Source organism: Microbacterium sp. NPDC060132, from assembly GCF_042729675.1.
Taxonomy (GTDB): domain Bacteria; phylum Actinomycetota; class Actinomycetes; order Actinomycetales; family Microbacteriaceae; genus Microbacterium; species Microbacterium sufflavum.
The window spans coordinates 1,671,205-1,727,263 of record NZ_JBHWXU010000001.1; the positions used below are offsets into that span (position 1 = coordinate 1,671,205).

Consider the following 56,059-nt stretch of genomic DNA (forward strand, 5'->3'; position numbering starts at 1 on the left):
CGAGACGGTCTACATCGACCCCACGTTCTTCCAGCTCATGCAGCAGCAGTTCGGGGCGACCGCCGGCAACCTCGCGCAGCTCTACATCGTCGGCCACGAGTGGGGCCACCACATCCAGTACATCACCGGGGTCATGGACCAGTACCCGAACAACGGCACGGGTCCTGGCAGCAACGGGGTGCGCACCGAGCTGCAGGCCGACTGCTACGCGGGGGCGTGGATCGGACAGATGTCGAAGAGCACGGATCCGAACGGGGTGCCGTACCTGCAGCCGTCGACCGAGGAGCAGCGCGTCGACGCCCTCAACGCGGCGTTCGCGGTCGGTGACGACCACATCCAGGAGCAGTCCGGCTTCGTGAACCCGGAGAGCTGGACGCACGGCTCGAGCGAGCAGCGGCAGCGCTGGTTCGCGGAGGGCTACGCCAACGGACTCGAGGCGTGCGGGCAGGTCTTCACGCTGCCCGCCGACCAGCTCGACCCGTAGATCCCGGGCGGCGGCGACCGCTCCGCTACCGTGGAGATCGCACGACTGCACGACCGGCTGGGGGGCCGATGATGACGAACACCGAGGGACTCTATCCCGCGATCGAGCCGTACGACACGGGCGAGCTGCTCGTCGGCGACGGCCACCGCGTGTACTGGGAGGTCAGCGGCAACCCCGACGGCAAGCCGGTGGTCTTCCTGCACGGCGGCCCCGGCAGTGGCACGTCGCCGTGGCAGCGCCGGTTCTTCGACCCCGACGCCTACCGCATCGTGCTGCTCGACCAGCGCGGGTGCGGACGCAGCACCCCGTCGGCCAGCGAGCCCGACGCCGATCTGCGGCACGTCACGACGGCCCACCTGATCGCCGACCTCGAGCTGCTGCGCAAGAACCTCGGCGTCCCGCGGTGGCAGGTGTTCGGGGGCTCGTGGGGCAGTGCCCTCGCCCTCGCCTACGCCCAGGCGCATCCGGAGGTGGTGACCGAGCTCGTCCTGCGCGGCATCTTCACCCTGCGCCGCGCCGAGCTCGAGTGGTTCTACGAGGGCGGGGCTGCGGCGCTCTTCCCCGACCTGTGGGAGCGGTTCATCGCCCCGATCCCGGTGCTGGAGCGCTCGCGGCTCATCGAGGCGTACCACCGGCGTCTGTTCGACCCCGACCCCGCGGTGCACGTGCCCGCCGCGATCGCGTGGTCGACCTGGGAGGCCGCGACCGTGACGCTGCGCCCCGACCCCGAGCAGATCGCGGCGATGTCGGATCCGCGCCGGGCGACCGCGTTCGCGCGCATCGAGAACCACTTCTTCGTGCACGGCGGCTGGTGGGACGAGGGACAGCTGATCGCGGGCGTCGACGCGATCCGGCACATCCCGGCCGTGATCGTGCAGGGTCGGCACGACGTCGCGACGCCCATGATGACCGCGTGGGATCTGCACCGCGCGTGGCCGGAGGCCGAGTTCGTGGTGGTCGACGATGCGGGTCACGCGGCCACGGAGCCCGGCATCAGCGCCGCGCTCCGCGCCGCGACCGACCGGTTCCGCGCGGAGGCCTGACCCCGCGGCGTCAGGCGCGCAGGGCCTTCGTCAGCGTCGCCAGCAGCCCGCCGACACCGCCGTTCGCGCGATGCCGGGTGAGACCCTCGCTCACCTCGGCGCCCGTGCGGGCCGACACGAACCACGGCGGCTTCGGGAGGATGGTCGCTCGTCCGCCACCGTTCAGGACCGGCAGGGAGCGGGGGAACGGGCGGAACGGGCCGCGCAGCACCGAGCGCTCGACATCGTCGAGCAGCAGCGCGTTGTGCACCACGCCGATGCCGCTGCCCACGTCGCCGATCGTGCTGCCGGGGAACGCGCCCCACGTGAGGGTCGGCGTGATGAAGCCGAATGCCGTCCAGCCGTTGATCGCGATCGAGCCGTAGTGCAGCGCGGTGAGCGCCCGGTCGAACCCGCTGCCGAGCGCCTTCTCGGTCGCCGGGTCGATCAGCAGATTGGCGCCGAGCGTGCCCTGCAGCTTCTCGTTGGCGTGCGCGACCGCCGCGTCCAGGAACGCCTGTCCCGTGCCCGGCAGGCTCACCACGCCCAGCACGGGGGCGAAGTACTCGGTGTTCTCCAGCGCCGTGGCGTCGTCGTCGCCGTCGACCTCGACGAGCAGGCGGTCGCCGAGCACGAGCGCGTCGGGGTAGGCGTCGGTGGCGGTCTGCATCCGCGACGCCGAACCCGGGTACCAGGTCGGGCGTTCCGGTGCGTTGGCGTACGCGCGGCGCAGGGCGGCACGGAACGCGTCGGCGCGATCCCAGTCCGCGGACAGGATCACGACCTGACCGGCGATGCAGTTGTGCCCGCTGTTCTGCAGCCGCATGGTGGCGATGTGCTCGGCCTGATACGCGATGTCGGCGTCGGTCCACGGGCCGGGCACCACGATGATGGGGGAGACGCCGCCGAGCTCGGCCGTGATGGGCTTCTTCAGCAGCGGGCGGTTCTCGCGCCGCCGCCGCTTCGTCGCCGCGGCGCCCTCGCCCGAGGAGGGGCCCCACACGATCGTGTCGAAGGTCGCGGCCGATCCGGTGATGTGCACGTGCGTGATCCCGGGGTGCTGCGTGAGGTAGGCGCCCGCCGCCGGGCCGCCGCGCATGATCCGCAGGAAGCCGGGCTCGATCAGCGGGGCGAGCGCGCGCTTGTACACCGGCACCAGCGGGTCCTGCGTGGGATTGACCTTGAGCAGGGCCGTGCGGTTGTGCGCCAGCAGCTCGTACAGCACGTCGAGCACGGGGATCGAGGTCACGTTGCCGGCGCCGAGCACGAGCCCCACGCCGCCGGACCGCGCCGGCGTGCGCTGCGCCAGTCCCGCCCTGGCCCGCGCGGCGTTCGGCGTTGTGCCCGGCCGCAGCCACACCTCGCCGGTGAAGCCCGACAGCAGGAAGCGGTCGATCCCCGTGAGCGGGAACGCGTGCACGCGAGCGCGGCCGCCCGGCGCGCGGTCGACCTTCACGCCGTCGAGCGGGTTGCGTCCATCGGCCAGGCGGGTCAGCGTGGCGATGGAGGCGTCGAGCGCGCCGAGCACGCTGTACGGACCGCTGAGCCACTCCTCGCCGCGCAGCGGGTGCCGGGCGTCGAGGCCCTTGGAGGCGGCGGCGGTGCGCGCCCAGTCCTCCGCGGTCGCGGCGACGCTCGTGCGCACCTGTCGCAGCAGCGTCGCGCGCTGGGCGATCGTGAGCGCGGCCCACAGCTGCGTCCCGGTGTGCAGCTCCTCGATCGCGGTGTCGAACCGCTCCTGCTCGCCCTCGCCCAGCGGGGGAGAGGCGGGGGCCGTCGCGGCGGTGGCGTCGGAGTCGGGCGTTGTCGTGCGCGCAGGGGTCATCGGCGTCTCCTTCGGACGGTCCCAGCTTAGGCGTCGGTGGTCTGCAGCGCCTCGATGTCCTCCCGGCGCAGCCGGTAGCGCCGGAGGGCCGCCAGGCTCGCGGCCATGAGTGCGGCGGGCAGCACGCTGAAGCTCAGCACGATGCCGGTGATCGCGGCGGGCGGCTGCACGACCGCCTCCCCGGCGACGGTCGAGACGTAGCCCGTCACGGCCAGAGTGAGCGAGACGGCGGTGGCTCCGAGCGCGAAGCCCACCGTCTCGCCCGCGGTCCAGATGCCGGTGAACGTGCCGGCCTGTCCGGGGCGGCTCGACCGCTCGTCGTGCGAGATCACGTCGGGCAGCATCGCCATCGGCAGCGACTGCAGGCCCGCGTACGCGATGCCTGCCACGGCGACCGCGGCGTACATCCACCCGCCGGGCGACCACACCGCGGCGACGAGGGAGAGCGCGGCCAGCAGGAACAGGCAGCTGGCGATCGCGAAAGCCCGCTCCTTGCCGAGGCGCCGCGCGACCACCGTCCACGCGGGCGTCGCCAGCAGTGCCGGGCCGACCAGGGCGACGAACACGAGAGTGACCGCGTCCTCCGAGCGCAGGACCCACGTCGCCACGTACTGGGCCCCGGCCAGCATCGTGCCGGTCGCGAGCGCCTGCAGCAGGAACGTGGCGAGCAGGGCGCGGAACGGCTGACTGCGGCGCAGCGCCCGGAACCCGGACAGGTACTGCTCCCGCCACGCCGACGATGCCGCGGGCTCCCGCGGCCGTGCGGGGTCGTCGCCGGTCGCGGCGGCGGTGCGCGAGGCGATGAGCATGCCGACGCCGATCGCGAGTCCCGCCGCGACGCCCATCAGCAGATACCCGGCGACCGGGTCGGGCGCGGCCGTCCGGAGTGCGGGACCACCGGCACCGAACAGCAGGATCGCGGCCGTCAGCACCACCACGCGCCAGCCCAGCAGTCGCGTGCGCTCGTCGTAGCCGGACGTCAGCTCGGCGGGCAGCGCGACGTAGGGCACCTGGAACAGACTGAACGCGGTCGCCGTCGCGAGGAAGGCCAGGAGCACGCAGAGCGCCCCGGCCACGGGACCCCAGGCGGGCGGCACCGCGAAGGTGAGGGCGAAGAACACCGGGAGCGTGACGGCGCCGACCACCATGAACCCGCGGCGAGAGCCGGTGCGGGCGAGTTGCCGGTCGGACGCGGCACCGATCAGCGGATCGATCAGCACGTCCCACACCTTCGCGAGCGTGACGATCAGGCCGGCCGCGAGGGCGGCGACGCCGAGGTTGTCGGTGAGGAAGTAGGTCAGCACCAGGCCGGGAAGCGTCGCGTAGCCGCCGGTGCCGACGGAGCCCACGGCGTACAGCGCGATCGTGCGGGGGGACAGCCGGGCGGGGGCGCGGTCGGGTCGAGCCTCGGTGCTCATCGCGCCAGTGTAGCGGCGCGATGGGGCCGGTCAGATGAGCGAGAGCTCGCGCAGCTTCGACTCCACGTCGGCGTTCGACGGCTCGACGTGGTGGGTCGAGTCGGGGTACACCACGACGGGGATGTTGGTGCGACCGGAGATGTCCTTCGCGATGTCCGCGGCGGCGGGGTCGGCGACCAGGTCGACGTACGTGTACGCGACGCCCAGCTCGTCGAGCTGCTTCTTGGTGCGGATGCAGTCGCGGCACCAGTCGGCGCCGAACATGGTGATGGTGTCGGAGACGGGTGAGGTCATGCCTCCAGCCTACGTCCGCGCCGCGGGGGTGGCGCCGAAGAAGGCGGCCAGCGCCGCGGCGAGGGGCGCCGGGGCCTCCTCCGCCATGTGATGGCCGCTCTCGATGCCGTGCCCGCGCACGTCGTCGGCCCAGGCCCGCCAGATGCGGACCGGGTCGCCGTAGAGGTCCTCCAGGTCGTCGCGCGTCGACCACAGCACGAGCGCGGGCATCCGCAGGCGGCGCCCCGCGGCGGCGTCCGCCTCCTCGTGCGCGCGGTCGATCGTGAGGCCCGCTCGGTAGTCCTCGAGCATCGCGCGCACGACGGACGGGTCGTGCACGGCGCGGACGAGCTCCGCATGATTCGCGGCGCCCATGGTCTCCGGATCCGCCTTGGCCGCGTACCACGCCTCCGGGTCGGCCCCGATCACGCGCTCGGGGATGTCGGGCTGCGCGAAGAAGAACCAGTGCCACCACCGCGTCGCGAAGCGGGCGTCGGCGCGCCGGAGGTGCTCCGTGAGCGGGAGGCAGTCCAGCAGCGCGACGCGTTCGACCGCCTCCGGGGAGTCGAGGGCGAGACGCAGCGCGACATAGCTCCCCCGGTCGTGCCCCGCGAGGTTGAAGCGCTCGTGGCCGAGGTGGCGTACGACGCCGCGGACGTCCTCCGCCACCGCCCGCTTCGAGTGGGCGGAGTGGTCGGGCGTGGGCGCGGGTCCGCGCGAGCGACCGTAACCGCGCAGGTCGGGGCAGATCACGGTGAACCCCTGCTCGACCAGGAGCGGGGCCACGCGATGCCAGGTGGCGGAGGTCCGCGGGTGACCGTGCAGCAGGACGACGGGCGGCCCGGAGCCGCCGTGCCGCACGAAGACGTCGGAGGCGCCGGTGCGCACGACCTCCTCGGTGAACCCCGGGAACAGCTCGCCGTCCGTCATCGCCCGGGGTCCGCCTCGTTCGGCAGCTTCTCCACCGGGGCGATCACGACGTCCTGCACCTTCCAGTCGAGATCGGTGATGCCGGCGGCCGCGGCGGACAGGTCGTGCGTGGTGACCTTGCCCCGGCGCGGCACGACGAAGGCCTCGATGTGGAACACCTGACCCTGATCGCGCATGCGCACGGCGGCTTCGGCGACCCACGGACGACTGCGCAGATACGACACGATGTCGCCCGCGAGCGGGTGCGGGTTCTTGCTGTCGTACGTGCGGGCGCGCTGGTCCATCAGATCCACGATCGCGGTCCTGGTGTTGCGGAAGCCGTCCCAGATGATGCCGAGCGAGATGAACAGGGCGGCAGCGCCGTCCAGCCACCAGATGCCGATGCCCACCCCCAGCACGCCGACGATCGAGGCGACCGTCGTCTGCCAGTCGGCCTTCGCCATGTCGGCGTCGGCGTAGAGCAGCTTGTTGTGCAGCACGGGTGCCAGCTTCGACTTCGCCGGTCCGTAGAAGAACACGGGTCCGACGATCACGACGACCATGACCGCGACCATGAGCCAGCCCAGCCAGATGGTCTGCCCGAACAGCTGCACCGTGCCGATGGTGGGGTGCTCGCCGGAGATGAGGCCCGTGACCGCCTCGATGGCCAGGTTGAGGCCCACGGCGAGGAGGGCGACACCCGCGACGAGGTGACCGACGCCCATCGCCCTGTGCAGCCCGTACGGGTGCTTCCGCGTGGGGCGGCGGCGCACGAAGAGCAGCGCGGTGAGGAACGCCACCTGCGGGATGAGGGAGAGCATGTCCTCGATCCACGCGGTGCGCATGGCCTGCGACTCGCCCACCACGAGGGCGATCACGGCGATCGTCACCGAGGTGTAGACGATCGTGAAGACCTTTCACCGCACCGCCTTCCGGATCGCGCGCTGCTGCTCGTCCGGGAGGGTCGTCCGTCCGAACTGCCCGGTCGTCGTCATGGCGACCCCACCTTCCGGTCGAGGTACGACTCGAGCGCCGAGAGGAAGGCGTTCTCCCCGAGCGGCACGAGCATCACGAGCTCGCGGTCGCCGGCGCCGTCGATGCCGGGGTAGCCGCGCGTGACTCCGGCTTTGTCGATCCACGGGGTGTCCGGGGTGATGGCGCCGGCGATGAGGTCGAGGTCGCCCTGCTCGAGCATGCGCACGAGGGTCTCCTCCGACGCGACGGTCCAGGTCGTCTCTGCGTCGAGGTGCGCCGCGAAGCCGTCGACGAGGTCGACGACGGGTCCTCGTGGTTCGTCGCCGGACAACTCGACGAGGTCTCCGTCGGGGGAGGTCCCGACGCGCAGCTCGCCGCCCGTCACGGCGTTCAACGTGCCGTCGGGGTCGCTGGGCACCGTGACCCCGCAGCCCGCCAGCAGTGCCGCGATCAGCAGCCCGGCGACGGCCGCGGCGGTGCGCCCGGCGCGGGCGGGTCGATCCGAGGAACTCCTACTCACGGCGCTCAGCCTCGCGGGGTCCACGACGGCCGACAACACTGTTGACGGCGATGGCTGTGCGCGCTAGCCCGGTGGGGTCTTGATAGGTAAGGGTATCCTTACCTATGGTGGTCTCATGAGCAGCGCGTGCGAGCACCGGGACGACCCCGACTGGGACGACCTCGTGGGGGTGGTGCTCGTGGCCGGCGATGCGGCGGACGCAGGCGTCATCGCCGGGATCGCGGCGCGGCTGCCGGGGGACGCGCAGGGCGTCATCCTGCTGGAGGCCGCCGCCCATCTTCCGCGCCGGCACATCGATGCCCCCGCCGGTGTCTCCGTGCGCTGGCTCGTCCGCGACGAGGGGATCAGGGCTCACGCGCGCGGCGAGCGGTTGGCCCGTGCCGTGCATGCGTGGTGCGTCGAGTGGACCTGCACCGAGCCGCCCGAGCACTGGACGGTCTGGCTCGGTCCGCACACCCCGCCGCACGTGGCCAGGATGGCACGCAGCCTGCTCGGCGTCGCGAACTGAGCAGACGAGGGCGCCCTCCCCGATCGGATCGGGAAGGACGCCCTCTGGTCCTGACCTCAGCCGCGCGGCATGGTCAGCCCGAGATCGAAGCTCAGGTCCGGGGAGAGATGGAAGTTGGCGTGCACCGATGCCGCGAGCACGTTCTCTCCCTTCGCGAGGAGCTTCGCCGGAACGGTGAAGGTGACGCGGTGGGCCGCCGCGGTCGTCGCCCGGGGCGCCGCCGTGGCGTACGTCTCCGCGGTGATCGCGCCGTCGGGAAGATTGCTCCGCCCGAGCTCGACCCCGTTCAGGTAGAGCACGACCCCGTCGTCCGCGACCACCGTGACCGAACCGTCGTGCACCGCCGCCGGGTCGTCCACGGTGAAGGTGTGCCGGAACTGGGCGCTCAGCGGTGCGGTGTCACCGCCCGCGCCGAGGTCGGTGGTCGCGGAGGTCACGCCCCGGCCGAACAGCGCCTCACCCGTGCTCCAGTCCGAGTCGTCGAACCCGACGGCGTTCCAGTCGGCCGGGAGCGCCTCGGTCGAGGAGCGCCACGACCAGGTGGAGCCCTCGGCGACGGTCACCGCGTCGGCCGCCGGATCGGCGTCGGGAGCGGCGTCCTGACCGGGATCGGCCTTCTGGTCGCCGCCCGCGTCGGGATCCGGAACAGGGTCGGGGGCCGTCGCGGTCGTCGTGGCGGTGACGGCGGTGACCGGTGAGGCTTCGCCGTCCGCGCCGAGCGCCGTCACACCGTACTCGTACGCCGTCGAGGCCGCGAGGTCCGTCTCCGTGAACGCCGTCTCCGGCGCGGCGACGGTTCCGACCTGGTTCCCAGCCCGCGTGATCACATACGACGCGGCCGTGTTCGCGCTCGCCGGCGCCGTCCACGACAGTGTCGCCGAATCCGCGGTGGCGGTGGCCGTGAGGTCGGTCACGGGGCCCGGCGCGGTGGAGCGCCGTGCCGTGAAGGCGAGGTCGAAGCCGAGGTCCGGTGTCGCCCGGTAGTTGGCGTGGACCGATGCCGCGAGCACGTTGGTGCCGTCGACGAGGGTGCCCGCCGGTACCGAGAACACGGACCTCGCTCCCGACGCGGTCTTCTGCGAGACCACCGCGGTCGCCGTCGTGTTCTGCGTCGGGGTGCCGTCCGGCATCCGCACGCGCCCCAGCTCCTTCCCGTTCAGGTAGAGGATCACGCCGTCGTTCGCGATGACGGAGACGGTGCCGTCGACCACCGAGGCGGCGTCCTGCACCGCGAAGCTCTTCCGGAACTGCGCGCTCACCGGCTTCGTCGCGGCGTCGGACGGATCGAGGTCGGTGGTGGCGCCGCTGATGCCGCGGCCGAACAGTGCCCGGCCGACCGTCCAGTCCGCGTCGTCGAAGTCGGCCTCCGACCAGGTCGACGGGAGCGGGTCCGTGGATGACCGCCACGACCACGTGTCGCCGTTGCCGATCAGGGTCAGCGCCGACGCTGGAGCGGGTTGGACCGTGAACGCGGCCGTGCTGGCCGACCGGTTGCCCACCGCGTCGCGCGCCCGCACGAACCAGTTCGTCGGCTCGGCGGTGACGGGTGCCGTATAGGTCGCGGCCGTGGTGGTCGCCACGACGCGGTTGCCGCGCAGCACCTCGTACACGAGCCCGCCACCGGCGTCCGTGGAGCCGCCCCACGTGAGCACCTGCTGATCCCCGCTCGCCGTGGGCGTCGCGGAGATCGGACCTGGTGTCGTCGGCGCGGTGCTGTCGCGGGGGGCGAAGCGGATGAAGCCGCCCGACCACTGGTTCACGCCACCCGCCCGCATCGAGTCGGTCAGGTCGCCGCCGACCCACAGCGTTCCGGTGCTGTCGAAGAACGAGCCCCACACGCCCTGCCCCGCACGCGAACGGACCACGGGAGACCAGTCGGGGATGTAGTGTCCGGTCGCCGCGTCCCAGGCTCCGGCGAGGTTGATCTTGTCGACCTCTGTCCAGGGTTCCGTGATCTCCCGCTTGAGGTACTTGTCCTGGTAGACCTCGTCGCCGCAGTGGCAGCCCGCGATGACCACCGACCCGTTGTCGTCGACGGTCTGCATGTCGCCGCCCTCGTGCGCGATCGAGCCGCCGACCAGCTGGAAGGTGGAGCGGTCGTAGGAGAACAGCGAGTGCTGCGAACCGCCGAGATACACGCGGTCGCCGACCTCGGTCACCCCGTTCTGCCAGATGTAGCCCTGATAGTTGCCGTTCGCGTCGATGGTCGCCTCGCTGAACGTCGGCACCCACAGCGGCGATACCAGCGGAGCGCCGGCCACGGTCTGCAGCGCGACGGCGCTCGGCGTCGACGTCGTCTGCTTCCGCGTGAAGTAACCGGAGAAGTACGTCCGGTCACCGCGATCCGAGGCGTCCACCGCGATGGCCGTGCCGTTCAGGTTCGCGTTCCAGTTCGTGTCCGGGGTGCTGGTGGACAGGAGGATGCGACCACCGTTCCAGGCGCTCGCGCTCTTTCCCGAGCCCACGGCCGTGAGATGCGTCATGGCCCCGGCGACGTAGAGGTAGCCGTTCTTCACGTCCAGGTCGTGTACCGAGGGCACGGCACCGACGGCGCGGCTCTGGACGGCCACCTGCGGCCCGGAGAGCCGGCCGGTCGCCGGGTCGAGGAACGCGAGGCCGACCTGAGGGGTGCCGTCGACCTGGGTGAACTGGCCGCCGATGGCCACGCGTCCGTCCGGCAGTGCGGCGATCGCCTTGACCTGTCCGTTGAGCTGCGGCCGGAACGTCGACACCCACTGTCCGCTGTTCACGTCGAAGCCCGCGAGGTACGGCTGCTCGACCCGTCCGGCGCCGTCTCGTGACTGCTGCACATACCGGAAGTTCCCTCCGGCGAACACGGTGTTCCCGACCTGACCGAACTCCGCGACTTCGACGTTGAGCTCCCCGTCCTTGCCGTTGGCGAGGCCGGAGACACCCCACACGGTGCGTTGGGCGTTGCTGTCGGGGATCGAGCGCAGCGTCGAGGCGGCCGTGCCCGTGGCGGGCACGGTACCGAAGTCGAGATCGGCGAGCTTCAGCTGCGGCCGTACGAACATCTGCGCGAAGGGGATCGCGAAGCCGGCGCCCGCCGGGGCCCACAGGTACGACGTCGGGGTGTCCTGTCCGGTGATCTCGGCGCCGTACGACCAGCCCATCAGGTACCGGTGCGACTGCCGCTGGGCGAAGTAGGAGCCGTTCCATCCCGTGTCGTGCCCGAAGCCCGACTGTGAGGGGCCGCCCCAGCCGACGGCACCCGTCCAGCCGCCGGTGCCGGTGAAGCCGCCGATGATCCAGTCCTTGATCGGGTTGCCGCCGGCCATGGTCCAGTTCCAGCGGTCGCGGCGCGCGAGGCTGAAGCGAACCTCCTGCCACCGGCTGCCGTCGACGGCCGATGCGCGGTGCACGCGGATGCTGTCCGGAGGGAGCTGGTCGGGACGGGCGCCGTCGAGGAGCCCGTCGACGGTCTTGGCCGGCAGCTGTGCCGGCGCGAAAGCGGCCGTCCCCGAGGGTGTCGTGGTGATCTGCTCGGGCGTTCCCACGCCGTTGTAGTTCTCCTTCCACCCCTCGCGTCCGCGGCCGATCATGACCCAGCCTCCGCCGAGGGTGGTCTGGTCGCAGTAGAACTGCTGCGGGTCCACGAGCGTGGGCGTGACCAACCAGTACACCCCGTCCGCCGACCCGGGGTTGTTCTGCTTGATCTCCCAGCAGGAGGCGGCCGCGGTCTCCGGGGTGAGCCCGTCCGGTGCGCTGGCGCCCGCCACCGGAGCGTTCTCGGTCGGCGCGTTCTCGGTCGCCGCGTTCCCGACGGGCGCGTTCGCGTCGAGCGCGTTCTCGGTCGCTGAGGCGCCGAGTGGCGCCAGGAGCGAGCCCGCCAGGACCGCGACCGTCGCGATCCCCACGAGGGCGCCCGCGCGGGCGGAGCCCCTCTGCGTGCTTCTGGTCATTGTTGTTCCTTCCTGATGGGGGGCGGGGTGCGGCGTGAGGTCAGCCGCGAGCCATGGTCATGGCGAGGTCGAAGCTCAGATCCGGTGTGGTGCGGTAGTTGGCGTGCACCGAGGCGGCGAGCACGTTCGTGCCCTTCACCAGCAGGCGGGCGGGAACGACGAACGAGACGCGGCGTGCCGAGGCGCCCCGAGCAGCCGCCGACGCCGAGGCGAACGTGTTCTGGCCGATCGCGCCGCCCGGCATGCGCGCCCGGCCGAGCTCGACGCCGTTGAGATACACGACCACGCCGTCGTCGGCGATCACCGTGACCGTGCCGTCTCGCACGGTGGCGGGGTGGGTGACGGTGAACTCGTGGCGGAACTGGGCGCTGATCGGCGAGGTCGACTGATGGCCGGGATCGATGTCGGTCGCGACGCGCGCACCCCGGCCGAGCAGCGCCGCGCCCGTCGCCCATCCCGAGGCGTCGAAGCCGAGCGTGTTCCATCCGGCGGGGAGGGCGGCGTTCGTGTACCGCCATGACCACGCGGAACCGTTCGCGATCGCGATGGGCGCGTCCGCCGTGGTGCTGGCCTGAAGGGTCGCCGCGGTCGAGGCCTGTCCGTCGGCCGCGACGGCGACCACGGTGTAGCGGTGTCCCGCCGAGGCGGCGAGGTCTCCGTCGGAGAACGCGACGGTCGGCGCGGCGACGATGCCCACCTGCTTCCCGTCACGGCGGATCACGTACGACGCCGGGGCCGTGCCCCCGGCCGGGGCGCGCCACGTGAGGGCGATCGTGTCGGCGGTGCTCGTCGCGGACAGGCCGGCGACGGGCTGCGGTGGGGCAGCGCGCTCGCCGATGAGGGCCAGGTCGAATCCGAGGGCGGGCCGTGCACGGTCGGCGGTGTGCACCGAGACGGCGAGCACGTTCGTGCCCTCGATCAGGGCGTCCGCGGGGATCGGGATCACGACCCTTCCCCCGGCCGCCTCGGGCGGTGAGACGGCCTGCGTCGCGAGCGTGTCCGCGGTGACCTGTCCGTCCGGCATGCGGATGCGTCCGAGTTCGGTGCCGTTGAGTGTGAGCACGGCGCCGTCGTCGGCGATCACGGAGACGCGTGCGTTCGTGACGGTGGCAGCGTTCTGCACCTCGAACGACTTGCGGAACTGCGCGCTCAGCGGTCGCCCGCCCCCACGGCTGAGCGTGGTGGCTGCACCCCGCACCCCGGCGCCGAACAGTCCGGACCCGGTGTGCCAGGAGGAGTCGTCGAAGCCCGGCGTCGTCCAGTCGGAGGGAGGGGCGGTCGCCGAGGAGCGCCACGCCCAGGTGTCGCGGTCGCCGATGAACGTGAGGTCGGCCGGGGAGGGGGGCTGCACGACGAAGGCCGCGGTGCCCGCCGATCGGTTGCCCGCGGTGTCACGCGCTCTGACCTGGTACGCGGTGGGGTCGGCGGTGATCGGCACGGTGTAGGTCGATGCCGTGGTGGTGGCGACCACACGGTCCCCGCGCAGCACCTCGTAGACGACGTCCGTGGTGTCGGTCGACGCGCCCCAGGTGAGCACGGCCTGCTCGCCGCCCGCGACCGGGGTGGAGGTGATCGGCCCCGGTGTGGTGGGCGGCGTGCTGTCCCCCGGGGCGAACCGGGCGAAGCCACCCGACCACTGCGTCGATCCGCCGGCGCGGACCGAGCGGTCGAGGTCACCGCCGACCCACAGCGCTCCCGCGCTGTCGACGAAGCTGCGCTGCACGCCGAGGTGACCCGCGAAGCCGAGCCGCGGCGCCCAGTCGGGGAGGAAGACGCCGGTGGCCCCATCCCAGGCGCCCAGGCCGTCGAGGCGATCGACCTGGAGCGCCCTCGCCCGCATCTTGCGTGTCTTCCGCTTCAGCGTCTCACCCTGGTACTGGTAGGTGTAGCGCCCGCACGCGCAGCCGCCGATCACCACCGTTCCGGCGGCGAGGATGCTCCGGATGTCGGAGCCGCCCGAGGCCGTCGACCCGGTGAGCACGCGAAAGGTGGCGTGGTCGTATGCGGCGATCGAGTGGCGCGTGGAGCCGAGGTAGACGCGCCCGCCCGTCTCCACCACGGCGCGTGCAGGGACTCCGGTCGCGCTGAACGCCGGTGCCCATAGGGGAGACACCGGAGCGGCACCCGGCGCGGTCGTCAGTGCAGCCGCGCTCCGGGTCGGGGTGGTGCGCGTCGCCGTGAAGTACCCGGCGACGTACGCGCGGTCGCCGAGGTCGGACGCGTCGACCGCCAGCGCGGTGCCGTTCAGATCGGGGTTCCACTCCGGGTCGGGGAGGCCGGTGGCGAGGTCGATCCGTCCGCCGTTGTGCGCGGGCGTCGCGGCGTCGGCGTCCGCGGCGGACAGGTGGGTGAACGACCCTGCGAGGTAGAGCTCGTCGCCGTGCACGTCGAGGCCGAGCACCGCCGGTGTGCGCGCGGTCTCGCGCTGCTCCACCGTCACCTGGGGGCCGGCCAGGCGGCCGGTGCTCGGGTCGAGCAGGGCGAGCCCCGGTTGCGGCGCGCCGTCGACGGTCGTGAACCGGCCGCCGATCGCCAGGCGACCGTCGGGCAGGGTGGTCATGGCGGTCACCTCGCCGTCCAGGTCCGGTCGGAATCGCGGGAGCCATTCGCCCGTCGTCACATCGAAGGCCGCGAGGTACGGCTGCTCCGCACGACCGATCCCCGACTCGGTGCGCTGCACGTACCGGAAGTCGCCGCCGACGAACACGCTCGCGCCCGCCTGCCCGAAGGCGCGCACGGCGGCACTCCGGTCCTCGTCCTCCGCCGACTGGGCCACACCCCACTGCGTCTTCATCGCGGTGCTGCGGGGGAGGGCGCGCACGGCTGCGGCGGGCGTGCCGGTGACGGGTGCCGTCGGGAACGAGAGATCGGACAGCCGGAGCTTCGGGCGGACGAAGACCTGCGCGAACGGGATCGCGTAGCCCTCGCCCGCCGGAGCCCACAGGTACGACGAGCTGTCGCCGGTTCCGGTCACCGTGCGGCCGTACGCCCACCCCGCCTTCTTCTTGTGCGCCGAGCGGCGGACGAACGACGAGACATGCCACCCGTCACCCTCCCCGAAGGTCCGGGTGCTCCCACCGGTGCCGCTCGTGCCGTCGAACACCCAGTCGCGCACGGGGTTGGCGCCGCCCAGCGCCCAGGTCCAGCGGTCGCGCTGCTGGATGCGGAAGCGCACCTCCTGACCGTAGGTCCCGTCGATCGAGGAGGCGCGGTGCACCCGCACGCCGTCTGCGAGCTTGTCGACCCGGCCCCCGTCGAGGAGGCCGTCCACGGTCTTCGCCGGAAGCTGGATCGGGGTGAAGGCGCCGGGGCCGTCCGGCGTCTCGGCGAGCTGCGTCGGTGCGCCCTGCCCGGCGTAGTCCTCGCTCCACCCCTCGCGGCCACGCCCGATCATCACCCATCCGCCGCCGTACTCCTCCTGAGCGCAGTAGAACTGCTGCGGAGCGACGAGCGTCGGCGTGACCAGCCAGTAGACGCCGTCGTCCGAATCGGGGTCGTTCTGCTTGATCTCCCAGCACGATGCGGCGGCGGTCTCGGCGGTGCGTCCGTCGGGAGCTGCGCTCCCGGTCCCGGCGGCGCGCGCGGAGGGCGCCGACAGGGGTGCGAGCAGAGAGCCGACCAGCGTGGCCGCGGCGGCCAGCGCCACCAGCGTGCGCACAGATCTGTTCCCCCACCGAATCGCGTCGGTTCGCATCGTGTCCTTCCGGAGTGATCCGCGGCGGAGCGCGGGCTCGGCGTCGCTCCCGGTGGGGGTCCCGGGTCGGACGGCGCCTAGGTCGCTGCGTCCGAGCATGCCGCCGGCACGCTCGGAGTCCTGCGCACTCCTCGGTTCATGGCACGAGTGGCGCGCTTCGGGGGCGGACGCCGGTGTCCGCCCCCGAAGGGTCGCGTCGCGTCAGCGCGTGGACGCCGTAGCGGCGCCGGCCGCGTTGGCGGTGATGGCGTCGAGCGCACGACGGAGCGCGGAGCTCGACGTGTGCGCGGTGTACGGGAAGTAGACGACCTCGACGCCGACCTCGGCGAACTCGCGCTCGAGGCGCAGGCCCTTGTCGGTGCCTCGCCAGTCGTCGCCCTTGAAGAAGTGCGTGAACTGCACGTCTCTCCAGGAGTCCATCTTCGAGGGCGTGGTCTCGATGTAGACGTCGTCCACGAACGAGATGTGCTTGACGATCTCTGCGCGCTCGGCGGTCGGGATGACCGGCTCGATGCCCTTGACCTGCCGCAGCATCTCGTCGCTCACGACGCCCGCGATCAGGATGTCGCAGTGCTGCTTGGCATGCCGGAGCAGATTCAGATGCCCCACATGGAAAAGGTCGAATGCTCCGACGGCATAGCCGATACGCGTCCCCATGATCTCCCCAGATCACTAAATCCCCAGTTAAGCGGATCCCCACCCACTTAATGCGACTCCCACAGCCGCGCTGCCAGAGTCTATCAGACGCGGGTTTCCCCGCCCATAGGTCGGCGTGAAACGATGGAGCGCGCAGGCGCGGTGCCTGCCGAGCGAAGGGGACTCGAGTGGGGCCAGCCGTCACGGTCATCGTGCCGACGTTCAACGAGCGCGACAACGTCGCCGAGCTCGTGGCGCGCACGGCGGCGGCGCTTGCCGGGCGGCAGGCGGAGATCCTGTTCGTGGACGACAGCTCGGACGACACCGTCGCAGAGGTCGAACGCGTGGCCGTCGACGCGCCGCTCCCGGTGCGGGTGATCCATCGCGCCGAGAACACCGGCGGGCTCGGCGGTGCCGTCGTGCTCGGGTTGCACGCCGCAGCCGCTGACCTCTGCATCGTGATGGATGGCGACCTCCAGCACCCGCCCGAGCTGCTGCCCGCGCTCCTCGACCGGCACGCCGAGGGCGGGGCGGACGTGGTCGCGGCATCGCGCTACATCGGCGGCGGCGACACCAGCGGCCTCGGCACGGCGCTGCGCTTCGGGGTGTCCCGCGCGGCCACGTGGCTGACCAGGGCCATGTTCCCCATCCGGCTGGCCCGCAGCACCGACCCCATGACGGGCTTCTTCCTCGTGGACCGGTCGCGCCTCGACCTCGACGGCTTGAAGCCGCAGGGGTTCAAGATCCTGCTGGAGATCCTGGCGCGCAACGACCTGCGCATCGCCGAAGTGCCGATGGAGTTCGCCGAGCGGCGGCACGGGACGTCGAAGGCGAGTATCCGCCAGGGCGCCACGTTCATCGCCCATCTCGCTCGGCTGCGCTTCGGGAAGATGTCGCTCTTCGCGCTGATCGGCGTCATCGGGGCCGTGGCGAACCTCGGCATCATGTGGGCGCTGACGGCCGCGGGCGTGCCGTACGTCTGGGCGGCGATCATCGGCGCCGAGGTCACCATCATCGGCAACTTCCTCTTGCAGGAGCGCTTCGTGTTCGCCGACATGCGCACGGACGCCCGAGCGCTCGGCATCCGCTTCGCGAGCTCCTTCGCGTTCAACAACGTCGAGGCGGCGCTGCGCATCCCCGTCATGGCGCTCATGGTCGAGACCTGGCACATCTCCAGCGTGCTGGCCACGGCCCTGTCGCTGATCGTGGCGTTCTTCGCGCGCTTCCTCTTCCATTCGCTCGTCGTGTACGCGCCGCAGCGTCGCCGTCGTGGCGAGAGCGCGGAGCCCGAGACCGACACCGCGGCGCAGCGCGTGATCCGCGCGATCGACGTCGAGGTGATGAAACCGGGCGAGCTCTGAGGCCGGCGCTCTACCATGGACCTGACCGGCAGGGGGCCGGGCTGCTGGGGGAGTGGTGAAAAGAGCGATCTTCGACGCCAAGACGCGTCTGCTGATGCGGAACGACCGACGCGCCTTCGAGGTGATGGTCCGCAATGAACGTCTGGGGGGCGCGGCCTTCGAGGAGCTGTCGCGGGGCGCGGCGACCCGCATCGCGCTGCACGCGTTCGACTCGTCGCCGTTCTATCGCGAGCTGTACGCGGGGGCGGGGTTCGGTCGGGAGGACGTCGCGGAAGCGGGCAACTTCTCCGCGCTGCCGGTGGTGACCAAGGCCGCGCTGCGCGATGCGGGGGATGCCGTGCTCTCCACGACGGTGCCCTCCTCGCGCGCGCTGGTGTCGCAGACGGGTGGCAGCACCGGGTCGCCGTTGCGGGTGCGCAACGACCAGGCCGCCCCGACCGCGGCGATGTGGTGGCGGATCTACCGCTGGTGGGGCGTGCATCCCGCGGACGACATGGCCTTCATCTATCGACGCCTCCGGCAGGGCAGGGAGGCGCTGGTGTACGCCGCGCAGTGGTGGCCGAGTCGCCACCTGCACCTCGATGCGCGGGCGATCACGGACGACGCGATCGAGACGTTCGTCCGCGACTGGCAGCGGGTGCGTCCGCGGCTGCTCGTCGCCTATGTCGAGGGCGCGACGGCCGTCGCGACGCACCTGGCGCGGACGGGGCGCACGCTGCCCACGTCGGCCGTCTCCGTCACGGCGGCGATGCTGCAGCCGGGGCAGCGCGCCCTGCTCGAGTCGGTGTTCCGTGCTCCCGTGTTCGACACCTACCGCTCGGCGGAGATCCCCTGGATCGCGGCCGAGTGCGAGCAGCACGAGGGACTCCACGTCGCGGGCGATCAGCGCCTGGTGGAGATCGTCGACGACGCGGGGCGTGCGGTGGATGCGGGGACCGAGGGCTCGGTCGTCGTCACGGACTTCAGCAACGAGGTGTTCCCGCTCGTGCGGTACGAGATGGGGGACCGATCACGGCGACTCGACGGCGCGTGCGCGTGCGGGCGGGTCTTCCCCCGGATCGCCCCCGTGCAGGGACGACTGGCCGATGTGGTGCGAACCCCGTCGGGGCGCCGCATCACGGGAGGCCTGAGCGGGCTGTTCCTCGGCGACCCCGGAGCCATCCGGCAGATGCAGGTCGTGCAGGCGGCGGACTACGCGGTCACGATCCGCTACGTCCCGACGACGCCGGGAGGGGCGCGCGATGCCGCCGCGACAGCGGTGCGTGCCCTGCGCACGCTGCTCGATGATGACGCCGTCGCGGTGTCGGCGATGGAGGTCGAGAGCATCGAGAGCCAGGGCGGCAAGGCTCGGCTCGTGATCTCGCACGCTCCCGACGCCCCCTGAGGCGCGTAACGCTCACGGCTCCTGAACAGGACCGAGTACTAGACTTACGCCGTTCTGCGCCCGACGACGTGTCGGGCGCCGCATTGGGGGAGTGCACAAGTGGCAACACACTGGACATTGGAAGACCTCTATCGAGGGGTCATGCAGTCGTGGATGGTCCTGGTGGGGACGATCGTCGCGTTCGCGTTGGTCGGTTTCGGGATCTTCCTGATCTATCCGCAGAAGTACACGGCGGAAGCGCAGCACACGGTCGAGCCGATCAGCGTGCTCTCGACCGGATCGAGCTTCAACACGGTGAACATGGAGACCGAGAAGGTCGTGGCGACCTCGACGGCCGTGCTCAAGCGCGCCGTGGAAGACCTCGACGACACGTCGATCGAGGCGCTGCGCAACAACACCGTGATCGACGTGCCGCGGAACTCGCAGGTGCTGAGCTTCCAGGTGACCGCGAACACGCCGCAGGAGGCGGCCGACCGGGCGAACGCGCTCGCTGAGGCGTACGGTGCTCAGCGCACCGACAACGCGCGTGCCGTCGTCGAGCAGACCACGGCGGAGTTGGGGGACTCCATCGCGCAGCTGCAGGCCGTCGTCGACTCGCAGCCCATCGACAGCAGCGAGCGGGCTGCCACGCAGCTCCAGCTGCAGGGTCTGCTCGACCAGCAGGCGCGGATCACCGCGACGCCGTTCTACTCGGGCACGCTCGTGACGCCGGCCGATCCGCCGCAGAAGTCGAACCGGCCCTCGGTGCTGGTCTTCATCGCCGCGGGTCTCTTCCTCGGCATCCTCGTCGGCGCCATCGCTGCGCTCATCGTGTCGCGCGTGCGCAACGGACCGGGCGCCAGCTACAAGCGCAGTGTCGCTGACGAGGTCGACGCCGACGATGCCGACGACACCGAAGAGGTGCCGGAGCACGACGACGTCGCCCTCGATGAGGACGACCGGCTGCTGGAGCCGGAAGACGCGGGGCTGCCGGTCTCGCGTCCGATCGGAGCTCCGAAACGCGGGCACACGACCTCGCGGCGCTGAAACGCCACCAGAAGACGAAGAGGGCACCGGGTCATGACGACCCGGTGCCCTCTTCGCTTGTCCCGTCAGCCGGCGTAGCTCCAGACCCGCACGTAGTCGACCTGGAAGTCGAGGTTCTGGGTCGCCGCCTTGTCGGCCGGGTTGGGGAGGCCCCAGTAGGTCGTCGACGGACCCACGTGGAGGTTCAACCGCATGTGCAGCGGTGAGCCGAAGTAGTTCGGGTTCCACAGGTTCGGGTGGGTCGCGGGGGTCGCGCGCAGCAGCTGCTTCCCGTCGACGATCACGGCCGCGTACGTCGGCGTGAACTCGAACGCGTACGTGTGGAAGTCCTTCCACACCGGTGTCGCGGCGCCGTAGTCGGCGTGATGCCAGATGTAGCGCTGGTTGGCCGAGGGCGTCGAGGTGTGCGTGTGGACCGTCGTCGTGGCGGTGTCGATCCGCTGGTCGCGGACCGCGGCGTCGTCGTAGCCCCACGCCTCCATGATGTCGATCTCTCCGGACTGGTTGTTGCGCAGCCAGAAGGCGGCCAGCGAACCGAACGTGTTCGGGCCGCTCGGCGTCTTGGCGCGGATCTCCCACCGACCGTACTGCTGGCTCATGCTGACGTCATCCGACTGGAGGCGGCGCTGGTCCAGGTATCCGGTGTTGTGCCAGAGCTCGCGGGGGCCGCTCTGCGTGGAGGGGCGGATCGCGGGGGTGGTCCGCCAATCGGCGCGGATGTGGAGGACGCCGCTCCCGTCCACCGACACCTGGTCGCGGGAGGGGACGGCCGCGTCGAAGAGGAGGCCGAGGTCGTCCTGGCCGCGGACGTTCCACTTCGCGGGGTCGACCGCGGGGCTGCCGGAGGAGTCGCGGTAGGTGAACTCGTCACGCCAGGTGGGGGCGCCCCAGCCCGGGACACTGCCGTCCGATGCGGGAGGCGTCGTCGGCTTCTGCGGCTGCGCCGGCGGGGTGGTCGGCTTCGGCGTCGGGCTCGGTGTTGTCGTGGGCTTCGGCGTGGGAGTCGGCGTCGGAGTCGGCGTGGGCTTCGGCGGCGGTGTCACGGCCGGCTTGTCCTCGCGCACGAGGTGGGCGTCGAAGCTGATGTTGTGGGTCTCTCGCCAGTTGGAGAGCACCTGCACGGCGATGGTGTTGGTGCCGGTGCGGAACAGTCGGCTCGGGATGGAGAACGAGACCGGGTTCTTGCGGGCGGCGGTGGACGACGGAGCGGCGGTCGCGTAGCTCTTGTCGGTGATGCGCCCGGTGGGGGCGTTCTTGCGGCCGATCTCGACGCCGTTGATCCAGATGACGATGCCGTCGTCGGCCCACGTGTTCACCCACGCCCATTCCGGCATATCGGAAGTGAGCGTGAAGGTCTTGGTGGCGTACGTGGCGATCGGCTGCTGACCCGACGTGCGGGGGATGAGCGTGCCGATGGTGCCGACACCGGTGCCGGCACCGAGCGGTGCCGTGCCCGTCTTCCAGGTGTTGGCGGCCGTCTGCCACCCGGCAGGCGGAGGTGTCGCGGCCCGGTAGTAGGACCACCCCGCGGAGCCGCGGGGGATCACCGAGGTGATCGTGGTGTCAGCGGCCACGGCGGGCCCGCTGGCGACGACGGATGCCCCGACGACCGCGAGCGCGGCGACGAAGGCGAAGAGGATGCGATGGATGGGGGTTCGGGTGTGTGTCTTCAGTTTCATCTCGAGGGGGAGCGAAACGGTGCTGTGCAAACCGGTCGCTCGCACAGCACCGTCCGGGTTGCGGATGCGGGCCGAGCATTCCCCCTCGATGCATCCTGTGGACGGGTGTTGTCCGCCTACTATACGGCGTCGCTCCCCCAAAGCTCCCTGACAATTCCCGTGGTGCTCTCGATCGACGACCGCGACGACGCGCCGAACACGATCGACTCGACGTTCGCGTGGTCGTGGATCCACTCCAGGGCGCGCCGCGGCGGGATGGCCCCGGACGCGAACACCGACATGGCCACGGGGCGGAACGGGCGCTCACGCAGAGCCTGCTCGTACGCCTCGATGCCGCCGGACATCCGGAAGCCGATCTCGTTGATGTTCGCGCACACGATCGGGTTCTTCACTCCGACGCGGTCGAGCGTGTCGAGCAGCATCGGCAGGTTCATCGTGATGAAGCCGGGCTCCGCGTTGTAGCGCTCGCGCACGTGACGATCGAAGATCGCGAAGGCCTCGTCGAAGCCGAGTCCCAGCATCAGGTCGACCACGACGTTCTGGAGGAAGACCACCGGGGTGTTGAGGCCCTGGAACATCTTCATCTCCGCGTCGACGAGCAGCGTGATGATGCCCTCGATGTCCTTCTTCATGAACGACTTGCCGCCGCGCACCGCCGCGTTGAGCAGACCCTCCTCCGGGAGGAACTGCTTCAGCGCGCCGAGCATGCCGTTGTCGGTCACCGCGTTGGCGTACTTGTGCGCGTAGGGCATGCACGGGTAGAAGCGGTAGTCGGCGTACCGCTGCGGGTTCGCGCGCATGTGATCGCAGACCTCGGCGATGCGCTCGTGCGTGGTGCACATGAGGGTGCGGATGCCGTTGTCGAGGGCGATGTCGACCACGTCGATGATCGCCTGGGTGTCCTGGAAGCGGATGGCCTGCGCCCGCGCCTTCTCCTCCGACATGTGGTTGATGCCGAAGAACTGGTTGTCGCCCAGCAGCAGCCGATCCATGGTCGTCGTCGTCATCTCGCTCATGCCTTCCTCCCGCGTCCGAACAGTCCGCGTTTCGCCGCGGGTGCCGCGGCGACCACGGCAGGTGCCGGTGCGGACTCCGCAGCGGCAGCGGAATCCTGCAGGATCCACTCGATGACGCGGTCCGTCTCGGCCGCTCCGGCGAAGCCGTTCTCCCGCGCCTCCGTCTCGCCCGCCGCGATGGCGTCGACGAACGATGCCAGCTGCGCGCTGTACTCCTCGCCCCGGAGGTAGAAGGCGACCTGCTCGGTGAGGTCGGTCGTGTAGGAGATGTTCCACCCCGCACGATAGCCCGCCGGGATCGTCGCCCCCTCGCGGAGGTAGACGCGCAACTCCTGGCGGTCGGCGATGATGCGGCCCTGCGAGCCGGAGATCGTGACCGAGGTCGACATCTTCCGGAAGGACTCGTCGGACCAGTTGACCGAGAGCTGAACGCTCAGGCCGTCGGGGTAGTCGAGCGTGGAGTAGACCTCGTCGTCGATGTCGGCGGAGAAGATGCTGTTCAGCACCGATCCGCGGACGCGCTCCGGCGTGCCCAGGTACCAGTTGACGAGGTTGAGCGGGTGTGCCGCGTAGTCGTAGACGCATCCGCCTCCCGTCGACCGCTTGGTGCGCCAGGTCGAGCCCTTCGGCTTGAGCACGACGGGCCCGTAGGCCTCGGCCAGGACGTGCGTCACACGACCGAGCGCTCCGGCGTCGAGCAGGCGCTTGACCTCCTGGAACGTCGCGATGAAGCGGTTGTGGAAGCCCACCTGTGCGATGAGCCCCCGCTCGGCGGCCAGCGCGGCGAGCTCGAGCGATTCGGCCGCGCTCAGCGTGAGCGGCTTCTCGCAGAAGACGTGCACACCGCGCTCGAGCGCGCTGCGGACGAGTGCAGCGTGCGAGGCGTTCGGCGTGGCGATGATCACCGCCTCCGGTGCCGCGTCGTCGAGCATCTTGTCGAGCGTCGAGTACGTCGGCGCCCCCGTGTACTTGTTCAGCACGTCGAGCAGGTAGTCCGTGGCGTCGACGACGCCCACCAGCTCCACGTTGTGCAGAGCCCGGACGATGGACAGATGGGAGAGCCCCATCTTCCCCACGCCGACGACTCCGACCCGAACACGTCGTGTGTCAGTGTTTTCTGGCACGACGAAATCCCCTTCCCCAGTTGGTTTCCCCTTCAGAAGCGCCTCTCCCCGTAGAGACGCCAGCCGCTATACTAACCCGAAGTCCGCGCTGATGGCAGTGCGAACTTCGCGCCGGGATGGGGCCCGGTGCATCTCAGGGGATTCTGACGCACGCCGACGGCGTGGGTCGGACGCGTCACACAAGGGGAGTGACCATGCAGTTGGATGTTTCTGTCGTCCTGCCGACACACAACCGACCGGAGCTGATGAAGCTCGGCGTCGAGAGCGTGCTCGCGCAGAAGACCTCGGCCACGGGAGAGGTCGTCATCGTGTTCGACGCCTGCCCGATCGAGGTGCCGGAGGTCGAGGTGCCGGAGGGGTGGACGGTGCGCGGCATCTCGAACACCCGCACCCGCGGACTCGCCGGCGCGCGCAACTCGGGGATCCTGGCCGCGGAGGGGCGGCTGGTGGCCTTCCTCGACGACGACGACGAGTGGCTGCCCGGCAAGCTCGCCGCGCAGCTGCGCCGCTTCGAGGAGAAGCCGGAGGCGATCATCGTCGGCACCGCCATGGTCGTCGACGACGGCACCAACCGCATCGTCCGCCGTGTGCCATCCGATGACCTCACTCACGAGGACTTCCTGCGCAACCGCAACCCCGGCCTGCACTCGTCGAGCCTGATGTTCCGGCGCGAGGTGCTCCTGGGCGAGCTCGGACTGATCGACGAGGAGCTTCCGCGCAGCTACGGCGAGGACTACGACATCCTGTTGCGCGGTTCCTCCCTCGGGCTCGTGACCGTGGTGAACGAGCCGCTGGTGCGCGTGCTGTGGACGGGGCAGTCGTACTACTTCGGGAAGTGGGCCGCGTACGCCGAGGCCCTGCAGTACCTCCTGCGCAAGCACCCCGACTTCGCGACCATCCCCGCGGCCCTCGGTCGTATCGAGGCCCAGGTCGCGTTCTCCCTGGCCTCGGCCGGGCAGGGCAAGGAGGCCCGCTCGTGGGCCTGGCGCGCGCTCCGCCACAACCCGAAGCAGGTCAAGGCGGCGCTCGCGATCGCCATCTCGTGGAAGCTCGTGACACCGCAGGCGATCACGAAGGTCGTCCAGAAGCTCGGTCGGGGGATCTGACGCCATGAAGATCCTCATCGCCTGTTCCTCCGGCGGGCATCTCACCCAGGCGCTGGCGCTGCGGGACTGGTGGGGCGAGCACGAGCGGTGCTGGGCCACGTTCCCGGTGGAGGATGCGCGCTCGCGCCTCGCCGACGAGAAGGTGTACGAGATCCACTACCCGACCGTGCGGAACGTGCCGAATCTGCTGCGCAACTTCGGTCTCGCCCGACGCGTGCTGGCCGAGGAGCGGCCCGACATCGTGTTCTCGACCGGCGCGGCCATCGCCCTGCCGTTCTTCACCCAGGCGCGGTTCTTCGGGGCGCGGACGGTGTACCTGGAGCCTGTCGATCGCATCACCTCACCCGGCCTCAGCGGGCGACTCGTCTACCCGTTCGCGGACGAGTTCCTCGTGCAGTGGGAGCGGATGCGCCGGTTCTACCCCGGGTCGCGCAACGTGGGGGTCGTGCTGTGAGCGCGCCGCTGGTCGTCGTGTCCGCCGGCACGTACCACCTGCCCTTCGACCGGCTCTCGCAGTGGGTGGAGGAGTGGCTGCACCGGAACCCCGGCGTGCGCCTCGTGATGCAGCACGGCCCGTCCGCTCCGGTCGACGGCGCCGAGAACGTCGAGATCCTGCCCTACACCGAACTCCTGACGCTGTGCCGGGAGGCCGACGCGGTCGTGCTCCAGGGCGGCGCCGGCGGCGTGATGGACATGCGTGCCCTCGGCATCGTGCCGATCGTCGTGCCGCGCGTGCCCGGAGACGGCGAGGTGGTCGACGATCACCAGCTCGTGTTCAGCGCGGAGATGGCCGAGCTCGGGATCATCCGGCGCGCCCTGTCCTCCGCTGAACTCGCCGCCCAGCTCGACCGCGCGCTCTCCGGCGGCGCGGAAGCCCCCGGGACGATCGCCACGCCGGGGGCGGACACCGTGCGCGCCCTGCTCGAGCAGCCGGTCCGCCGCGCGCCGTGGTTCGCCTTCGTCCCGCGCCTGTTCCGCAGCGGGGCTGCGATCATCGCGACCAAGCTGCGGCGCTGACGCTCGGGCGCCGGACTCCCGTCAGGCCCAGCGGCCGAGGAACGGGATCCGGCGCCACAGCGTCTCGATGTGCAGGGCGTGCCGGAACAGCCACAGCACGGCGGCGTACACCGCGCACAGCACGACACCGGCCACCAGCAGCACGAGCAGACTCGACCCCGCGAACCACGTGAACAGGAGTCCGCCCCCGCCGAAGATCAAGACGGGCGGCAGCATCGGCACGAGCAGCTTCGAGGGCTGCAGGTCCACATGCATCAGGCGGTGCACCTGCACGGCGGCGATGAGGTTGTCGGCCAGCATCACGATGACCCAGGTGATCGCGGCACCCCAGACCCCCAGGAGCGGCACGAGGGCGAGGTTGCCTCCGATGCTCACAGCCAGCGCGATCGCCTTGTTGTACATCTGCCACGTGCTCTTCCCGCCCTGCAGGAGGATGCTCTGCAGCATGCCGCACGCGGTCTGGAACATCATCGCCAGAGCCAGCAGCACCATGGGACCCCAGCCGGAGCGGAACTCCGAGCCGAAGATACCGAGGACCGCGGGACCCATCGAGATGAGCAGCATGTAGAACGGCCAGTTCATCAGGATCATCGCCCGCACGACCTTGGTGTGCAGTCGTGTGGACTCGGCGTAGTTCTCGCGGGCGAGGAGAGCGGAGATCGTGGGCGACACCGCCACGCGCATCGCCTTGTCGACCACGCCGCCCGCGCGCACGGCACGGGTGATGACCGCGTACACGCCCGCGGCGGAGGGCGAGGCGAGGGCGGCGATGATGAGCACGTCCGACCACTCGAGCGCGGTCTCCAGACCGGAGCTCACCGTGCGCGGGGCGTTGAACCGCCAGAACTCGCCCATCGTGGGTCGCGTGCCCGGCGTGCTCTCCCGGCGACGGCGGAAGTCGCGCACGAACGGCGCCGCGATCACCACGAGCGTCACGACCAGCCAGAACGGCTGCGGCAGCAGCCACGCCTCGAACGCTCCCCACGCGCCGACCCCGGCGACCGAGACCGCGAGCAGCACGGTCAGTAGTCGGCTGGCCGGGAGCAGGATGCTCTGCAGCAGCGTGAAGGCAGTGACGCCCCGAAGCATGCGCGCCGCGATCTGCAGGACGCCGATCAGGGCGCCCACCACGACATACGGCACCATCGCACGCATCAGATCGGCCATCGCCGCTGCGTCGCGCGGCGCGGCCAGCCACTCTCCGAGCGCATCCGCCAGCAGCCAGATCGCGAGCGACACGAGACCGGAAACCACCGCGACCGGGCCGACCGCGAACATCACGATGCGCCACTCCGCCCCGGCGCGGTGGAAGGCGCGCTGCTCGGCGATGAAGCGGACGATGCCGCTGTTGGTCCCGAGCCGGAGCACCTGGGTGAGGATCGTGAAGATCCCCATGGCCTGGAAGAACAGACCGGTCCCGTCGGCACCGAGGGTGTTACCGACGATCGCGGTGAGCAGCAGGGCGGCGAGGGCGGCGAAAGCGGAGCCGAACAGGCTGATCAGACCACTCTTCGCCAGCCCCTCACTCTTCATTCGCCGCCTTCGCGAACGGCGTCGGCTGTGGTGTCCAGTACGAGGACTTGCCGAGATACTTCTCCCGCAGCAGCACCGCGAGGGCGATGCCGACGAACACCAGCTGCCTGTCCAGGCCGTAGAAGATCGACAGACCGACCGCCACGACCACACTGGCGTGGATCCACACCGCCGACAGGTTCGGCGCGTCGAACGTGCGCACCGCGCCCATCACGATCATCCCGAGGAACAGGACGAGGCCGACCAGCCCGAAGCAGAACATGGCGTTCCAGATCGCGCCCTGCGTGCCGACGTAGATCTCGCTCCAGGTGCTGGGCCGGGGAGCGCCCCAGCCGATGACCGGCGATTGCAGCGTCCGCTCCCAGGTCTCCGCGTAGAGGTTGCCGCGTCCCTCGGTCGTGTCGACCGTCTCCTGGCGGGCCACGATGCCGTCGAGGAACCCGGAGAGGAAGAGGATGACGGCCGCGGCGATACCCAGCACCGTGACCCAGAAAAAGGCGAGGAAGCGTCCGCGGATCAGCAGGCAGAACAGGACGTAGACGATCGCGCCCGCGATGCCGAGGAACAGGCCGCGGTTCGTGGTCGCGATCGCCGGCGGGATCGCCGCGACGAGGGCGATCACCAGGAACCACATGGCGCGCGCGGTGCGGTGGCCGATCGCCGTGCCGATCGCGATGGGGGTGAGCACCGCCATCGCCGCTCCCCAGCCGTTCGTGTACGAGAACGGTGCCGACGGGCGGACGAACGGCTCGGCAGCTCCCCACGGCGTCTGGATCTCGGCGAGGGTCGGGAACACGAGCTCCGACACGTAGTCGTTGCTCGAGATCGCGTCCGGCAGCAGCCGACCGATCGTCATGGTCAGCTGCACCTCGGGGAACAGCATCCCCAGGTAGCCACCCACGATGACGAACAGCCAGATGAAGGTCAGCCCGTTGAAGATGCGCTTGGGCGTGAGCGAGCTGCGCGCGTTGACGATGTAGACCATGATGATCGCCAGCGCGAGGAACTGGCTGATGCGTACGCCGAGGCCGACGCCGCGACCGAGCTGATCGATCATCAGCGCCGACGGGATCATCCACAGCACGAACCCGATCCACGGCAGGATGCCGGGGACGATGAGGATGCGCCGCCGCATGATCAGCAGCGCCACCATGGGCACCGCCATGATCACCGACGCGAAGGGCAGCATCCCGAGGAGCCAGAACAGCGGGTAGCCCCACAGCACGGTCAGCACCGGCCAGGCCGGCAGCGATCTCGGCTCGACCTCCAGGCTGGGGTCTTGACCGGTCGCTGCGATCAGCGAACGGCTCGGTGAAGAGATGAGTGCCATGCGGATGCGTCCAGGTTCAGAGTGCGGTCAGCTGCGTGTACTTGCGGCGGAGCGAGCCGGCGAAGATCAGCACGTGCCAGACGAACAGTGCGGTGTAGAGCACCGCGAACGCGAACGGCAGTCCGATGAACGCCAGGACGACATACGTCGTGGAGGGATCCTGAGGCTGCTTGACGAACGACTCCAGGATGCCACGGCGTCCGTCGTCCGGGGAAGGGGGAGTCTTGGGGAGGAGCTTCTCGGCGAGGAGCTGGGAGAGGAACCAGCCGGACACGAGCACCGAGAACAGGCCGGCGACCAGCACCAACCACGGCCACGCGTCCGTGCGGAGCAGGTGCACCGCGACGGCGATGTGCACGAGCGGGGCCCGCACACCGTCGACCACATGATCGAGCCATTCGCCGGCGGGGCCGCCGCGCTTCTGGATGCGCGCGAGCTGGCCGTCGGCGGAGTCCAGGATGTACCCGATCAGGAGGAGCACGGCCGCGAGCGGCCCCGCCCACCACGCGGTGACGCCGGCCAGCACGACGACGGCCGCGAGGCCGAACAACGCGCTGACCGCCGTGACCCCGTTGGGGCTGGCGCCCCAGGTGGCGGCGACCACGGCGGCCCTGCCGCCGAGCGGTCGATTGATCCAGCGCAGGTACGCGGGAACGCCCGCCCCCGCTTTCTGTGCGGAGGCGAGCGCTCGACGCGCGGCTGCGTAGGAGATTTTCGTCATTTACGAGGCATGTCCAATGCGAGATCGAAGCTCAGGTCGGGAGTTCCGCGATAGTTGGCGTGCACAGACGCCGCGATCACGTTCGTCCCTTCCACGAGCAGGTTGGCGGGCACCGCGAAGGTGACCTTGTTGGCCGCAGCCGTGGTCGCCCGCGGTGCCGCCGTGGCATACGAATTCTGCGTCAGGGTCCCCGCCCCGAGGTTCGCCCGCCCGAGCTCCACCCCGTTGAGGTATACCACGACACCGTCGTCCGCCGTAACCGTGACCGTGCCGTTCGCGACGCTCGCGACGTCCGTCACCGTGACGGAGTGCCGGAACTGCGCGCTGAGCGGCTTGGTTGCGAGGTTCGTCGGGTCGATGTTCGTCGCCGCCGTCGCGACCCCGCGGGCGAGGACGGCCGAGCCGCTCGCCCACGAGGAGGCGTCGAACGCCACCGCGTTCCAGTCCGCCGGCAGCGGATCGGCCGAGTAGCGCCACGACCAGGCCGAACCGCTCGGCACGCTGACCGGCAGCTCGTTGTCCGACGGCGGAGTCGCCGTCGTCACCTGGACCGTCGCGGGAGTCGACGCGAGACCGCCGATCCCGACCGCGACCACGCTGTAGTCGTACGCCGTGGCGGCGGTCAGGCCGCTCTCGGTGAACGTCGTCGTCGCGGCGTCCGTCGTGCCGACCTGCTGGCCGCCCCGGCTGATCACATAGGACTGCGGGGTGGTGCCGCTCGCGGGAGCGGTCCAGGTGAGCGTGGCGGAATCGAGAGTGGTGATCCCCGAGAGACCCGTGACCGGGTTCGGAGCCGCCGGCGCCTGGCCGCGCTCCGCCGTGAAGGCGAGGTCGAAGCTCAGGTCCGGAGTGGTGCGGTAGTTCGCGTGCACCGAGGCGGCCAGCACGTTCGTCCCGTCCACGAGCACGCCCTGCGGCACCTCGAACACGACCCGGTTCGCGGCGGCGGTCGTGTGCGACACGACGCCGTTCGCGTAGGAGTTCTGCGTGAGGGTGCCCGCGGGCATCCGCACCCGTCCGAGCTCGACGCCGTTGAGGTACAGCACCACGCCGTCGTTCGCGATGACCGAGATGCTGCCGTTCACGACGCTCAGCGCGTTCGTGACCTGGAACTCGTTGCGGAACTGCGCGCTCAGCGGCTTCGTCGCGAGGTTCGTCGGGTCGATGTTGGTCGTCGCCGATGCCACCCCGCGGGCGAACAGGCCCTTGCCGGTGTTCCACGACGCGTCGTCGAACGCGAGCGTGTTCCAGTCGGACGGCAGCGCGTCGGACGAGTACCGCCACGACCAGGTCGAGCCGTTCTCGATGAACGTGAGCGCCGAGGCCGGTGCGGGCTGCGCGACGTAGGCCGCCGTGCTCGCGGAACGGTTGCCCGCGGCGTCGCGTGCCCGGACGAAGTAGTTCGTCGGGGTCTCCGTGATCGGCACGGTGTAGGTGGCCGACGTCGTCGACGCGATCACCCGGTTGTCGCGCAGCACCTCGTAGGTCACGCCTCCGGTGTCGGTCGAGGCCGCCCAGGTGAGCGTCGCCTCGGTGCCGCCGTTGCCGGGGGTCGCCGTGATCGCGCCCGGCGTCGTGGGAGCGGTGGTGTCGCGCGGGGCGAAGCGGATGTACCCGCCCGACCACTGGTTGACCTCGCCCGCCCTGACCGAGCGGCTGAAGTCGCCGCCGGCCCACAGCACGCCGGTGCTGTCGAAGAACGTGCCCCAGGCGCCGTAGCCGGCGCGAGCCTGCACGACGGGCGACCAGGCGGCCACGAACTTGCCGGTCTGCGCGTCCCACGCACCCATCAGGTTCATCTTGTCGGCCTGCGTCCAGCCGGTGCCCACGTCACTCCACGAGTACGCGTCCTGGTAGACCCAGTGGCCGCAGTGGCAGCCGCCGATCACGAGGTTCGCGTTGTGCTCGACCGTCTGGAAGTCGCCGCCGACCTTCGTGATCGACCCGCTGACGCGCTCGAACGTGTTCCGGTCGTAGGCGAAGAGCGAGTGCTCCGAGCCGCCGAGCCACACCTTCCCACCGGCCTCGGTCACGCCGAGCTGCCAGATGTTGCCGGAGTAGGAGCCGTCCGCGTTGAGCGTGGCCTTGCTGAACTTCGGCACCCACAGCGGGTCGACCAGCGGGGCGCCCGCGGCGGTCTGGATGGCGGCCGCGCTCGGGGTGGACGTGGTCTGCTTCATCTTGAAGTAGCCGGAGAAGTAGGTGCGGTCGCCCTGGTCGGAGGCGTCGACGGCGATCGAGCTGCCGTTGAGGAACGCGTTCCAGTTGGTGTCGGGACGACCCGTCGTCAGGTTGATGCGACCGCCGTTCCAGGTGCTCGCGCTGATGGTGGAGCCGACCGCGGTGAGGTGCGTCATGGCACCGGCGACGTACAGGAAGTCGCCCTGCACGTCGAGGTCGCGCACGTAGGGCACGCTGCCGGTCGCCCGGTGCTCCGCGTTGACCTGCCAGCCCGAGAGCTGCCCGGTCGTGGGGTCGAGGATCGCGATGCCCGCCTGCGGGGTGCCGTTGACCGTGGAGAACTGTCCACCGATCGCGACGCGGCCGTCGGGCAGACCGGCGATGGCCTTGACCTGACCGTTGAGCTGCGGACGGAACGTGGAGACCCACTCGCCCGTGTTCACGTCGAAGGCCGCGAGGTACGGCTGCTCGACCTGACCGGTGCCGCCCTCGTTGCGCTGCACGTAGCGGAAGTTGCCGCCGACGAAGACCTTGCCGGCGACCTCGCCGAACTCGGCCACCTCGGTGTTGAGCTCGCCGCTGCTGCCGTTGGCGAAGCCGGAGACACCCCAGACGGTGGTCATGGCGTTGCTCTCCGGGATGGCCGCGACCGTGGAGGCGGGCGTGCCCGAGGCGGGCACGGCGCCGAAGTCGAGGTTCGCGAGCTTCAGCTGCGGCCGCAGGAAGACCTGCGTGAACGGCCGCGCGTAGCCCTGGCCCGACGGCGCCCACAGGTACGAGGTGGCCGCGGTGCTGCCGCCGATGCTCGAGCCGAACGCCCAGCCGTTGATGTAGTTGTGCGACGCCTGCTCACTGAACACGACGCGGCGCAGCTGGTTGTTGTTGCCGAAGTTGTTGGTCTGACCGCCGGTGCCGGTCGAGCCGTCGAAGTTGTAGTTCTTCACGCGGTGCTCGGCGCCGAAGGTCCACACCCAGCGATCGCGCTGCGTGAACGTGAACCGGCCCTCCTGCCACGTGGTGCCGGCCGTGTTGGTGGCGCGGCGCAGGCGGATGCCGTCGGCCAGCGCGTCGACGCGGCCGTTGTTCAGCAGGCCGTCGACCGTCGCCGCCGGCAGCTGTGCCGGCTGGAACGCGTCGGTGCCGGTCGGGGTGTTGCGGATCTGGGCTGCGGTGCGCAAACCGTTGTACCCCTCCTTCCAGCCTTCGCGGCCTCGGCCGATGAGCACCCAGCCGCCGCCGGACGTGGTCTGGTCGCAGTAGAACTGCTCCGGCGCGACGAGCGCCGGGGTGACCAGCCAGTACACGCCGTCGGTGGACTGCGGGTAGTTCTGCTTGATCTCCCAGCACGACGCGGCGGCGGTCTCCTGAGAGAGGCCGTCCGGCAGTGCCGGGGGTGCGGCGTTCGCCGCGAGCGGGGTGAGCAGTGAGCCCACCAGGACGGCCGCGGCGATCATGGCGCCAGCGGCTGCGCGGGTCGCCTTCACTCTCCGCGCGGGTGCTGCAGTGTTCATGGAGTCCTTCTTCGGGTGTGAGGCTCGCCTGGAGCGACTCGGGGGTGAGTCGCTCCAGGTGCGGGTGAGCCACGTTCGGGTGTTCGAGAGATCGGCGATCCCCCGGGGGGTGTGGGGGAGGTCAGGCTGCGGGGCAGTCCTGAACGTCGGGGATCTCGTGCGACGAGATCTTCCAGGTGTCGTCCTCGAAGACGGCTCCGTAGATGTGGGCCACGGGGTGGCCGGGGTTGTACAGCGAGTCCTTAAGCGAGTTGCCCGCCGCGTCCTTCACGTCGATGTCGGACACGTCGACGCACACCTTGAGGGTGATGGTCGCGGGGGAGGACGCCAGGTCCACCGCCGTCGGGGTGACGCTCGTGACGACCGCCTTGCCCGTCTGCGTGTAGCCCAGGTCCATCTGCTCCCGTGCGTGGGACTGCACCTCGCCGAGCACCCAGCCGGTCGCGACCGCGTCGACGCCGACCGCCGAGCCGTCGCCGCGCTGGCTGACCTCGTCGAGGGCGGCGACCACGGCGTCGGCGGCCGCGGTCGCCCGCTTGACCTCGGCGTCCTGGTCATCGCTCATCGGGCCGTCGACCACCTTCGGGACGGACTTCAGCGGATCTTCGGATGCCGCCTTGTCCTCGTCGCCGTCGTCGACGGGCTTGTGGGTGGACGAGGCCGACGGCGCTCCGCCGTTGTTCGTCACGAGGGCGACGCCAACCCCTGCGGCGCCCAGCGCGAGCAGTGCCACGGCACCGATCGCGATCCATCGTCTGCGGTGCGTCGCGGGCGCCTTCTCGCCCTCGATCACCTGTCCTTCGTCATCCATCAGTAAGCCCCCTTCGGCTGGATCATCACCTTCGCGGTCCGCCACATGATTTGCAGATCATTCATGACCGACCAGTTCTCGACATACCGCAGGTCGAGGCGCACGCTCTCGTCCCACGACAGGTCGCTGCGCCCGGACACCTGCCACAGGCCCGTGATGCCGGGCTTGATGTACAGGCGGCGGAACACGGTGCCGTCGTACGCCGTGACCTCGCTGGGAAGCGGCGGACGAGGCCCGACGACACTCATGTCGCCGGTGAGGACGTTCCAGAACTGCGGCAGCTCGTCGAGCGACAGCTTGCGCAGCACCTTTCCCACGCGGGTGACGCGGGGGTCGTCCTTCATCTTGAACAGAAGACCGGCGCCGTCGTTCTGCGCCTTGAGGGCGGCGAGCTGCTGCTCGGCGTCGGTCTTCATCGAGCGGAACTTCACCATCTTGAAGCGGCGGCCGTCGCGGCCGACGCGCTCCTGGAAGAAGAACGCGGGTCCGGGCGAGTCGAGCTTGATGAGCGCCATCAGCACCGGGGTGAGGAGGGCGATCGGGATCAGCGCGACCGTCGCGACGAAGATGTCGAGCGCCCGCTTGAGCACGTGCACCCCGCCCTCGTACGTCGGGATCTTCACCTGGATCAGCGGCAGGCCGTCGACCTGACGCAGCGAGATGCGAGGACCGGCGACGTCGGTCAGTCGGCTCGAGAGCACGAGCTCGGCGGCGGTGCCCTCGAGCTGCCAGCTGAGCTGCTTGACGAAGTCGGGGTCCCCATCGGGACGGCTCGCCACGATGATCGTGTCCGCCCCGAGCTGGGCTGCCGCGGCGGCGACGCTGTCGAGATCGCCGACGACCGGGTAGATGCTCTCCCCGATCGCGAACGCGCCGGCCTTGCGATCCACCAGCGTCGTCCCCACGACGTGGTAGCCGTTCTCTGCGCCCTTCTGCAGAGACGTGATCACATACTCGACGTCTTCGGTCGCGCCGACCACCAGGGTGCGCGACGCGTACTGGCCCCGGATCCGGCGGCGCTGCAGCCACCGTCTCCAGGCCCAGCGCGCGCCGAGCAGCCCGAACGTCCCGACAGGGAGCGCGACGAGGAACAGCGGCTGCAGTCCCTCCCACGCCAGCAGGACGCCCGCGATAGCGGTGATGCCGAATGCCAGGCCGCTGGCGTGTGCCACGCGGCGGTATTCCGTGGCCCCGGAACCGAAGATGGCGGCGTCGCGGGTGTTGAGCGCCGACAGCATCAGATACCAGGCGAGGCCGAGCAGAGCAGCGTTGCGCCCCGCCTCGATCGCCACGACGCCGGAGGTCAGCTGGACCGCGACCGTCAGAGCGACGGCGATCAGGATGACAGCCGCATCCGTGATCCGCAGCCGCATCCGATAGTGACGTTCCCACTGCCGACGCCGTTCCAGCGTCGCCGAAGCGCGCGGCGTGGTCGCCGGGCGCGTGGACGACGTGGTGGCCCGCGGAGCGGTGGCCGGAACGAATCCCGTGCGAGAGATGCTCAGAGCATCCTCGACGGACGTCATGCCGAGGCCCCTTGAGCCGTGAATGTACGCAGAATTCCCCAGTGCGACATTGATTTCCCCAGTTTGATATCCCCAGACCGTGAACCCCACGTTCACGGCAGTCGTCTGCGTCCCGACCCCTCGGGTCCTGCTGGAACTCCGTGATCCCACATCTCGGAGTCGAAGGCGCCGTCCCAACCGGCGGCTTCGTGCAGCAGGCGCTGCAGACCTGGAACACTGTAGCGGAACCGGCTATGAAACGGAAGACAAATCCGGGGAATGGATGAAACCCCATCGCGGGTGGTGCGCGGTCGGGCGCGGCCCGGGCGCTATCCTGACGCGGTGATGGCGCCCCCACCCTCTCCTCGTTCTCGCCTGCGCACCATGCTGCCCCGTGACCCGGCGCAGCCGCATCGCACCGCGAGCACCCTCGAGCTGTTCTTCGACCTGGTGTTCGTCGTGGCCGTGAGCATCGCCTCGTCGCAGCTGCACCACGCCCTCTCGCACGGGGACTTCGTCCACGGCATCCCGTCGTACGCGATGGTGTTCTTCGCGATCTGGTGGGCGTGGATGAACTTCACGTGGTTCGCCACCTCGTTCGACACGGACGACTGGCTCTATCGCGTGACGACGTTCGTGCAGATGGGCGGGGTGCTCATCCTCGCGGCCGGTGTGCCGCGGGCCTTCGACGAGGGCGACTTCACCGTGCCGGTCATCGGGTACGTCGTGATGCGGGTGGCCATGGTCGCGCAGTGGCTCAGGGCCTCACGGTCGGCCGGTGCGCTGCGCTCCGCCACCCGCCGGTACGCGGCGGGCATCGCCGGGGTGCAGGTGCTCTGGGTGCTGTTCCTCCTGATCCCGACGGGGCCCGCCCAGCTCGTGGCGTTCGTGGTGTTCGCCCTCATCGAGATCTCCGTTCCGGTGTTCGCCGAATACCGCCGGCAGACCCCGTGGCACCGGCACCACATCACAGAGCGCTACGGGCTGTTCACTCTCATCGTGCTGGGGGAGAGCCTGCTCGCCTCGGCGAACGCGATCATCGACGCGCTCGACGAGGTCGAGGCGCTCGGGCCGCTGATCGCGATCTCGGTGCTCACGCTGGTGGTCACCGCCTCGCTCTGGTGGATCTACTTCTGGCCGCCGCATCACCGCGCGATCACCTCGTTCCGCCGGTCGCTGCGGTACGGCTACACGCACTACTTCGTGTTCGCGGCGGCCGCCGCCTTCTCGGCAGGCATCGAGGTGGAGCTGGACGTGCTCACCGGTGAGAGCCACCTGTCGAGCATGGCCGCTTCGTTCACCGTGACCGTCCCCATCGCGGTGTTCCTCCTCGGCGTCTGGTGGATCGCGATCAAGGAGAACGCCGACCGTGTGGTCAACACGGTGGTGCCGACCGGAGCGGCACTCGTGCTGTTGGATCCGGTGCTGCCGGTCCCGGTGACGCTCACCGCACTGATCCTGGCAGCCGTCGTGGTCGTGCTCGTGCTCCGACCGCCGGTCACGCGCGAGGCCGAGGCTCCGGTGGGGACGTAGGCGCCGCGCCGCTCAGACGCAGGCGGCGAACAGGTCGAGGCACTCCTGACGCAGTCGCGAGATCGCCTCCGTGTCGCCGCGCAGATGGCGGATGAGGGCGTTCTGGAGCATGCCGTCGGTCAGGGCGTACGCCAGGGTGGCGTCGAAGCGACACGGTTTCCCGGCGAGTTCCGCGTAGCGCGCGAGCACCTCGCCGATCGCCTCCTGCAGCATCTGCTCGATCTGCTCGATCGTGTCGCCGAAGCCGGACTCGAACAGTGCCTGATTGCGCAGGTCGTACCAGAGGCGGTGCAGCGACGCGTCGTCCTTCAGGCTCCTGGCCATCTCGTCGGCCACGCGCCCGGCGAGCTCGTCGGGGGTGGTCGCCGTCTCGATGATGGCGGCGTAGCGCTCGGCCGGCTGGCCGCGCGAGATGCGGACGGCCTCCGCGATGAGGTCGTTCTTGTCGGTGAAGTAGTAGTGCAGCGAGCCGTGAGAGAGCTCGGAGTGCTGGGCGATCTCGCGCAGCCCCGTGCGGGCGAACCCGCGTTCGGCGATCGCCTCCAGCGCGGCCTCCGCCAGGCTCCGTCGACGGAGGGCGAACTTGTCGGTCCCGGCGCGCTCGGCCCTCTTGATCGCTGTGTTCATCGTCTCGTCTCGACTCCGTCCCTGCGTTCGGTATCGGTCATGCTAGTGGGCACCGTCGCGGATTTGAACAGTCGTCAAGTAAAAACTGGACACTCATCCAAGAAAAACTTGACACTTGACCAATCCCGTGATGCACTGGATGGATCGCGATCGTGAGCGTCCCCAGCGCCCGATCGTCGACCACGCCGCGCGCGCGATTCCCCGTCGCCCCGGCAACCGCTGCCTGACGAACTCTCGCTCGGCAGCGTGCGCGGCGGAGCGATGTCCCCACCTCCTCCGTCGCGCCCCCGAACCCGTCGTCACGGCATCTCTGCTAGACTGACGATGCAACGTGTGCGTTTCGCCCCTCTCGGCCGCCGCGTCGCCACTGATCAGGGCCCATCCACGGTTCGCGCACATCGACGCGCGCGACGCCGCCTTCGATCTCCTCACTTGCGGACCGCCCTGCGTGCCCGCCACATAGCAATGAGCATCACCATGAGCACCACCACCGTCCCTCCGTCCGACCCCCTCACCTGGAAGCAGGCCGACATCGACGTGCACGTCGCCACCCGCGGCGGCGAGTTCGCCGGCTTCGTCGAGTTCGACGGCGCCGCACACGTGCTGCGCGACGAGCGCGGTACCGACCTCGGTACCTACGCCTCGCTCGACGACGCCTGCGACGCACTCGACGCTGCGACCCGGCCCGCACCGCGCTCCGGGCTCCGGTCCGTGCCGCGCTCCGGACGCCGCCGCGTACGCCGGGCCAGGGCCTGACCACACCGACGACACGACGAAGGCGCGAGCAGAGAGCTGCTCGCGCCTTCGTCGTGTCCGGCTCTACCGCTTGCTGTCGTCGGTCTCCACCACGTCGATCGTGATCTTCTCGAGCGGGCTGTCGCCGTCGAGCTCGTCGTCCAGCACCTCGTCGCCCAGGAACGTCTCCACGACCGTCTCGGTCGCCTCCGAACCCGACTCGTCCTCGTCGTCGATCGTGGCCTCGGCGACCGCGATCGACGAGGGCAGCGCATCGTCGCTGAAGATGCCGTCGGGGCGGATGAGCTCGCGCACCTCGGCCATGAAGCTCGACAGCTGCTGCTGCTGCCAGCGCAGCTGCCGCGTGCGGTCCTCGGCGTCGTGCAGCACCGCGGTCGTGTGACCGGTGACCGCATCGACGATCTTCTGCGACTTCACCCTGGCGCGGTCGAGGATCTCCCTCGCGCGCACCTGCGCGTCCGCCTCGATCGCCTGCGCCTGCGACCGCATGAGCCGCTCGTAGTCGTCCGCCTTCGCGGAGATCCGCTGCGCGTGCTCCAGGGAAGCGGTGACCTGCTCGTTGGCATCGGTCGTGATGCGCTCCGCGTGCGCGACGGCCTGGTTGTGCAGCACCAGGAACTCCTGCTGCGCGTCGTCCTGGCGACGGGTCAGCGTCTCCTCGAACTCGAGCACGCGGGCGTTCATCTCGCGCACCTCGCGCTCCGCATCCGCCCGCAGCTGCGTGGTCTCCCTCGTGACGAGCGAACGCAGCGCCGCCGCGCCCTTCTCGGCCTCCGTGCGGATCGCGGTGGCCTCCTGCGACGCCTGGTTCACCTTCTCGGCGGCGTGCGACGCCTCCCGCTCGATGCGCGCCTCGTGGGCCGTGTACTCGGTCTCCATCTTCAGGCGCACCTGGTCGGCGTCCCGCTGGGCCTGCGAAGTGATGCGATCGGCGTCGGCCTCGGCCTCGGCGCGCTGCGCAGCGACCTCTTCGCGCGCCGACGCCATGAGCCGGTCGGCCTGCACGGCGGCGTTCTGGATCAGCACGTTCGCCTGCTCCTCCGCGACGCGCAGGATCGCCTCGAACTGCTGACGAGACGGCGCCTCCTCGCCCTCGGGCTGCGGGGTGTCGACGAGCTCGGAGGTCAGCGTGGCGACCTGCTGCTCGGCGTCGGCGGCCTTGGCGTTCGCGGCGGCGAGCTCGCTCTCCAGCGCCTCGCGCGCCTCACGCTCCTCCGCGCGGATGGCCTCGACCGACTCGGTCTCCCTGGTCTGCGTCTCGGCGAGCTGGTCGGACAGCTGCTGCACCTGCGCCCGCAGGGAGGCGAGCGCCGCGTCGACCTCGCCCTTGTCGTAGCCGCGGAAGCCGATCGTGAACGCGGCGTTCGACGCCGACGACGACTGCTGGTCGCGCGGTGCCGTCTCGATCAGCTGGTCGAAGAAGTCCGGCGACCGCTCGTCGCGGGAGCCGTCCGGGGAGTCGCTCATGGTTGGGCCTTTCTGGCGTGTCCGGACGCGGAGCGGGGGCTCCGACCGCCGAACGGGATCGCACGCACGGACGAGGAGGCCGCCCGGCGCACGTCGCGACCGTGTCCTCAGCGGACGCTGTGCCGGGCGCGACGCGGTCCTAGCCTAGTTGCGCCGGCTGTGGATCGTGAGCCCCTCTTCACACCGGGGAGGGCGGTGCCGACGGACGGTTCATCCGGAGCGCGACCAGCGGGCATTGCGATCGTCGAGCAGCGCGCCACGGACGTACGAGACCGGCGGCCCGTCGGACACCGTGATGCCCCGCGCCCCCGCCGCCGCCGCGACGCGGGAGCGCAGCTCGGTCCACAGCGCCGTGGTCTGCGGGAACCCCATGTACTCGCGGAAGGTCTCGACGCGCAGCACCGCGCCCATCGGGTCGGCGGTCACGCGCACGACGGTGTCGTCGGGGTCGACGAAGCGGATGCCGATGGCGCCGTCTTCCAGCGGGAGGAAGTCCTTGCCCGCAGCCGCTGCCATCGTCAGGAGCTCCCGTGCCTCCGGGGCGGGCGCGTGGATCCGCAGCGTGCGACCGAACTCGGCGAGGGCCTTGTCGAGCTGGTCTCGCGCGAAGCGGTCGCCCGCGCGGCGTCCTGCGGCCGCGGTGCTGCGGTTCAGCCACGGGCGCAGGAAGGCGGCCCCGACGATGATCGCCAGGATGAGCAGTCCGAAGAGAAGGAGAGTGGGAACCACGACTGATCCGTGTGGGCGGAACGGCGGTCCGTTCAGCGGGGCGCGGTGAGCGCGTCCAGCACGAGCTCGCCGGAGGAGTTGAGCGCCTGCATGATCTCCTGCACGCGGTGCGGGTCGATGCGGGGCGGCTCCGCCGCGTCGAAGCCGAACTGGAGCGGGATGGCCGGGTGGATCCAGATCGTCGCGCGCTTGTCCACCCCGGCTGCGACGGGCAGCCAGGTCATCATGAAGCTCTCCTGTCGACGGAGCTTCGTGGAGATCACGATTTTCAGGTGCGCCAGGGTCTCATCCTCGATGAGAATCGGGTCGGAATGACCGTCGTAGCGGAGTCTGCCCATAGTGCTGACCGTACACCGCTCCGAGGCCCTCTGCCTCTCATCCCTGATCGGCGCAACCCCCTTCGGTGCGAGGAACCGGAGGCCTATTGTCGCCGAACAGGCGGGCCTCGGAAACGCGCAGACGGGACAGGTGACGGCAGTGACACATGAGGCGAAGAGGACGGCGCGCGTGCGGATCGTCGTGAACGATGTCGGCTTCGTGCTCGCACCCGGTGAGTCGGCGGACGGGATGAAGCAGGAGATCGACGCCGCGGTCCGGGCGGGAGGCGGGTTCGTCGCGTTCACCGTGGCGGACGGTTCGCGGGTGAACGTGCTCGTCTCCCCGATGAGTCACGTCGTGATCTCGGTCGAACCGCACGACTCCGAACCCGATGAGCCTCCGGTCGCGATCTTCCCCCGAGGCGACTTCTTCGACCACGAGCTGCTCTGACGCGGACAGCGCCGGAACCCGCCCCGACCGATCCGTCGCCCGCGGGGTGGCGCTGACGGGTATCGCGCTCCGCGCTTGGTACGGTGACCGCGGTGGACATGATGTCCCTGGGGCCGCTGAGCAAGAGAGAACGTCACGATGAAGCGCACGTCCCGCTTGCGCCTTGGCCGCATCGGGATCGTCGCCGTGCTCGCGGTGATGCTCGGCACCCTGGCTCCCGCGTTCACCTCGGGCGACCCGGCCGCGGCCGCCGCGCCCGACGGCTACATGGTCTACCCGGCGTCTGGCAACATCCAGTCCAAGGTCGGTGACGGCTGTCTGGGCAACTACCGCGCCCACGACGGCATCGACATCTCACGCAACGGCGGCACCCCGATCCTGGCGGCCTACGACGGCGTCGTCCGCACGCGCACGTCGAACGGCGGATACGGCAACTACACCGACATCGAGCACGCGGGCGGCTACGTCACCCGCTACGCCCACATGGCCAGCACCGCGTGGTACCCGCCGGGGACCCGCGTGCTGCGGGGCCAGCAGATCGGCGTGGTCGGCAACACCGGCAACTCCGCCGCCTACCACCTGCACTTCGAGGTCTGGCTGAACGGCCGCGTCTACTCGCAGATCAACAACGGTTTCACGTGCCTGTCGAACGTCACGCGCGGTGCCACCATCCCGCTGTTCTTCCCCGGTCTCGGCACCGGCTCGGGCACCGTCGCCTCCGCGGACTACACGGGCGACGGCAACGCCGACGTGCTCGTGGTCGCCGGCAACGGCGACCTGCGTCTGCGCACCGGCAACGGCCAGGGGTCGTTCGCCGCGGCGACCACGGCCCTCGGACTCTGGGGCGGCAGCCGTCGCCACGTCACCCACGCCGACTTCAACGGCGATACGAAGGCCGACCTGATCGCGGCGAGATCCGACGGCACGCTCGAGTTCTACGCCGGGAACGGTGCGGGAGGATTCGCGGCCGGGACCGCGATCGGGAACGGCTGGTACGGCCTGCTGCACATCGTCTCCGGCGCCGACTTCACCGGCGACGGCAGACAGGACGTGATCGGCGTCGCCCCCAACGGGGCGATGTCGCTGTACGAAGGCAACGGCTCCGGCGGCTTCACCGGGCGCGTGACCACACTCGGCGTCGGGTGGGAGGGCTTCCACTTCATCGTGGGCGGCGACTTCGACAACGACGGCAAGGGCGACCTGATCGCCGCGTCGGACACCGGGACGCTCTACTTCTACCGTGGCGCGAACTACGGCTTCCAGACGGCTCGGGTCGTCGGCGAAGGGTGGATCGAGTTCACGGCGCTCACGGGCGGGGTCGACTACAACGGCGACCGCCGGGCGGACCTCCTCGGACGCACCCCTGCGGGCGAGGTCTACCTGTATAGCGGTCTCGGCGACGGGACCTTCGGGACCAAGACGCTCGTGGGCTCCGACTGGGGCGGACACCTCACGATCGAGTAGGGCCTGGCGCCGCGTATCGTGGGCGCATGGCGGCTTCCACGTTCGACGAGATCGTCGCGGACCTGTACGCGGCGTCGCCGGGCGACTTCGTGGCGGCTCGCACCGCTCGTGCGAAGGACACCGCGGATGCCGCCACCGCCGCGGCCGTGCGAGAGCTGCGCAAGCCCTCGGTCGCGGCGTGGGTCGTGAACGTGTTCGCTCGGGAGAGGGCGGAGCAGCTGGGGGAGGAGCTGAGCCTGGCCGCCGAGCTGCGGGAGGCGCAGGCGGACCTCGACGCCGCAGCGCTGGCGAAGCTCGGACGTGAGCGGCGCGCCCTCACGCGACGGCTGGCGCAGGCGGCGGGACAGCTCGCGCAGTCGCGCGGGGAACGCGTGACGACGGCGACGCTGGACGCGGTCGAGCAGACGATCTCCGCCGCCTTCTTCGACCCCGACGCGGCGGCGGCGGTGGCGTCGGGGCGACTCCTGCGCGCCCTGGAGCCGAACGCGTCGGGCGACGACGTCCGCGAGGCCGTGGCGGGGGAGGTGCCGACACTCGCGCCCGCCGCGCCGCGCCGCGCGGATGAGCTCTCCGCGCGGCGGGCTCGACGCGAGGCCGAACGGCGCGTGACCGCGGCGGAGAAGGAGCTCGCGGCGGCGGAGCGTGCAGTGGCGAAACAGGACGATGTGCTGCGGACGCTTCGCGCGCGCGCCGAGGAGCTCGACGACGACATCGCCGACCTCGAGGCGCAGCTCGCACAGCTGCGCACGGAGGCCGAGCGCATCGCGGGAGAGCTGCCGGGGGCGACCGAGCGTCAGGAGGAGGCCGTGGCGTCGCGCGACGAGGCGGCGCGGGATCGCGAGGCGGCGCAGCGGGCACTCGATGCGCTCTGACCCCGGTCGGCGCGGCACGTGTGCGACGATGGCTGGCATACGGAGAGGCGAGGGGGCACCGTGAAGCGGAGCACGAGGGTCGGCGCTGTGGGCGTGGCCGCGGTGGTCATGGCCACCGTGTTGTCCGGATGCATGGGCGGGGCGGACTTCGCCGTGCTCGAGAAGGAGCCTCAGGCGGCTGACGCCCTGCCGGATGCCGCGGTCGACGACAACGACGGCGTCGTCGCGCCGGACACCGCCCGGTTCGTGGGGAAGCACGGCGACGTGTCGCTGTGGCTTGCACGACCCGCGTCCGGCAGCGGGATCTGCGTGGTCGCGTATGAGAGCGATGACGCGTACGCCACGGGCTGTGCCGACAACGGGACCTGGGTGCGCCTCAGCGGCGAGCTGGGCACGTACGAGGTCGCGCCGGACGGCTCGCCCGCCCCCGAGGGGACCGAGCGGCTGTTCGACAACGTGTTCGTGCCGGCGGGGTGAGGGTGAGCGTCTGCGTCCGGGGCAGCGCCAGGGTCAGGCCGTGATCGGGCAGAGAGGTGTCGAGGGCGACGCCTCGGTGAGCCCCATCAGTACCCGCAGTGCGGAGCGGGCGCGCAGCTAGACGAGCAGAGCCCACACCGCGACCCGCGATCGCGACGACGGACGCCACCGAGCGCACGCCGTTCAGCGCGTTCCATCGGCGTTCGAACGCGGCGCGTGTGGTCGTGGCAGAAGTCGTCGAGCCGTCCAACGCGTTGTTCAGCGGGACGTTGCCGGCCACGGTGACGACGACAGCGCCGAGGAAGAACACGACCCCGCCGGCGGCGAGCAGCCACCCGCGCGCAGAGTCCAGCGCGAGCAGGCCCGCCCACACCAGGAACACCGGGGGCAGGAAGATCGGCAGGAGGAACAGCGGATTCACCACCGCGCGGTTGATGGCGCGCATCGAGGTGACGAAGGTCGGGTCGTCCGTGCGCCCGAGGCCCGGCATGACCCCGGTCGAGAAGGACCAGAACGTGCCGCCTCCGAGCGCGAGAAGGACGAGGCCGACGGCGGCGAGTGCGTCTGTGAGCTCCACGTCGGGCACTCTACGACATCGTCGCGTCGCCGCGGATGCGCGGCCCTCCTAGGCTGACCGACATGAGTGACGACCTCGGCCGCACCGTCATCGCGGATCTGTGCCGCCTTCCCAACCCCGAGGCGATCGACCGCACGGCGTTCGTCGAGCTCGGCGGCGTCGAGCAGTTCGTCTCGATCCGCGGCCGCAGCAGGGCGAACCCGGTGCTCGTCGTGTGCCACGGCGGTCCGGCGCTCCCGTCGTTGCCGTCGTCGTGGATCTGGCAGCGCGGGGTCGAGGAGTACTTCACCGTCGTCAACTACGACCAGCGCGCCAGTGGCAAGTCCGTGGCGACCGTGTCCGACGGGCTGGATCTCCGTGTCGAGAGGTATGTCGACGATCTCGTGGAGCTGATCGCGTGGGTGCAGGCCGAGCTCGGCGTCCGGAAGGTCGGGGTGCTCGGCCACAGCTGGGGGACGATCATCGGCCTCACTGTGGCCAGGCAGCGACCCGACCTGCTGTGGGCGTACATCGGCGTCGGCCAGGTCATCTGCGGTCCCGAGAACGAGGTCGAGAGCTTCGGTCACGCGATGCGGAGTGCCGTCGCGGATGGGAATGAGCGGGCGGTCGCGGAGCTGCAGTCGCTCGGGGAGTATCCCGGCGCGGAGCCGTTGACCGTCGAACGCATCGTGACCTGCCGGAGGTGGGCCCAGCACTACGGGGGGCTGTCCGCGTATCGGTCCGACTTCGCATACTTCACGGAGTCGCAGGAGCTGTCTCCGTATTACACCGATGCCGACCTGGGGTTGATCGGCGTCGGGCAGCAGGTGACCATGACCGCGGTGCTCCCGGCCCTGCTCGGCTTCGACGCCCGCGATCAGACGGCGTTCGAGGTGCCGATGCTGCAGTTCCTCGGACGCCACGACTGGACGACGCCTACGGGCCCCGTCGTGCGCTGGCTCGAGCACGTGACGGCACCGTCGTCGCACGTCGTCTGGTTCGAGAACTCGGCGCATCTGTGCATGCTCGAGGAGCCGGGCAAGTTCCTCGTGAGTCTCGTCACCCGCGCGCTGCCCCATGCGGTCGACGCGATGCCGGTGGGCGGGCAAAGCAAAACCCCCGCCATGTAGAAGCTAGGCGAGGGTTTCTGGGCTGATTGTAATGATCAGCCTTGTGGCTCCGACCGGCATCGATCCGGTGACCTTTCGATTTTCAGTCGAACGCTCTACCAACTGAGCTACAGAGCCGCGCGGCGATGGTGCTGCCGCGTCCTAGACGAAGAGCCCTCTCCGAAGAAAGAGCTCGTCGCACGGAGCGACCCTGACGGGACTTGAACCCGCGACCTCCGCCGTGACAGGGCGGCACGCTAACCAACTGCGCTACAGGGCCATACTGGTGTTTTCAATTGTATCGGATGGAGTGACCCCAACGGGATTCGAACCCGTGCTACCGCCGTGAAAGGGCGGCGTCCTAGGCCGCTAAACGATGGGGCCGAGTCAGTCCCGGGAGGACTTCCTTGCCGACGCTCAAGCATAAGGGATGACGCGAGCAAATCGCGAATCGAGGGCGATGCGTCTTCCCCCGGGCGTGTTTCGGGAGGACCATGGAGGTCACGATGGTGCCGCGGGGGCCGTGCCATTTCGCTGGTGCGGATGTGAATGTTGTTGTTAGTGTGACATCTGTGAAACCGGCGGAAGGGGCCGCGTGAACGACAAGAATCCGGTGGATGCTGCCTCCGCCGCCTCCGCGGAGTGTGGCTGCGCGCCCAGCCCGGCCGAGAGCCATGCGTTCTGGAAGGCGGGCATCAGCCGTCGCGGGGCCATCGGCCTCGGCGCCCTCAGCGTGGTCGCCCTCAGCGCCTTCGGCATCTCGTCGGGCGTCTCCGCCGCCTATGCCGCGTCGTACCCGAGCTGGGACGACGTGCAGCGCGCCAAGCAGAACGAAGCCGCCAAGGCGGCCGAGGTCTCGCGGATCGAAGGCCTCATCCAGTCGCTGACGCAGAAGGTCGCCGAGACCCAGGCCGCCGCCGAGGCTGCGTCCAACGAGTTCTACAACGCCCAGCAGGCCTACTTCGCCGCGATCGCCGAAGCCGACGCGCTGCAGGAGAAGGCCGACGCCCAGGCCGCCGCGGCCGACGAGTCCGCCCGCAAGGCCGGGCAGGTCGCTGCGCAGCTGTATCGCAACGGCGGCGACAACACCTCGCTCGAGCTGTTCTTCGCCGGATCGGCCAGCAACGCCGATGAGCTCCTTGCGCGACTGGGCTCGATGGACAAGCTGCTCGAGTACAACCGCTCGGTGTACGACGACGCCGTCGCCGCCCGCAACGCCGCGCAGTCGCTCAGCGACCAGGCCGTCGTCGCGCGGGACGAGCGCGACCGGTTGCAGAAGATCGCCGAGGAGAAGATGGTCGCCGCGCAGCAGGCGGCCGATGCGGCGCAGGCCGCCCTCGACGAGCAGTCCGCGAACCTGGCGACCATGCAGGCGCAGCTCGCCGCGCTCAAGGACACCACCGCCACCACCGTCGCGCAGTACCAGGCCGGCGTCGAGGCCGCCCGCAAGGAGGCCGAGCGCCGTGCCGCCGAGGAGGCCGCCGCGAACGCGGGGGGCAACAGCGGTGGAGGAGGAACTCCGGGCTCCGGGGGATGGGTCCGTCCGCACGGCGGCTACCGCAGCTCCGGCTACGGTCCCCGTTCGCAGCAGTGCAACTCCCGCGGCTGCTCGTCCAGCTGGCACTACGGGGTCGACCTCGCGAACGGCTGCGGGGCGGCGATCTACGCGGCGCACTCGGGCACCGTCGACGCGGCCTTCTACAACGGCGGGTACGGCAACTACGTGCGCATCCAGCACGGCGGCGGTGTCGCCACGGGCTACGCGCACATCAAGCCGGGTGGTTTCGCGGTCCGCAACGGCCAGTGGGTCGAGGCCGGACAGGTCATCGCCTACGCCGGCAACACAGGCGGCTCGTTCGGCTGCCACCTGCACTTCGAGGTGTACATCAACGGCCGCTACACGAACCCCATCAACTTCATGGCCGACCGGGGCATCTCCGTCTGAGATCGGTCGCGCAGCAGAAGAGCCCCGGAGCGCCGTGCTCCGGGGGTCTTCTGCATCAGCTCAGTGGCCCTGCTCGCCGAACCGGGCGATCGCCTCGTCGAGGATGCGCTGCGCCTCGGCGGCGTTCCCCCACTCGTCGACCTTGACCCACTTGTTGGGCTCCAGGTCCTTGTAGTGCTCGAAGAAGTGGGCGATCTCCTTCTTCGTGTACTCGGCGATGTCGTCGATGTCCTGGATGTGGGCCCAGCGCGGGTCCTTCGACAGGACCGCGACCAGCTTGTCGTCGCCGCCGGCCTCGTCGCTCATCTTGAGCACCGCGACGGGGCGGACCTCGACGACGACACCGGGGTAGATCGCGTGGTCGAGCAGCACCAGCACGTCGAGCGGATCGCCGTCTTCGCCGAGCGTGTTGTCGAAGTAGCCGTAGTCGGCCGGGTAGCCGAAGGTCGTGTACAGCACGCGGTCGAGGTGCACGCGCCCCGTCTCGTGGTCGACCTCGTACTTCACGCGGCTGCCGCGCGGGATCTCGATGACGGCGTCGTGTGCGCCCATGCGTGTGCTCCTCAGAAAGTTCGGTTGGATGCCGCCGACCAGCCTACTCGCGGGCCGGCGGCTCGACGTCCGTGCGGTGACCGCGTGCGCGCCGGTTCAGCAGGCGCGCGAGCGGCCCGTTCAGCAGCAGGAGCAGGAGCGCGGCGTAGCCGTTCGGCGCGGCGAGCGCGGCGATGACCAGGGCGATCGCGAACAGGATGATCGCGGCGAGGTCGCCGACGACGCCCGCGCGGAGCACCGACGCGGACGCCGTGGTGAGCTGCGGGTGGCGCAGCAGGTAGAGCCAGCCGCCGAGGGTCGTGACCTGCGTGCCGATCAGTGTCCCGATGTACACGACCGCCTGCAGCGGATCGGAGTCGAGCTGGCCGAGCATCGCCGTCGGCACCGGCAGCCACACGATCGTGGCCATCCAGCCCACGTTGATCCACAGCAGCGCCGGGGTGATCCGCTCGACGTCGCGGTACTGGCTGTGATGCCCCATCCAGAACACCGCGATGAGGAGGAAGCTCAGCGCGAAGCTCAGCAGCTGGCCGGAGTGCTCCGTGAAGAACTCGGCCGTGCTCCGATTCCCCGCCGCCGTGTCGGAGACGGCTTCCAGCAGCGGGAGGATGAGCAGCGTCATGGCGATCGCGACGACCGCGTCGACGAAGGCCGTGAACCGCTCGGTCCGATACAGGTACGGCCTCGCGTTCTCGGTCACCGCGCCAGAATATCGGCGAGGGTGGGCGGGAGCCAGGGGGTCGCGAGGCGCTGGCGGTGCCCTAGCGTGGAGTGATGCCGTCGCTCGATCCCGCCGTCGCCGAGATCCGCCTCGCCGTGCGCACCGCGCTCGCCGACCTCCCCGAAGGGAGCACCGTGGTCGTCGCGCTGTCGGGCGGTGCCGACTCCCTCTCGCTCGCCGCCGCCACCGCGTTCGAGGCCGCCAAGCGAGGTCTCCGCGTCGCCGCCGTCACGGTCGACCACGGGCTGCAGGACGACTCCGCCGCGGTGGCCGAGCGGGCCGCGCGAACCGCTGCGGACCTGGGCCTCGACCCCCTCGTCGTTCGGGTCGAGGTGTCGGGCGATGGCGGACCGGAGGCGGCCGCCCGCGACGCGAGGTACCGCGTGCTGCGCGACGCGGCGAACGACCTCCGGGCCGCGGCGGTGCTGCTCGGCCACACGCTCGACGATCAGGCGGAGACCGTGCTGCTCGGGCTCGCCCGGGGTTCCGGCGCCGCGAGCCTGCAGGGCATGGCCGTCGAGCGTGCCGACGACGACGGTGTGCGGTGGCTTCGGCCGCTGCTCGGCGTGCGCCGTGCGACCACCCGGGCGTTCTGCGCGGCGGCCGGGCTCGACCCGTGGGACGACCCGCACAACAGCGACGACCGGTACAGCCGTGTCCGGGTGCGCGACCGCGTGCTGCCGGTGCTGGAGGCCGAGCTCGGCCCCGGGATCGCGGAGGCCCTGGCCCGCACGGCCGAGCAGCTGCGCGAGGACGCGGAGGCGTTCGACGAGATGATCCACGAGACCATCGAGGACATCGTCGAGCACGCCGAGGCCGGCATCTCCGTGAGCGTCGCCGCCCTCGCCGCCAACCCCGCCGCGCTGCGCAACCGCATCATCCGCCTCGTGGTGGACAGCGAGTTCGGCGTGAGCCTGACCCGCACCCAGACGGTCGAGGTCGCCCGCCTGGTCACCGACTGGAGCGGACAGGGCCCCATCGACCTGCCCGGCTGCTCGGCGCGGCGCCAGGGTGGGCGCCTCGTGTTTACCGCCGCCGGGCGCTGAGTCGCCGGGCGCGGCACGTCGGGCGAGCGTTACTTCTTGCCGCCGAACAGCCCGCCCAGGATGCCGCCCAGGTCGATCCCGCCGCCCGAGCCACTGCCGCCGCCGAGCAGGCCGCCCAGCACGTCGCCCAGGCCGCCGCCCGAGCCCGAGCCGCTCTGACCGCCGCCGCCGAGGATGCCGCCGATCACATCGCCGATCCCTCCGGAGCCCTCGGCCGTCGGCTCCGTCTTCGCCGTCTTGTCCTTCGTCGCGTTCGCGATCAGCCCCATCACGATGGGGGCGAGGATCGGCAGGAGCTTGCCGAAGTCGATGCCCGGGGTCGCCTTCGACTCGGTGAGCTGCGTGGTGACCTCCTTCTCCTTCGACCCGAGGATGTGCGCGACGATCTTGCCGCCGTCGGCCTGGTCGATGTCGTCGACCGAGGCGGCGCCCGTCGCGCCCTCGTGCTTCTTGAGCGCCTTCTGGATCGCGTCGGAGCCCTCGGGGGTCTCCGCGTTCTTCGCCAGCCCGCCGAGCAGCACCGCGCCGCCCTGCTCGACCGCGGTCTTCGCCTCGTCGTGCGAGACGCCGAGCTTCTTCGCGATGTCGTCGATCGGAACCTGGCTGAGGATGTCGTCGAGGGCCATGGGGATCCTTCCGTCGGGGGCGTCCGCCCGTGTCCCGCTCACAGTAGTGCGCTCGTGCGCGGATGGGGAGATGTCCCCATCGACCGCGACCGGGGCCTGCTCCTATCGTGAAGGCACGGGGGGAAGGAGCATCGATGACGGACCTCGATGTGCAGGGCGAGACGCTGGAGGCGGCCCGAGCGCGACTGACCGCGGCGGGTGCGCCGGTCGTCACCTCGTGCCTGTCCTTCGCCGGTACCGGTTCGCCGACGGTGGAGGCGGCGCTCGGCGAGATCGAGTCGCTCGTGTCGCAGGCCCTCTCGGCCCTCGCGCAGACGGCGGCCAACTCGGCCTCCGACGCGGCTGCGGCGGCGAGCACCTTCACCGCGTCGGACGACACGCTCGCGCAGGCGGCACGATGAGCCTGCCCGGACTGATCGACGACCCCGCCCGCGGCGACGTGGGTGCGGTGACCGGTGCGGCCACCGCGTTCACCACCCGCGCGACCTCCGCCCGCGCACGCAAGGGTGACGCCGACACCGCGCTCGCGGGTCTGACGTCGATGACCGCCTCCGCGTCCGACGCCCTCGGTGCACGCGTCCTGCTCCTCGCGCAGCGGTTCGGGGAGGCCGCGGAGGGCCTCGACGGCATCTCCGCCGCGATCACGACGTACGCCACCGACCTCGAGGCGCTGAAGGGCGAGGCCGCCCGTCGACTCAGGACCGCGCAGAACGCCTACGACCACATCTTCGTCCGCCGCGCCGAGGCGCTCAACGCCGCCAGCGAGTTCGTCACCGGGTGGGCGCTGCCCTGGGACGCGGTGCTGCCGTCGTGGATGTACCTGGACGACCCGGGCTACCTGCACCGCTGGCAGGCGGCGATCGACGCGTACCACGCCGCCCGTTCCTCCTACAACGCGCTGGCCGACGAGCGTGCGACGATCGATCAGCGCGCCGCGACCGCGCTCGCCGCGGTGCCCCTGGTCGTCGCCGTGACCCAGGGCGGGAAGGTCGGCCCGGGCGGCTTCTCGGCCGCCGGGCTCATCTGGGCCGGCGACGTCAACGGCATCACGGCGGAGTCGCTCGCCGGGCTGGGCGACCCCGGCATCATCCGCGAGACGTGGAACGCGATGGACGAGGAGACCCGCACGGCGCTCCTGGCGGCATCCTCCCTCCTGCTCGGCAACCTCAACGGCATCCCGATCCGCGACCGCGTCACCGCGAACCACAAGAACATCCGCGACGAGATCGCGCGACGCGAGGCTGAGATCGCCCGGCTGCAGGCGCTCGTGGACAGCCTCAAGACGGGCGACCGCGCGGACGCGTGGGAGGCGAAGGGCTACCTCGACGAGATCGCGAAGCTGCGCGAGCCGATCGACTACTGGCAGAGCCTGCTCGACCAGGACTACACGTGGTGGGACGAGAGCGAACGCAAGCACACCGACAAGGGCGCCGGTGCGCGCGTCGTCGTGTTCGACCCTGGTGCCGACGCGGTGGGCACCTACCACGGCCCCATCGACCCGACGACCGGCGACATCCCCGCCTGGATCCGCAACGTCGCCGTGTCGGTGCCGGGCACCACGACCACGATGACCAGCTTCGGCGACGGCACCGGCGCGCAGCTGTACCGCTCGGCGGGACCCGACACGGCCGTGTTCCAGTGGGCCGGCGGCACGTTCCCGCAGCTGGAGCTCCCCGGTCCGACCGATGCCTCCTACTCGCGCGACCTCGCCCCGAAGCTCGTGGACTTCGTCGCCGGGATCGACAAGCCGAGCGGTTCGACCCTGACCGTGCTGGGGCACAGCTACGGCGGCGCGACCGTGGGCCTCGCGGAGAAGGCCGGGCTCGTCGCCGACCGCATCCTCTACGTCTCGGCGGCCGGGATGGGGGCGGGAGTGAGCGGCGTCGAGGACTTTCCGCACACCTCGGGCGTGCCGCACTACTCGATGATGGCGCGCGGCGATCTCGTCGTCGGTCTCATCCAGGGCAACGGTGCCGGCCAGATGCACGGGCAGTCGCCGCTCACGGCCGACGGCGTGACGCGCCTGGAGACCGGGTGGATCCAGGACGAGCGCGGCGGACGCGTCGTCGACCTGGAGGACTACAACGTCGAGGGGAACGGCACACCGCGCGGTATCGACAGCCACAGCTCGGTGTACGACCCGCGCTCCGTGGCCTTCGACAACATCATCGCCGTGATCACCGGCGGCGACGCGATGCTGTTCGCACCGGACGACGTCTACAACCCGCGGCCGATCGTGGTGCCGGGTGGCGCCCCGATCGTCCAGGCCCCGGTGCGCACCGACGGCATCGACAAGCCGGACTTCGTGCCGGAGTACGCGAGGATCGAGGGATGACCAGGACCGCACGTGCCATCGCGCTGATGGCCGGCGTCCTCGTAGCCCTGACGCTGGGAGGATGCACCATGACCACCGACGAGAGTCGACTCGACGAATACCGGACAGAGGCCGAGGCGCTGGCCGACGAGATGGTCGGCATGATCCCGGCGGAGCTGGCCCCGACGACCGCTCCCGACGTCGAGTCGCGCGGACGCATGGTGCAGAACCCGGTCTCCGCCGACCCCTCGCCCGACGACCAGGTGTGGTGGCAGGTGGACGTCTACGTCGAGCCGGTGCAGCGCGCCGCAGCCTCCGAGGACGCGGCGAAGGCGATCGCGGCGGGTCTGCTCGACGACGGGTGGGAGCACACCGATGCGCGCGAGACCGGAGAGGGCCGGCGGACCGCGGACGCCTACGCGAAGGACGACTGGTACGTCGAGGTGACCTGGGTGCGCACGGAGGAGGGCAAGTTCGAGACCGTCGAGCTCTCGGTCCTCAGCCCTCGCACGACCCGCGGCGACCACGACGAGATCCGCTCCTGACGCCGATGCCGCCCGCCGGGGTCGGAGCATCCGGCGACGTCGCCTAAAATCGATCCATGCGCGCCGCGGAGATCCAGGACGACCTTGCACAGATCCTCGTCACCGAGGAGGAGATCACCGCGAAGCTGGAAGAGCTCGCCGCGCGCGTCGCGGCCGACTACCAGGGCAAAGACCTCCTGCTGGTGGGCGTGCTCAAGGGGGCGGTCATGGTCATGGCCGACTTCGCGCGGGCTCTGCCGTTCCACGCCCCGATGGACTGGATGGCGGTGTCGAGCTATGGCGCCAGCACCAAGTCCAGCGGCGTGGTGCAGATCCGCAAGGACCTCGACACCGACCTGCACGGCAAGCACGTGCTCATCGTGGAGGACATCATCGACTCCGGCCTCACCCTGAGCTGGCTGCTGGAGAACTTCGAGTCGCGCGGCGCCGAGTCGATCGAGGTGCTGGCGCTGCTGCGCAAGCCCGAGGCCGCGAAGGTCGAGATCGACTGCAAGTACGTCGGCTTCGACATCCCGGTCGAGTTCGTGGTGGGCTACGGCCTCGACTACGCCGAGCGCTACCGCAACCTCCGCGACGTCGCGGTCCTCGCGCCGCACGTCTACAGCTGAGCCTCCGCACACCTCCGCGCACGCCGCGGAACCGTTGCGCCGTGGGTGAACGCACAGCGGCCCCCTAGCGGGGAGGCGATACGCTGATCCGACCATGGATGTGAAGAAGCTCACCCGCAACCCGCTGATCTACGTCGCACTGATCGGCGTGCTGCTCTTCGGCGGATTCCTGCTGATCTCGAACCTGGGTGCGCCGAAGCAGATCACGACGCAGCAGGGCCTCGAGCTCCTCTCGGGCAAGACCGTCACCGAGGTCGTCACGACCGACGGCGACCAGCGCGTCGACATGACCCTGTCGAAGCCGTTCGAGGGTTCCGAGAACGTGCAGTTCTACTACGTCGAGGCGCGGGCGGACGAGGTCGTCTCCGCGATCGACGCCGCCGCCCCGAAGGACGGCTTCAACGACGCGGTACCGCGCGCGACCTGGTTCGACGGCTTCCTCTCGCTCCTCCTCCCGCTCGTGCTCCTCGGCCTGCTGTTCTGGTGGCTGCTGTCGTCGATGCAGGGCGGTGGCGGCAAGGTCATGCAGTTCGGCAAGTCCAAGGCCAAGCTCGTCAACAAGGAGACGCCCACCGTCACGTTCGCCGACGTCGCCGGTGCCGACGAGGCGATCGAGGAGCTCCACGAGATCAAGGAGTTCCTGCAGGACCCGGCGAAGTTCCAGGCGATCGGCGCCCGCATCCCGAAGGGCGTGCTGCTGTACGGCCCTCCCGGAACCGGCAAGACGCTCCTCGCCCGTGCCGTCGCCGGGGAGGCCGGCGCCCCCTTCTACTCGATCTCCGGCTCGGACTTCGTCGAGATGTTCGTCGGCGTCGGCGCCTCGCGCGTGCGCGACCTGTTCAGCCAGGCGAAGGAGAACGCCCCCGCGATCATCTTCATCGACGAGATCGACGCCGTCGGCCGCCACCGCGGCGCCGGCATGGGCGGCGGCAACGACGAGCGCGAGCAGACGCTGAACCAGATGCTCGTCGAGATGGACGGCTTCGACCCGAACGCGAACGTCATCGTGATCGCGGCCACCAACCGCCCCGACATCCTCGACCCCGCGCTGCTGCGCCCCGGTCGCTTCGACCGCCAGATCGGCGTGGACGCGCCCGACCTCAAGGGCAGGCAGAAGATCCTCGAGGTGCACAGCAAGGGCAAGCCGCTGTCGAAGAGCGTCGACCTCGAGGTCGTCGCCCGCAAGACCCCGGGGTTCACCGGCGCCGATCTCGCGAACGTGCTCAACGAGGCCGCTCTGCTCACCGCGCGGTCGAACGCGCAGCTGATCGACAACCGCGCCCTCGACGAGGCCATCGACCGCGTGATCGCCGGCCCGCAGCGCCGCACCCGCGTGATGAAGGACAAGGAGAAGCTCATCACGGCGTACCACGAGGGTGGTCACGCGCTCGCCGCCGCCGCGATGAACTACACCGACCCGGTGACCAAGATCACGATCCTCCCGCGCGGAAAGGCCCTCGGCTACACGATGGTGCTGCCGATCGACGACAAGTACTCCGTCACCCGCAACGAGCTGCAGGATCAGCTGACCTACGCGATGGGCGGCCGCGTCGCGGAGGAGATCGTCTTCCACGACCCGACCACCGGGGCATCGAACGACATCGAGAAGGCGACCTCGATCGCCCGCAAGATGGTCATCGAGTACGGCATGACCACGCAGGTCGGCCCGGTCAAGCTCGGCACCGAGGGCGGCGACATGTTCGTGGCCAGGGACATGGGCCGCGGTCGCGAGTACTCCGAGAAGGTGGCGGAGCGGGTCGACGCCGAGGTGCGCGCCCTCATCGAGCAGGCGCACAACGAGGCGTACGCGGTGATCAGCGAGAACCGCGACATCCTCGACCGTCTCGCGCTG

The 56,059-nt window shown here is 70.5% G+C and carries 49 protein-coding genes and 3 tRNA genes (2 of these 52 running past the window's edge); 23 read left to right on the plus strand and 29 right to left on the minus strand.

Going from position 1 to position 56,059, the window contains the following annotated elements; translation table 11 throughout:
- Together ACFWCH_RS08170 and pip are read left to right on the plus strand one after the other, a co-directional pair.
- Positions 1-484 carry the 3' portion of a neutral zinc metallopeptidase gene (locus tag ACFWCH_RS08170; RefSeq protein WP_136029324.1) on the plus strand. Its footprint begins 401 nt before the window's first position, so the window shows 484 of its 885 coding nt (coding positions 402-885); its start codon lies off the left edge, out of view; the stop codon is at positions 482-484.
- A gap of 68 nt (positions 485-552) precedes the next feature.
- Positions 553-1,527 (plus strand): prolyl aminopeptidase, encoded by a 975-nt coding sequence (gene pip / locus ACFWCH_RS08175; protein WP_378803324.1) that lies wholly within the window; start codon positions 553-555, stop codon positions 1,525-1,527.
- Between the two features lie 10 nt (positions 1,528-1,537).
- On the opposite strand, the gene ACFWCH_RS08180 is transcribed toward pip, so the two are convergent.
- The 6 genes from ACFWCH_RS08180 to ACFWCH_RS08205 all read right to left on the minus strand — a co-directional run bounded on the left by ACFWCH_RS08180 (position 1,538) and on the right by ACFWCH_RS08205 (position 7,426).
- Positions 1,538-3,331: an aldehyde dehydrogenase family protein gene (locus ACFWCH_RS08180; RefSeq protein WP_378803325.1), complete on the minus strand. Its 1,794-nt coding sequence runs from the start codon at positions 3,329-3,331 to the stop codon at positions 1,538-1,540.
- 26 nt (positions 3,332-3,357) lie between these two features.
- A complete protein-coding gene (locus ACFWCH_RS08185; RefSeq protein WP_378803326.1) occupies positions 3,358-4,749 on the minus strand; it encodes an MFS transporter in 1,392 nt (463 codons plus the stop codon).
- A gap of 30 nt (positions 4,750-4,779) precedes the next feature.
- The gene (locus tag ACFWCH_RS08190) at positions 4,780-5,043 is read right to left on the minus strand and encodes a glutaredoxin domain-containing protein (protein ID WP_136029330.1); all 264 of its coding nucleotides are present in this window, start codon (positions 5,041-5,043) and stop codon (positions 4,780-4,782) included.
- A 9-nt stretch (positions 5,044-5,052) separates the two neighbouring features.
- Positions 5,053-5,952, minus strand: coding sequence for an alpha/beta fold hydrolase (locus ACFWCH_RS08195; RefSeq protein ID WP_378803327.1), 900 nt, complete (start codon positions 5,950-5,952; stop codon positions 5,053-5,055).
- The gene (locus ACFWCH_RS08200; protein WP_378803328.1) at positions 5,949-6,821 is read right to left on the minus strand and encodes a cation transporter; all 873 of its coding nucleotides are present in this window, start codon (positions 6,819-6,821) and stop codon (positions 5,949-5,951) included. Before ACFWCH_RS08200 ends, ACFWCH_RS08195 begins: the two co-directional genes overlap by 4 nt.
- 101 nt (positions 6,822-6,922) lie before the next feature.
- Positions 6,923-7,426, minus strand: a complete 504-nt coding sequence (locus tag ACFWCH_RS08205) for a hypothetical protein (protein ID WP_378803329.1) — start codon at positions 7,424-7,426, stop codon at positions 6,923-6,925.
- A gap of 115 nt (positions 7,427-7,541) precedes the next feature.
- Between ACFWCH_RS08205 and ACFWCH_RS08210 the strand changes: the two genes are divergently transcribed.
- On the plus strand, positions 7,542-7,934 hold the full coding sequence (locus ACFWCH_RS08210; RefSeq protein ID WP_136044633.1) for an SIP domain-containing protein: 393 nt from the start codon (positions 7,542-7,544) through the stop codon (positions 7,932-7,934).
- A gap of 56 nt (positions 7,935-7,990) precedes the next feature.
- Here ACFWCH_RS08210 and ACFWCH_RS08215 read toward each other — a convergent pair whose 3' ends face one another.
- From ACFWCH_RS08215 to ACFWCH_RS08225, 3 genes are all read right to left on the minus strand, one after another.
- A complete protein-coding gene (locus tag ACFWCH_RS08215; RefSeq protein ID WP_378803330.1) occupies positions 7,991-11,857 on the minus strand; it encodes a fibrinogen-like YCDxxxxGGGW domain-containing protein in 3,867 nt (1,288 codons plus the stop codon).
- A 40-nt stretch (positions 11,858-11,897) separates the two neighbouring features.
- Positions 11,898-15,515, minus strand: a complete 3,618-nt coding sequence (locus ACFWCH_RS08220; RefSeq protein WP_378803331.1) for a fibrinogen-like YCDxxxxGGGW domain-containing protein — start codon at positions 15,513-15,515, stop codon at positions 11,898-11,900.
- A gap of 237 nt (positions 15,516-15,752) precedes the next feature.
- Complete coding sequence (locus tag ACFWCH_RS08225; protein WP_136029343.1) at positions 15,753-16,208, minus strand: adenylyltransferase/cytidyltransferase family protein; 456 nt, start codon at positions 16,206-16,208, stop codon at positions 15,753-15,755.
- A gap of 167 nt (positions 16,209-16,375) precedes the next feature.
- Between ACFWCH_RS08225 and ACFWCH_RS08230 the strand changes: the two genes are divergently transcribed.
- From ACFWCH_RS08230 to ACFWCH_RS08240, 3 genes are all read left to right on the plus strand, one after another.
- Entirely contained in the window at positions 16,376-17,548 is a 1,173-nt protein-coding gene (locus ACFWCH_RS08230) for a glycosyltransferase (protein ID WP_136037106.1), read from the plus strand.
- A 55-nt stretch (positions 17,549-17,603) separates the two neighbouring features.
- A complete protein-coding gene (locus ACFWCH_RS08235; protein ID WP_168443160.1) occupies positions 17,604-18,932 on the plus strand; it encodes a phenylacetate--CoA ligase family protein in 1,329 nt (442 codons plus the stop codon).
- 99 nt (positions 18,933-19,031) lie between these two features.
- The gene (locus ACFWCH_RS08240; protein WP_136044637.1) at positions 19,032-19,958 is read left to right on the plus strand and encodes a YveK family protein; all 927 of its coding nucleotides are present in this window, start codon (positions 19,032-19,034) and stop codon (positions 19,956-19,958) included.
- A gap of 65 nt (positions 19,959-20,023) precedes the next feature.
- Here ACFWCH_RS08240 and ACFWCH_RS08245 read toward each other — a convergent pair whose 3' ends face one another.
- The 3 genes from ACFWCH_RS08245 to ACFWCH_RS08255 form a co-directional block, all read right to left on the minus strand.
- A complete protein-coding gene (locus ACFWCH_RS08245; protein WP_136037109.1) occupies positions 20,024-21,637 on the minus strand; it encodes a family 16 glycosylhydrolase in 1,614 nt (537 codons plus the stop codon).
- A gap of 119 nt (positions 21,638-21,756) precedes the next feature.
- Positions 21,757-22,653, minus strand: a complete 897-nt coding sequence (locus tag ACFWCH_RS08250) for a hypothetical protein (RefSeq protein WP_206251847.1) — start codon at positions 22,651-22,653, stop codon at positions 21,757-21,759.
- Entirely contained in the window at positions 22,650-23,777 is a 1,128-nt protein-coding gene (locus ACFWCH_RS08255) for a Gfo/Idh/MocA family protein (RefSeq protein ID WP_205814420.1), read from the minus strand. Before ACFWCH_RS08255 ends, ACFWCH_RS08250 begins: the two co-directional genes overlap by 4 nt.
- A gap of 194 nt (positions 23,778-23,971) precedes the next feature.
- Here ACFWCH_RS08255 and ACFWCH_RS08260 point away from each other — a divergent pair, with 194 nt between their 5' ends.
- The 3 genes from ACFWCH_RS08260 to ACFWCH_RS08270 are packed head-to-tail and all read left to right on the plus strand — an operon-like array spanning position 23,972 to position 25,900.
- On the plus strand, positions 23,972-24,883 hold the full coding sequence (locus tag ACFWCH_RS08260) for a glycosyltransferase family 2 protein (protein ID WP_378803332.1): 912 nt from the start codon (positions 23,972-23,974) through the stop codon (positions 24,881-24,883).
- 4 nt (positions 24,884-24,887) lie between these two features.
- A complete protein-coding gene (locus ACFWCH_RS08265; protein WP_136029358.1) occupies positions 24,888-25,337 on the plus strand; it encodes a UDP-N-acetylglucosamine--LPS N-acetylglucosamine transferase in 450 nt (149 codons plus the stop codon).
- Positions 25,334-25,900, plus strand: a complete 567-nt coding sequence (locus ACFWCH_RS08270) for a glycosyltransferase (RefSeq protein WP_247638306.1) — start codon at positions 25,334-25,336, stop codon at positions 25,898-25,900. Before ACFWCH_RS08265 ends, ACFWCH_RS08270 begins: the two co-directional genes overlap by 4 nt.
- 21 nt (positions 25,901-25,921) lie before the next feature.
- On the opposite strand, the gene ACFWCH_RS08275 is transcribed toward ACFWCH_RS08270, so the two are convergent.
- From ACFWCH_RS08275 to ACFWCH_RS08300, 6 genes are all read right to left on the minus strand, one after another.
- Positions 25,922-27,433 (minus strand): lipopolysaccharide biosynthesis protein, encoded by a 1,512-nt coding sequence (locus tag ACFWCH_RS08275; RefSeq protein WP_247638307.1) that lies wholly within the window; start codon positions 27,431-27,433, stop codon positions 25,922-25,924.
- The gene (locus ACFWCH_RS08280; protein WP_136029364.1) at positions 27,423-28,763 is read right to left on the minus strand and encodes an O-antigen ligase; all 1,341 of its coding nucleotides are present in this window, start codon (positions 28,761-28,763) and stop codon (positions 27,423-27,425) included. The genes ACFWCH_RS08275 and ACFWCH_RS08280 overlap by 11 nt, the downstream gene beginning before the upstream one ends.
- A 16-nt stretch (positions 28,764-28,779) precedes the next feature.
- Entirely contained in the window at positions 28,780-29,484 is a 705-nt protein-coding gene (locus tag ACFWCH_RS08285) for a CDP-alcohol phosphatidyltransferase family protein (RefSeq protein ID WP_378803333.1), read from the minus strand.
- Complete coding sequence (locus ACFWCH_RS08290) at positions 29,481-33,176, minus strand: fibrinogen-like YCDxxxxGGGW domain-containing protein (protein WP_378803334.1); 3,696 nt, start codon at positions 33,174-33,176, stop codon at positions 29,481-29,483. The genes ACFWCH_RS08285 and ACFWCH_RS08290 overlap by 4 nt, the downstream gene beginning before the upstream one ends.
- Positions 33,177-33,297: 121 nt before the next feature.
- Complete coding sequence (locus tag ACFWCH_RS08295; protein ID WP_136029370.1) at positions 33,298-33,987, minus strand: hypothetical protein; 690 nt, start codon at positions 33,985-33,987, stop codon at positions 33,298-33,300.
- Positions 33,987-35,513, minus strand: coding sequence for a sugar transferase (locus ACFWCH_RS08300; RefSeq protein WP_136029372.1), 1,527 nt, complete (start codon positions 35,511-35,513; stop codon positions 33,987-33,989). The genes ACFWCH_RS08295 and ACFWCH_RS08300 overlap by 1 nt, the downstream gene beginning before the upstream one ends.
- A 363-nt stretch (positions 35,514-35,876) precedes the next feature.
- On the opposite strand from ACFWCH_RS08300, the gene ACFWCH_RS08305 reads away from it, so the two are divergent.
- A complete protein-coding gene (locus ACFWCH_RS08305) occupies positions 35,877-37,025 on the plus strand; it encodes a low temperature requirement protein A (protein WP_378803335.1) in 1,149 nt (382 codons plus the stop codon).
- A 12-nt stretch (positions 37,026-37,037) separates the two neighbouring features.
- Here the strand turns inward: ACFWCH_RS08305 and ACFWCH_RS08310 are convergent, their stop codons facing one another.
- On the minus strand, positions 37,038-37,652 hold the full coding sequence (locus ACFWCH_RS08310) for a TetR/AcrR family transcriptional regulator (protein ID WP_378803337.1): 615 nt from the start codon (positions 37,650-37,652) through the stop codon (positions 37,038-37,040).
- A gap of 477 nt (positions 37,653-38,129) precedes the next feature.
- On the opposite strand from ACFWCH_RS08310, the gene ACFWCH_RS08315 reads away from it, so the two are divergent.
- Complete coding sequence (locus ACFWCH_RS08315; protein ID WP_136029378.1) at positions 38,130-38,408, plus strand: hypothetical protein; 279 nt, start codon at positions 38,130-38,132, stop codon at positions 38,406-38,408.
- A 63-nt stretch (positions 38,409-38,471) separates the two neighbouring features.
- Here the strand turns inward: ACFWCH_RS08315 and ACFWCH_RS08320 are convergent, their stop codons facing one another.
- The 3 genes from ACFWCH_RS08320 to ACFWCH_RS08330 form a co-directional block, all read right to left on the minus strand.
- The gene (locus ACFWCH_RS08320; protein ID WP_378803338.1) at positions 38,472-39,875 is read right to left on the minus strand and encodes a DivIVA domain-containing protein; all 1,404 of its coding nucleotides are present in this window, start codon (positions 39,873-39,875) and stop codon (positions 38,472-38,474) included.
- 210 nt (positions 39,876-40,085) lie between these two features.
- Positions 40,086-40,604, minus strand: coding sequence for a hypothetical protein (locus ACFWCH_RS08325; protein WP_378803339.1), 519 nt, complete (start codon positions 40,602-40,604; stop codon positions 40,086-40,088).
- Between the two features lie 32 nt (positions 40,605-40,636).
- Positions 40,637-40,942 (minus strand): hypothetical protein, encoded by a 306-nt coding sequence (locus ACFWCH_RS08330; RefSeq protein WP_136029383.1) that lies wholly within the window; start codon positions 40,940-40,942, stop codon positions 40,637-40,639.
- A gap of 169 nt (positions 40,943-41,111) precedes the next feature.
- Here ACFWCH_RS08330 and ACFWCH_RS08335 point away from each other — a divergent pair, with 169 nt between their 5' ends.
- The 4 genes from ACFWCH_RS08335 (at position 41,112) to ACFWCH_RS08350 (ending at position 44,185) form a co-directional block, all read left to right on the plus strand.
- Positions 41,112-41,372 (plus strand): hypothetical protein, encoded by a 261-nt coding sequence (locus ACFWCH_RS08335; protein WP_378803340.1) that lies wholly within the window; start codon positions 41,112-41,114, stop codon positions 41,370-41,372.
- Between the two features lie 138 nt (positions 41,373-41,510).
- Positions 41,511-42,836 carry an FG-GAP-like repeat-containing protein gene (locus tag ACFWCH_RS08340; protein WP_378803341.1) on the plus strand — a complete coding sequence of 442 codons (1,326 nt, stop codon included), beginning with the start codon at positions 41,511-41,513 and terminating at the stop codon, positions 42,834-42,836.
- A 26-nt stretch (positions 42,837-42,862) separates the two neighbouring features.
- Positions 42,863-43,708, plus strand: a complete 846-nt coding sequence (locus ACFWCH_RS08345) for a transposase (RefSeq protein ID WP_378803342.1) — start codon at positions 42,863-42,865, stop codon at positions 43,706-43,708.
- A gap of 60 nt (positions 43,709-43,768) precedes the next feature.
- Positions 43,769-44,185 (plus strand): hypothetical protein, encoded by a 417-nt coding sequence (locus ACFWCH_RS08350; RefSeq protein ID WP_378803343.1) that lies wholly within the window; start codon positions 43,769-43,771, stop codon positions 44,183-44,185.
- On the opposite strand, the gene ACFWCH_RS08355 is transcribed toward ACFWCH_RS08350, so the two are convergent.
- Entirely contained in the window at positions 44,085-44,675 is a 591-nt protein-coding gene (locus tag ACFWCH_RS08355) for a DUF1772 domain-containing protein (protein ID WP_378803851.1), read from the minus strand. The two genes, ACFWCH_RS08350 and ACFWCH_RS08355, sit on opposite strands and share 101 nt — an antisense overlap.
- Before the next feature lie 149 nt (positions 44,676-44,824).
- Here ACFWCH_RS08355 and ACFWCH_RS08360 point away from each other — a divergent pair, with 149 nt between their 5' ends.
- On the plus strand, positions 44,825-45,871 hold the full coding sequence (locus ACFWCH_RS08360) for an alpha/beta fold hydrolase (RefSeq protein ID WP_378803344.1): 1,047 nt from the start codon (positions 44,825-44,827) through the stop codon (positions 45,869-45,871).
- A 44-nt stretch (positions 45,872-45,915) separates the two neighbouring features.
- Here the strand turns inward: ACFWCH_RS08360 and ACFWCH_RS08365 are convergent.
- The 3 genes from ACFWCH_RS08365 to ACFWCH_RS08375 form a co-directional block, all read right to left on the minus strand.
- A tRNA-Phe gene (locus tag ACFWCH_RS08365) sits at positions 45,916-45,988 on the minus strand.
- Between the two features lie 68 nt (positions 45,989-46,056).
- A tRNA-Asp gene (locus ACFWCH_RS08370) sits at positions 46,057-46,130 on the minus strand.
- Between the two features lie 31 nt (positions 46,131-46,161).
- Positions 46,162-46,234, minus strand: a tRNA-Glu gene (locus ACFWCH_RS08375).
- Between the two features lie 211 nt (positions 46,235-46,445).
- On the opposite strand from ACFWCH_RS08375, the gene ACFWCH_RS08380 reads away from it, so the two are divergent.
- The gene (locus tag ACFWCH_RS08380; RefSeq protein WP_136028535.1) at positions 46,446-47,795 is read left to right on the plus strand and encodes a M23 family metallopeptidase; all 1,350 of its coding nucleotides are present in this window, start codon (positions 46,446-46,448) and stop codon (positions 47,793-47,795) included.
- A 60-nt stretch (positions 47,796-47,855) separates the two neighbouring features.
- On the opposite strand, the gene ppa is transcribed toward ACFWCH_RS08380, so the two are convergent.
- Entirely contained in the window at positions 47,856-48,347 is a 492-nt protein-coding gene (gene ppa / locus ACFWCH_RS08385) for an inorganic diphosphatase (RefSeq protein ID WP_096713254.1), read from the minus strand.
- Positions 48,348-48,390: 43 nt separating this feature from the next.
- Complete coding sequence (locus tag ACFWCH_RS08390) at positions 48,391-49,047, minus strand: TMEM175 family protein (protein WP_136028534.1); 657 nt, start codon at positions 49,045-49,047, stop codon at positions 48,391-48,393.
- Between the two features lie 74 nt (positions 49,048-49,121).
- Between ACFWCH_RS08390 and tilS the strand changes: the two genes are divergently transcribed.
- Positions 49,122-50,114, plus strand: coding sequence for a tRNA lysidine(34) synthetase TilS (gene tilS, locus ACFWCH_RS08395; protein WP_378803345.1), 993 nt, complete (start codon positions 49,122-49,124; stop codon positions 50,112-50,114).
- Positions 50,115-50,143: 29 nt separating this feature from the next.
- On the opposite strand, the gene ACFWCH_RS08400 is transcribed toward tilS, so the two are convergent.
- Entirely contained in the window at positions 50,144-50,740 is a 597-nt protein-coding gene (locus ACFWCH_RS08400) for a DUF937 domain-containing protein (RefSeq protein WP_136028532.1), read from the minus strand.
- A gap of 134 nt (positions 50,741-50,874) precedes the next feature.
- On the opposite strand from ACFWCH_RS08400, the gene ACFWCH_RS08405 reads away from it, so the two are divergent.
- The 5 genes from ACFWCH_RS08405 to ftsH all read left to right on the plus strand — a co-directional run.
- Positions 50,875-51,141, plus strand: a complete 267-nt coding sequence (locus ACFWCH_RS08405) for a hypothetical protein (protein ID WP_136028531.1) — start codon at positions 50,875-50,877, stop codon at positions 51,139-51,141.
- Entirely contained in the window at positions 51,138-53,075 is a 1,938-nt protein-coding gene (locus ACFWCH_RS08410) for an alpha/beta hydrolase (RefSeq protein WP_378803346.1), read from the plus strand. Before ACFWCH_RS08405 ends, ACFWCH_RS08410 begins: the two co-directional genes overlap by 4 nt.
- Positions 53,072-53,599 carry a hypothetical protein gene (locus tag ACFWCH_RS08415; RefSeq protein WP_378803347.1) on the plus strand — a complete coding sequence of 176 codons (528 nt, stop codon included), beginning with the start codon at positions 53,072-53,074 and terminating at the stop codon, positions 53,597-53,599. Before ACFWCH_RS08410 ends, ACFWCH_RS08415 begins: the two co-directional genes overlap by 4 nt.
- A gap of 56 nt (positions 53,600-53,655) precedes the next feature.
- A complete protein-coding gene (hpt, locus tag ACFWCH_RS08420) occupies positions 53,656-54,207 on the plus strand; it encodes a hypoxanthine phosphoribosyltransferase (protein ID WP_136037241.1) in 552 nt (183 codons plus the stop codon).
- Between the two features lie 94 nt (positions 54,208-54,301).
- Positions 54,302-56,059 carry the 5' portion of an ATP-dependent zinc metalloprotease FtsH gene (ftsH, locus tag ACFWCH_RS08425; protein WP_136028527.1) on the plus strand. The gene runs 243 nt beyond the window's last position, so 1,758 of the gene's 2,001 nt are visible here — the first part of the coding sequence; it begins with the start codon at positions 54,302-54,304; the stop codon falls past the right edge of the window.

Coding starts and splice junctions, on each gene's coding strand:
- ppa (WP_096713254.1), bottom strand. CDS start 48,347: ATGGGCGCACACGACGCCGTCATCGAGATCCCGCGCGGCAGCCGCGTG.
- ACFWCH_RS08320 (WP_378803338.1), bottom strand. CDS start 39,875: ATGAGCGACTCCCCGGACGGCTCCCGCGACGAGCGGTCGCCGGACTTC.
- ACFWCH_RS08295 (WP_136029370.1), bottom strand. CDS start 33,987: ATGGATGACGAAGGACAGGTGATCGAGGGCGAGAAGGCGCCCGCGACG.
- ACFWCH_RS08190 (WP_136029330.1), bottom strand. CDS start 5,043: ATGACCTCACCCGTCTCCGACACCATCACCATGTTCGGCGCCGACTGG.
- ACFWCH_RS08310 (WP_378803337.1), bottom strand. CDS start 37,652: ATGAACACAGCGATCAAGAGGGCCGAGCGCGCCGGGACCGACAAGTTC.
- ACFWCH_RS08360 (WP_378803344.1), top strand. CDS start 44,825: ATGAGTGACGACCTCGGCCGCACCGTCATCGCGGATCTGTGCCGCCTT.
- ACFWCH_RS08260 (WP_378803332.1), top strand. CDS start 23,972: ATGCAGTTGGATGTTTCTGTCGTCCTGCCGACACACAACCGACCGGAG.
- ACFWCH_RS08340 (WP_378803341.1), top strand. CDS start 41,511: ATGAAGCGCACGTCCCGCTTGCGCCTTGGCCGCATCGGGATCGTCGCC.
- ACFWCH_RS08245 (WP_136037109.1), bottom strand. CDS start 21,637: ATGAAACTGAAGACACACACCCGAACCCCCATCCATCGCATCCTCTTC.
- tilS (WP_378803345.1), top strand. CDS start 49,122: ATGCCGTCGCTCGATCCCGCCGTCGCCGAGATCCGCCTCGCCGTGCGC.
- ACFWCH_RS08215 (WP_378803330.1), bottom strand. CDS start 11,857: ATGACCAGAAGCACGCAGAGGGGCTCCGCCCGCGCGGGCGCCCTCGTG.
- ACFWCH_RS08180 (WP_378803325.1), bottom strand. CDS start 3,331: ATGACCCCTGCGCGCACGACAACGCCCGACTCCGACGCCACCGCCGCG.
- ACFWCH_RS08300 (WP_136029372.1), bottom strand. CDS start 35,513: ATGACGTCCGTCGAGGATGCTCTGAGCATCTCTCGCACGGGATTCGTT.
- ACFWCH_RS08185 (WP_378803326.1), bottom strand. CDS start 4,749: ATGAGCACCGAGGCTCGACCCGACCGCGCCCCCGCCCGGCTGTCCCCC.
- ACFWCH_RS08400 (WP_136028532.1), bottom strand. CDS start 50,740: ATGGCCCTCGACGACATCCTCAGCCAGGTTCCGATCGACGACATCGCG.
- ACFWCH_RS08305 (WP_378803335.1), top strand. CDS start 35,877: ATGCTGCCCCGTGACCCGGCGCAGCCGCATCGCACCGCGAGCACCCTC.
- ACFWCH_RS08410 (WP_378803346.1), top strand. CDS start 51,138: ATGAGCCTGCCCGGACTGATCGACGACCCCGCCCGCGGCGACGTGGGT.
- hpt (WP_136037241.1), top strand. CDS start 53,656: ATGCGCGCCGCGGAGATCCAGGACGACCTTGCACAGATCCTCGTCACC.
- ACFWCH_RS08275 (WP_247638307.1), bottom strand. CDS start 27,433: ATGAAGAGTGAGGGGCTGGCGAAGAGTGGTCTGATCAGCCTGTTCGGC.
- ACFWCH_RS08210 (WP_136044633.1), top strand. CDS start 7,542: ATGAGCAGCGCGTGCGAGCACCGGGACGACCCCGACTGGGACGACCTC.
- ACFWCH_RS08225 (WP_136029343.1), bottom strand. CDS start 16,208: ATGGGGACGCGTATCGGCTATGCCGTCGGAGCATTCGACCTTTTCCAT.
- pip (WP_378803324.1), top strand. CDS start 553: ATGATGACGAACACCGAGGGACTCTATCCCGCGATCGAGCCGTACGAC.
- ACFWCH_RS08285 (WP_378803333.1), bottom strand. CDS start 29,484: ATGACGAAAATCTCCTACGCAGCCGCGCGTCGAGCGCTCGCCTCCGCA.
- ACFWCH_RS08355 (WP_378803851.1), bottom strand. CDS start 44,675: ATGCCGGGCCTCGGGCGCACGGACGACCCGACCTTCGTCACCTCGATG.
- ACFWCH_RS08405 (WP_136028531.1), top strand. CDS start 50,875: ATGACGGACCTCGATGTGCAGGGCGAGACGCTGGAGGCGGCCCGAGCG.
- ACFWCH_RS08290 (WP_378803334.1), bottom strand. CDS start 33,176: ATGAACACTGCAGCACCCGCGCGGAGAGTGAAGGCGACCCGCGCAGCC.
- ACFWCH_RS08345 (WP_378803342.1), top strand. CDS start 42,863: ATGGCGGCTTCCACGTTCGACGAGATCGTCGCGGACCTGTACGCGGCG.
- ACFWCH_RS08250 (WP_206251847.1), bottom strand. CDS start 22,653: ATGAGCGAGATGACGACGACGACCATGGATCGGCTGCTGCTGGGCGAC.
- ACFWCH_RS08265 (WP_136029358.1), top strand. CDS start 24,888: ATGAAGATCCTCATCGCCTGTTCCTCCGGCGGGCATCTCACCCAGGCG.
- ACFWCH_RS08195 (WP_378803327.1), bottom strand. CDS start 5,952: ATGACGGACGGCGAGCTGTTCCCGGGGTTCACCGAGGAGGTCGTGCGC.
- ACFWCH_RS08330 (WP_136029383.1), bottom strand. CDS start 40,942: ATGGGCAGACTCCGCTACGACGGTCATTCCGACCCGATTCTCATCGAG.
- ACFWCH_RS08415 (WP_378803347.1), top strand. CDS start 53,072: ATGACCAGGACCGCACGTGCCATCGCGCTGATGGCCGGCGTCCTCGTA.
- ACFWCH_RS08315 (WP_136029378.1), top strand. CDS start 38,130: ATGAGCACCACCACCGTCCCTCCGTCCGACCCCCTCACCTGGAAGCAG.
- ACFWCH_RS08280 (WP_136029364.1), bottom strand. CDS start 28,763: ATGGCACTCATCTCTTCACCGAGCCGTTCGCTGATCGCAGCGACCGGT.